Origin of the sequence: Staphylococcus simulans (assembly GCF_002902285.1) — a bacterium.
Classification (GTDB): domain Bacteria; phylum Bacillota; class Bacilli; order Staphylococcales; family Staphylococcaceae; genus Staphylococcus; species Staphylococcus simulans.
Window position 1 is genome coordinate 1 of record NZ_PPRU01000040.1, and the last position, 51,776, is coordinate 51,776.

General features: G+C 35.6%; 52 protein-coding genes. 40 read left to right on the forward strand and 12 right to left on the reverse strand.

Translation table 11 applies throughout. The features are described from left to right. The 4 genes from CD112_RS09525 to CD112_RS09545 form a co-directional block, all read left to right on the forward strand. Nucleotides 1-917: penicillin-binding transpeptidase domain-containing protein (locus CD112_RS09525; protein ID WP_258026707.1), on the forward strand; the 917-nt coding region annotated here is incomplete at its 5' end. Then, nucleotides 907-1,287 (forward strand): penicillinase repressor BlaI, encoded by a 381-nt coding sequence (gene blaI, locus CD112_RS09530; RefSeq protein ID WP_001284658.1) that lies wholly within the window; start codon nt 907-909, stop codon nt 1,285-1,287. The genes CD112_RS09525 and blaI, both read left to right, overlap by 11 nt. A gap of 356 nt (nt 1,288-1,643) precedes the next feature. Beyond that, nucleotides 1,644-2,678, forward strand: a complete 1,035-nt coding sequence (gene pglS, locus CD112_RS09540) for a 6-phosphogluconolactonase (RefSeq protein ID WP_103364217.1) — start codon at nt 1,644-1,646, stop codon at nt 2,676-2,678. 258 nt (nt 2,679-2,936) lie between these two features. Then, nucleotides 2,937-4,499, forward strand: coding sequence for an SLC13 family permease (locus CD112_RS09545; protein WP_070626214.1), 1,563 nt, complete (start codon nt 2,937-2,939; stop codon nt 4,497-4,499). A 65-nt stretch (nt 4,500-4,564) separates the two neighbouring features. On the opposite strand, the gene CD112_RS09550 is transcribed toward CD112_RS09545, so the two are convergent. Next, nucleotides 4,565-5,683: a glycosyl hydrolase family 28-related protein gene (locus CD112_RS09550; RefSeq protein ID WP_103364218.1), complete on the reverse strand. Its 1,119-nt coding sequence runs from the start codon at nt 5,681-5,683 to the stop codon at nt 4,565-4,567. 119 nt (nt 5,684-5,802) lie between these two features. Between CD112_RS09550 and CD112_RS09555 the strand changes: the two genes are divergently transcribed. The 3 genes from CD112_RS09555 (at nt 5,803) to CD112_RS09565 (ending at nt 8,951) form a co-directional block, all read left to right on the forward strand. After that, on the forward strand, nt 5,803-6,354 hold the full coding sequence (locus CD112_RS09555; RefSeq protein ID WP_070626216.1) for a cysteine hydrolase family protein: 552 nt from the start codon (nt 5,803-5,805) through the stop codon (nt 6,352-6,354). Nucleotides 6,355-6,429: 75 nt separating this feature from the next. Next, nucleotides 6,430-7,356: a manganese-dependent inorganic pyrophosphatase gene (locus CD112_RS09560; protein ID WP_103364219.1), complete on the forward strand. Its 927-nt coding sequence runs from the start codon at nt 6,430-6,432 to the stop codon at nt 7,354-7,356. Between the two features lie 218 nt (nt 7,357-7,574). Then, nucleotides 7,575-8,951 (forward strand): aldehyde dehydrogenase, encoded by a 1,377-nt coding sequence (locus tag CD112_RS09565; RefSeq protein WP_070626219.1) that lies wholly within the window; start codon nt 7,575-7,577, stop codon nt 8,949-8,951. Nucleotides 8,952-9,044: 93 nt separating this feature from the next. On the opposite strand, the gene CD112_RS09570 is transcribed toward CD112_RS09565, so the two are convergent. Continuing rightward, nucleotides 9,045-9,851 carry a prephenate dehydratase gene (locus CD112_RS09570; protein ID WP_002481691.1) on the reverse strand — a complete coding sequence of 269 codons (807 nt, stop codon included), beginning with the start codon at nt 9,849-9,851 and terminating at the stop codon, nt 9,045-9,047. A 31-nt stretch (nt 9,852-9,882) separates the two neighbouring features. Continuing rightward, nucleotides 9,883-10,962, reverse strand: a complete 1,080-nt coding sequence (locus CD112_RS09575) for a nitric oxide synthase oxygenase (RefSeq protein ID WP_002481690.1) — start codon at nt 10,960-10,962, stop codon at nt 9,883-9,885. Nucleotides 10,963-11,212: 250 nt separating this feature from the next. Between CD112_RS09575 and CD112_RS09580 the strand changes: the two genes are divergently transcribed. The 11 genes from CD112_RS09580 to CD112_RS09630 all read left to right on the forward strand — a co-directional run bounded on the left by CD112_RS09580 (nt 11,213) and on the right by CD112_RS09630 (nt 23,686). Further along, nucleotides 11,213-12,682 carry a nicotinate phosphoribosyltransferase gene (locus CD112_RS09580; protein WP_002481689.1) on the forward strand — a complete coding sequence of 490 codons (1,470 nt, stop codon included), beginning with the start codon at nt 11,213-11,215 and terminating at the stop codon, nt 12,680-12,682. Then, complete coding sequence (gene nadE, locus CD112_RS09585; RefSeq protein WP_002481688.1) at nt 12,675-13,520, forward strand: NAD(+) synthase; 846 nt, start codon at nt 12,675-12,677, stop codon at nt 13,518-13,520. Before CD112_RS09580 ends, nadE begins: the two co-directional genes overlap by 8 nt. Nucleotides 13,521-13,610: 90 nt before the next feature. Then, the gene (locus tag CD112_RS09590; RefSeq protein ID WP_371099748.1) at nt 13,611-14,150 is read left to right on the forward strand and encodes a DUF2179 domain-containing protein; all 540 of its coding nucleotides are present in this window, start codon (nt 13,611-13,613) and stop codon (nt 14,148-14,150) included. Next, nucleotides 14,140-14,313, forward strand: a complete 174-nt coding sequence (locus tag CD112_RS09595) for an NETI motif-containing protein (RefSeq protein WP_002481686.1) — start codon at nt 14,140-14,142, stop codon at nt 14,311-14,313. Before CD112_RS09590 ends, CD112_RS09595 begins: the two co-directional genes overlap by 11 nt. Nucleotides 14,314-14,525: 212 nt before the next feature. Next, on the forward strand, nt 14,526-15,824 hold the full coding sequence (purB, locus tag CD112_RS09600; protein WP_002481685.1) for an adenylosuccinate lyase: 1,299 nt from the start codon (nt 14,526-14,528) through the stop codon (nt 15,822-15,824). A 115-nt stretch (nt 15,825-15,939) separates the two neighbouring features. Beyond that, nucleotides 15,940-16,242 carry a YerC/YecD family TrpR-related protein gene (locus CD112_RS09605; protein WP_023015874.1) on the forward strand — a complete coding sequence of 101 codons (303 nt, stop codon included), beginning with the start codon at nt 15,940-15,942 and terminating at the stop codon, nt 16,240-16,242. 130 nt (nt 16,243-16,372) lie between these two features. Then, a complete protein-coding gene (gene pcrB, locus CD112_RS09610) occupies nt 16,373-17,062 on the forward strand; it encodes a heptaprenylglyceryl phosphate synthase (RefSeq protein ID WP_057510588.1) in 690 nt (229 codons plus the stop codon). Between the two features lies 1 nt (nt 17,063). Further along, entirely contained in the window at nt 17,064-19,259 is a 2,196-nt protein-coding gene (pcrA, locus tag CD112_RS09615) for a DNA helicase PcrA (RefSeq protein ID WP_057510589.1), read from the forward strand. 3 nt (nt 19,260-19,262) lie between these two features. Continuing rightward, complete coding sequence (gene ligA / locus CD112_RS09620; protein ID WP_070626222.1) at nt 19,263-21,266, forward strand: NAD-dependent DNA ligase LigA; 2,004 nt, start codon at nt 19,263-19,265, stop codon at nt 21,264-21,266. Between the two features lie 19 nt (nt 21,267-21,285). Then, a complete protein-coding gene (locus tag CD112_RS09625; RefSeq protein WP_002481680.1) occupies nt 21,286-22,485 on the forward strand; it encodes a CamS family sex pheromone protein in 1,200 nt (399 codons plus the stop codon). 157 nt (nt 22,486-22,642) lie between these two features. Then, complete coding sequence (locus CD112_RS09630) at nt 22,643-23,686, forward strand: NAD-dependent formate dehydrogenase (RefSeq protein ID WP_060803968.1); 1,044 nt, start codon at nt 22,643-22,645, stop codon at nt 23,684-23,686. Nucleotides 23,687-23,791: 105 nt separating this feature from the next. On the opposite strand, the gene putP is transcribed toward CD112_RS09630, so the two are convergent. Continuing rightward, on the reverse strand, nt 23,792-25,330 hold the full coding sequence (gene putP / locus CD112_RS09635; protein WP_002481678.1) for a sodium/proline symporter PutP: 1,539 nt from the start codon (nt 25,328-25,330) through the stop codon (nt 23,792-23,794). 386 nt (nt 25,331-25,716) lie between these two features. Between putP and gatC the strand changes: the two genes are divergently transcribed. The 5 genes from gatC to rlmD all read left to right on the forward strand — a co-directional run bounded on the left by gatC (nt 25,717) and on the right by rlmD (nt 31,431). Next, the gene (gatC, locus tag CD112_RS09640; protein ID WP_002481677.1) at nt 25,717-26,019 is read left to right on the forward strand and encodes an Asp-tRNA(Asn)/Glu-tRNA(Gln) amidotransferase subunit GatC; all 303 of its coding nucleotides are present in this window, start codon (nt 25,717-25,719) and stop codon (nt 26,017-26,019) included. Beyond that, the gene (gene gatA, locus CD112_RS09645) at nt 26,019-27,476 is read left to right on the forward strand and encodes an Asp-tRNA(Asn)/Glu-tRNA(Gln) amidotransferase subunit GatA (RefSeq protein ID WP_002481676.1); all 1,458 of its coding nucleotides are present in this window, start codon (nt 26,019-26,021) and stop codon (nt 27,474-27,476) included. The genes gatC and gatA overlap by 1 nt, the downstream gene beginning before the upstream one ends. A 12-nt stretch (nt 27,477-27,488) precedes the next feature. After that, nucleotides 27,489-28,916 carry an Asp-tRNA(Asn)/Glu-tRNA(Gln) amidotransferase subunit GatB gene (gatB, locus tag CD112_RS09650; protein ID WP_037556606.1) on the forward strand — a complete coding sequence of 476 codons (1,428 nt, stop codon included), beginning with the start codon at nt 27,489-27,491 and terminating at the stop codon, nt 28,914-28,916. A gap of 165 nt (nt 28,917-29,081) precedes the next feature. Then, nucleotides 29,082-30,002 (forward strand): diacylglycerol kinase, encoded by a 921-nt coding sequence (locus CD112_RS09655; protein WP_002481674.1) that lies wholly within the window; start codon nt 29,082-29,084, stop codon nt 30,000-30,002. 67 nt (nt 30,003-30,069) lie between these two features. Then, entirely contained in the window at nt 30,070-31,431 is a 1,362-nt protein-coding gene (gene rlmD / locus CD112_RS09660) for a 23S rRNA (uracil(1939)-C(5))-methyltransferase RlmD (RefSeq protein WP_070626224.1), read from the forward strand. A gap of 105 nt (nt 31,432-31,536) precedes the next feature. Here the strand turns inward: rlmD and CD112_RS13805 are convergent, their stop codons facing one another. Continuing rightward, a complete protein-coding gene (locus tag CD112_RS13805; protein WP_256274452.1) occupies nt 31,537-31,662 on the reverse strand; it encodes a hypothetical protein in 126 nt (41 codons plus the stop codon). A 463-nt stretch (nt 31,663-32,125) separates the two neighbouring features. Between CD112_RS13805 and dinB the strand changes: the two genes are divergently transcribed. Continuing rightward, nucleotides 32,126-33,196, forward strand: coding sequence for a DNA polymerase IV (dinB, locus tag CD112_RS09670; protein ID WP_103364220.1), 1,071 nt, complete (start codon nt 32,126-32,128; stop codon nt 33,194-33,196). A 43-nt stretch (nt 33,197-33,239) separates the two neighbouring features. On the opposite strand, the gene CD112_RS09675 is transcribed toward dinB, so the two are convergent. Next, a complete protein-coding gene (locus CD112_RS09675; protein WP_023015864.1) occupies nt 33,240-33,797 on the reverse strand; it encodes a 3'-5' exonuclease in 558 nt (185 codons plus the stop codon). 164 nt (nt 33,798-33,961) lie between these two features. Between CD112_RS09675 and murT the strand changes: the two genes are divergently transcribed. Together murT and gatD are read left to right on the forward strand one after the other, a co-directional pair. Then, complete coding sequence (murT, locus tag CD112_RS09680) at nt 33,962-35,278, forward strand: lipid II isoglutaminyl synthase subunit MurT (protein WP_103364221.1); 1,317 nt, start codon at nt 33,962-33,964, stop codon at nt 35,276-35,278. After that, a complete protein-coding gene (gene gatD / locus CD112_RS09685; protein ID WP_023015863.1) occupies nt 35,275-35,994 on the forward strand; it encodes a lipid II isoglutaminyl synthase subunit GatD in 720 nt (239 codons plus the stop codon). The genes murT and gatD overlap by 4 nt, the downstream gene beginning before the upstream one ends. A gap of 82 nt (nt 35,995-36,076) precedes the next feature. Here the strand turns inward: gatD and CD112_RS09690 are convergent, their stop codons facing one another. Further along, nucleotides 36,077-37,063: an FUSC family protein gene (locus CD112_RS09690; RefSeq protein WP_002481667.1), complete on the reverse strand. Its 987-nt coding sequence runs from the start codon at nt 37,061-37,063 to the stop codon at nt 36,077-36,079. A 219-nt stretch (nt 37,064-37,282) separates the two neighbouring features. On the opposite strand from CD112_RS09690, the gene map reads away from it, so the two are divergent. From map to vraR, 5 genes are all read left to right on the forward strand, one after another. After that, nucleotides 37,283-38,047: a type I methionyl aminopeptidase gene (gene map, locus CD112_RS09695; RefSeq protein WP_060803962.1), complete on the forward strand. Its 765-nt coding sequence runs from the start codon at nt 37,283-37,285 to the stop codon at nt 38,045-38,047. A 115-nt stretch (nt 38,048-38,162) separates the two neighbouring features. Beyond that, complete coding sequence (locus CD112_RS09700; RefSeq protein ID WP_002481665.1) at nt 38,163-38,558, forward strand: hypothetical protein; 396 nt, start codon at nt 38,163-38,165, stop codon at nt 38,556-38,558. Nucleotides 38,559-38,573: 15 nt separating this feature from the next. After that, nucleotides 38,574-39,275 (forward strand): cell wall-active antibiotics response protein VraT, encoded by a 702-nt coding sequence (vraT, locus tag CD112_RS09705; protein WP_002481664.1) that lies wholly within the window; start codon nt 38,574-38,576, stop codon nt 39,273-39,275. After that, entirely contained in the window at nt 39,272-40,315 is a 1,044-nt protein-coding gene (vraS, locus tag CD112_RS09710) for a sensor histidine kinase VraS (RefSeq protein WP_002481663.1), read from the forward strand. The genes vraT and vraS overlap by 4 nt, the downstream gene beginning before the upstream one ends. Further along, nucleotides 40,305-40,934 carry a response regulator transcription factor VraR gene (gene vraR / locus CD112_RS09715; protein ID WP_002481662.1) on the forward strand — a complete coding sequence of 210 codons (630 nt, stop codon included), beginning with the start codon at nt 40,305-40,307 and terminating at the stop codon, nt 40,932-40,934. Before vraS ends, vraR begins: the two co-directional genes overlap by 11 nt. Nucleotides 40,935-41,004: 70 nt before the next feature. On the opposite strand, the gene CD112_RS09720 is transcribed toward vraR, so the two are convergent. The 4 genes from CD112_RS09720 to CD112_RS09735 form a co-directional block, all read right to left on the reverse strand. Further along, nucleotides 41,005-41,583: a beta-class carbonic anhydrase gene (locus CD112_RS09720; RefSeq protein WP_002481661.1), complete on the reverse strand. Its 579-nt coding sequence runs from the start codon at nt 41,581-41,583 to the stop codon at nt 41,005-41,007. 207 nt (nt 41,584-41,790) lie between these two features. Further along, nucleotides 41,791-42,867, reverse strand: a complete 1,077-nt coding sequence (locus tag CD112_RS09725) for a YihY/virulence factor BrkB family protein (protein WP_002481660.1) — start codon at nt 42,865-42,867, stop codon at nt 41,791-41,793. Between the two features lie 130 nt (nt 42,868-42,997). Beyond that, on the reverse strand, nt 42,998-43,288 hold the full coding sequence (locus CD112_RS09730; RefSeq protein WP_002481659.1) for a hypothetical protein: 291 nt from the start codon (nt 43,286-43,288) through the stop codon (nt 42,998-43,000). A gap of 7 nt (nt 43,289-43,295) precedes the next feature. Then, a complete protein-coding gene (locus CD112_RS09735; protein ID WP_023015860.1) occupies nt 43,296-43,760 on the reverse strand; it encodes a low molecular weight protein-tyrosine-phosphatase in 465 nt (154 codons plus the stop codon). Between the two features lie 223 nt (nt 43,761-43,983). Here CD112_RS09735 and CD112_RS09740 point away from each other — a divergent pair, with 223 nt between their 5' ends. The 3 genes from CD112_RS09740 to CD112_RS09750 are packed head-to-tail and all read left to right on the forward strand — an operon-like array spanning nt 43,984 to nt 46,021. Then, on the forward strand, nt 43,984-44,190 hold the full coding sequence (locus CD112_RS09740) for a DUF1128 family protein (protein ID WP_002481657.1): 207 nt from the start codon (nt 43,984-43,986) through the stop codon (nt 44,188-44,190). A gap of 36 nt (nt 44,191-44,226) precedes the next feature. Then, a complete protein-coding gene (locus CD112_RS09745; RefSeq protein WP_103364222.1) occupies nt 44,227-45,465 on the forward strand; it encodes an aminopeptidase in 1,239 nt (412 codons plus the stop codon). A 58-nt stretch (nt 45,466-45,523) separates the two neighbouring features. Continuing rightward, nucleotides 45,524-46,021, forward strand: coding sequence for an acyl-CoA thioesterase (locus tag CD112_RS09750; protein ID WP_031262747.1), 498 nt, complete (start codon nt 45,524-45,526; stop codon nt 46,019-46,021). 68 nt (nt 46,022-46,089) lie between these two features. Here the strand turns inward: CD112_RS09750 and yfkAB are convergent, their stop codons facing one another. Then, nucleotides 46,090-47,241: a radical SAM/CxCxxxxC motif protein YfkAB gene (gene yfkAB / locus CD112_RS09755; RefSeq protein ID WP_103364223.1), complete on the reverse strand. Its 1,152-nt coding sequence runs from the start codon at nt 47,239-47,241 to the stop codon at nt 46,090-46,092. A 172-nt stretch (nt 47,242-47,413) separates the two neighbouring features. Here yfkAB and CD112_RS13630 point away from each other — a divergent pair, with 172 nt between their 5' ends. From CD112_RS13630 to CD112_RS09780, 6 genes are all read left to right on the forward strand, one after another. After that, nucleotides 47,414-47,581 carry an SE1561 family protein gene (locus tag CD112_RS13630; RefSeq protein ID WP_096754677.1) on the forward strand — a complete coding sequence of 56 codons (168 nt, stop codon included), beginning with the start codon at nt 47,414-47,416 and terminating at the stop codon, nt 47,579-47,581. A 116-nt stretch (nt 47,582-47,697) separates the two neighbouring features. After that, nucleotides 47,698-48,225 (forward strand): type 1 glutamine amidotransferase domain-containing protein, encoded by a 528-nt coding sequence (locus CD112_RS09760; protein ID WP_070626232.1) that lies wholly within the window; start codon nt 47,698-47,700, stop codon nt 48,223-48,225. Nucleotides 48,226-48,404: 179 nt separating this feature from the next. After that, on the forward strand, nt 48,405-49,217 hold the full coding sequence (gene sgtB / locus CD112_RS09765) for a monofunctional peptidoglycan glycosyltransferase SgtB (RefSeq protein WP_070626234.1): 813 nt from the start codon (nt 48,405-48,407) through the stop codon (nt 49,215-49,217). A 176-nt stretch (nt 49,218-49,393) separates the two neighbouring features. Further along, nucleotides 49,394-50,197 carry a recombination regulator RecX gene (gene recX, locus CD112_RS09770; protein WP_023015857.1) on the forward strand — a complete coding sequence of 268 codons (804 nt, stop codon included), beginning with the start codon at nt 49,394-49,396 and terminating at the stop codon, nt 50,195-50,197. Beyond that, the gene (locus CD112_RS09775; protein ID WP_002481649.1) at nt 50,190-50,504 is read left to right on the forward strand and encodes a YfhH family protein; all 315 of its coding nucleotides are present in this window, start codon (nt 50,190-50,192) and stop codon (nt 50,502-50,504) included. The genes recX and CD112_RS09775 overlap by 8 nt, the downstream gene beginning before the upstream one ends. A gap of 15 nt (nt 50,505-50,519) precedes the next feature. Next, the coding region (locus tag CD112_RS09780) for an ATP-binding cassette domain-containing protein (RefSeq protein ID WP_103364224.1) at nt 50,520-51,776 on the forward strand (1,257 nt) is incomplete at its 3' end.

Sequence of the window (51,776 nt, forward strand, 5' to 3'; positions counted from 1 at the left end):
GCCATTCATTTAATGGTAAAAAATCATTACTCAAAAGAAGATTAATTAATATAAAAGAAGGCAATCTGAAGAAGCAGTCAAAATTAATTCTAATTTTTATTTGTATTTTTACTTTTTTTATCATGATAATTCAAAGCCAGTTTTTAATGGGGCAATCCTTAACTGATTATAATTATAAAAAGCCCTTACAAAGCGATTACCAAATTTTAGATGAAAGTAAAAATTTTGGTTCAAATAGTGGATCTTTCGTTATGTACAGCATGAAGAAAGACAAATACTATATTTATAATGAAAAAGAAAGTAGAAAAAGATATTCTCCTGATTCAACTTACAAAATTTATTTAGCACTGTTTGGACTTGACCGTCATATTATAAGTGATAAAAATTCACGTATGTCATGGAATCATAATCATTATCCTTTCGATTCTTGGAATAAGGATCAAGATTTAAATACGGCAATACAAAACTCAGTTAATTGGTACTTCGAACGTATTAGTAATCAATTATCAAAGAACTATACTTCTGATCAACTCAAGCAATTAAATTATGGTAATAAAAATTTGGGAAGTTATAAAGCCTATTGGTTGGAAGATAGTTTGAAAATATCTAATCTTGAACAAGTAATAGTTTTAAAAAATATGATGGAACAAAATAACCATTTTAGTAAAAATGAAAAGAAACAATTATCTTCTTCGTTATTGATTAGAAAAAATGAAAATTATGAATTGTATGGGAAAACAGGTACAGGTATAGTAAACGGGAAATATAATAATGGGTGGTTTGTAGGTTACGTAATTACAAATCATGATAAGTATTATTTTTCTACACATTTATCAGATGAAAAAGCCTCTGGTGAAAATGCTAAATTAATAAATGAAAAAATATTAAAAGAAATGGGTGTTTTAAATGGCCAATAAGCAAGTTGAAATATCTATGGCTGAATGGGATGTTATGAATATAATATGGAATAAAAAATCAGTATCAGCTAATGAAATTGTAGTTGAGATTCAAAAAAATAAAGAAGTTAGCGATAAGACGATTAGAACATTAATTACAAGACTATATAAAAAAGAGATTATAAAACGATATAAATATAATAATATTTATTTTTACTCATCAATTATTAAAGAAGATGATATTAAAATGAAAACTGCTAAAACCTTTCTTAATAAATTGTATGGAGGGGATATGAAAAGTTTAGTGCTTAATTTTGCGAAAAATGAAGAATTAAATAACAAAGAAATTGAAGAATTGCGAGACATTTTAAATGATATTAGTAAAAAATAAATAGATATAGGGTTCAAACATAATACATATATAAATTATGTTTGAACCCTATTAAATTAGATTTTTTATGAGATTAGTACATATAATAAACGGTGCCCATTTCACCATGCCTCTGCCCATCGGGATATTCGCATCGAGTTCCTCCCGTGGAATTTTTCGATAGTCTGTTTCTTCTTTAGACGTTTCCATCACTATCACCTGCTTGAGTAAGAGTTGATAATTTCATTATACGAACACTTGTTCGTATTTTCAACTGTAATTAATAGTTTAGCAGAAGAAAACCGTTTCAGAATTGAACTATTATCATTTTTCAGAATAATCCCGTACAATAGGAGGTAAGATGAGGAGGTAATAATATGACGAAATCAGGTTATATTGGATCTTACACAAAGAAAGAGGGTAAAGGGATTTACCGCTTCGTACTAGACGAAGACAAAGCAGCAGTCACTGAAGTTGCGACTGCCTATGAAATTGAGGCTTCTACTTTTATTGCACGCCACAATCAATTTTTATATGCGATTACGAAAGAAGGCGAACGCTGCGGTGTCGCAAGTTTCAGAGTTGAAAATGACGGCACATTGACTTTACTTAATAAATGCTTAGACTCTGTCGAAGGCACAGGATGTTATATTTCTGTATCAGAAGATGGCAATTATTTATTTGAAGCGGTCTATAGTGCAGGACTTTTACGTTTATACGAATTAGATGCAGCAACAGGTGAAGTTGTACGTTTAATTGAAGAGTTGGAACATAAATATCCGACAGGCCCGCATGAACGTCAAGAACATGCACATGTCCATTATGTGCAACAAACTCCAGATAAAAAATATGTTGCTGCATGCGATTTAGGTACAGACAGAGTAGTCAGCTACACATATGATGAAGAAGGCTATCATGAAGCAGCGGTATCTGAATTTACTGCAGGTTATGGCCCACGCCATATCGCATTCCATGAAAATCAACCTTATGCATATGTTGTACATGAACTTTCAAATAAAGTGAGTGTTACCAAATATGATGACGGCCATTTTGAAGAAGTAGGCGTTTATGTAACGATTCCAGATGACTTCAGAGAAGCAACGAAACTGGCTGCAGTACATTTATCTCATGACCAACGTTTCTTATATGTCAGCAACCGTGGTCACGACAGTATTGCAGTATTCGAAGTCAGCGACAAAGGTGACGCATTAAAATTAGTTGAAATCGTGAAAACTGGCGGTGAATTCCCACGTGACTTCAATATTTCAGATGATGATCAATATATTGTATGTGCACATCAAGAAGGGGATTCTCCAGTGACTGTTTTAAAACGTAATAAAGAAACAGGTCAACTGACATTAACAGATGACAAACAACATGCTGCAGAAGGTGTCTGTGTCATTTTTGATTAAAGTAAAACAGTTGTAAATGCTATAGAGTAACCAGCATCTTTTGATAGGTGCTGGTTTTTTTATGGAAATGTTATAAGAATTATTTATCATATGAATTATAAAAGGTTATGTAACCGTTTGCATGATTTTGGTTAAATATACGGATTTTTGTGATAAAATTAAAAAAAACAACATGTACAGGGGTGCTTTAAATCAGTATCAGATTTAATTTTCGATTGATTTAAAGTAAAACATGTTGAATTCAAGGGGGGATTGGTTATGCGTCATTCACATCAAACAACTTTTCGCATACCGGGACGTCTGACATTCTTTTCTCAACCAAAGAAACAAAAATCTTATAACTTAGGCCAATTAATAGGTTTGATTTTAGGACCTGTACTCTTTGCGTTGATTTTAATGTTTGTACATCCTGAAGGTTTATCACATCAAGGGGTTTTCGTTTTAGCAAGTACTGCATGGATTGCGGTGTGGTGGATTACAGAAGCGATTCCTATTCCGGCAACCAGCTTAATGCCATTAGTGCTGATGCCGATAGGTCATGTCATGGATCCTGCACAAGTTACTTCTGAATATGGTAATGATATTATTTTCTTATTCTTAGGCGGCTTCGTGCTTGCGATTGCGATGGAAAGATGGAACTTACATACACGCGTAGCTTTAATTATTATCAATAGTATCGGAACAAGTACTGGGAAAATTTTATTAGGCTTTATGTTAGCAACTGGCGGCTTATCAATGTTTGTATCTAATACAGCAGCAGTAATGATTATGATTCCAATCGGCTTAGCGATTATCGCAGAAGCGAAAGCTTTGAACGATAAAGAACATCATAAACACAATTTATCTAAATTTGAAAAGTCATTAGTCCTTGCGATCGGTTATGCAGGAACGATTGGCGGTATGGGAACATTGATTGGAACACCGCCTTTAATTATTTTGAAAGGGCAATACCATACAGCATTCGGTGAAGAAATCAGCTTTGCGAAATGGATGTTGATTGGTATTCCGACAGTTATTATCTTATTATTCTTGGCTTGGGTTTACTTACGTTTTGTTGCCTTTAAACAAGAATTGAAACATTTGCCTGGCGGTGATGATTTAATCAAAACCAAGTTGAAAGAATTAGGCAAAGTCACATTTGAAGAGAAAGTTGTTTTCACTGTCTTTACCATAGCAAGTATTTTATGGATTATCAGAGAGTTTTTACTCAAACAATGGGGACCGACCTCACTTGTTCAAGATGGTACGATTGCGATGTTCGTATCAATTTTATTATTCATTATTCCAGCTAAAAATAATAAAAAATACAAACGCATTATTGACTGGGAAGTTGCGAAAGAATTGCCATGGGGCGTACTGATCTTATTCGGAGGCGGTTTAGCTCTAGCAAAAGGTATTTCAGAGAGCGGCTTAGCGAAATGGTTAGGTGCACAATTGACAGCATTAAATGGTGTCAGTCCTTTACTCATCGTGATTGTAATCACTATGTTTGTGTTATTCTTAACAGAAGTTACATCCAATACAGCGACTGCGACTATGATTTTACCAATTTTAGCAACACTATCTGTCGCAATCGGCGTGCACCCATTATTATTAATGGTGCCAGCCGCAATGGCTTCAAACTGTGCTTACATGATGCCAGTCGGTACACCACCGAACGCCATTGTCTTCGGGACAGGTTTGATTTCTATTAAGAAAATGGCAAGTGTCGGCTTCTGGGTCAACTTAATCAGTGCAGTTCTCATTATATTAGTAGTTTATTTCTTAATGCCATATGCATTAGGTATAGATATTAGCGAACCATTAAAACCACTTAAATAATAATAAAGGAGATAGGCTAAAGTATTGTACTTTAAACCTATCTCCTTCTTTTATGTTAATTTTAATTATGATTTAAGTGTTGGTGATTGATAGATGTGTGAAAGGTTGCGACGTTTGATTTGTGCAGGTTTTAGTTCTGGTTGATCTAAATACAGACCATCAATATCATGCAATGTTAAAGTTTGTGATGTATCAAACTGATTCTCAGCAATTAATACATCTTTGTGCTGCGTATTATAGTAACCGCGAATATGAATCGCGTCTTTGGTCATAGGCCCTTCAAACTGGTTATTAATAATATAAAGTTCACGACCGCCTTGAGCTCCCATACGTTGTCCAGTCAGTACATCTGCAGTGTTTTTATCATCTTTCGTGCCTAAAAAACGCACGCCGCCAGCACAATTTAAGAAATGATTGTCCATGATATATAAGTTGTGTGCTTTAAAAGGTGTCAACGCAAAATCTTGTGTCTGATGGAATGTGTTGCGATAGATAAAAATATCGTGATAAAACTGATTGTGACGTGTTGCATGTGAACCGATTGCGCGATTCCAACTCTTGAAGCCTGGTGTTTCTGAAGGACCGAAATAGCATTCAGAAACCATAGTGTTTCTTGTAATTGTACCATCTCGCGTTCCGAATTTAGGGAAAGCACCTGGTACTTGAATATCAAGTTGTATTGCTTCAGAAAAGCTGCGATCACCATCAATATCTAAAAAGCCTTCGAAACTGCAGCGTGTGATCAGCGTATCTTCAACACCGCATGCATCAATTGCGTGACCGCCGACGATGTCTTTGAAGCGGATATTATATAATACAATACTTTGCGCGTGACCTAAGCACATCGCAGTGTTGTTGTCTGGAAAACGACTGCCGTTCATATCGAATGTACCGCCGATAATTGTGATATGGCTATTGCCGGTATAACCATGATAAAGTCCATTTCGCATCCCATTTTTAAGTAATGCATCTTTGCCTTGACGCTTAATAATTGCTTCTTCATGTAAGAATAATGTCGTGCCTTCATAAATCGTTAAGGCACGTTTGACATGAAATTCTCCTTTCGGCACAAAAATCATACTGCCTGGATGTTGTTTTGCGAGATTTAATGCATGCTGTAATGCTTTTGTATCCTTATGTTTATTTTGACCTGTTAATCCGAATTCAGTTGGGTATATCAACATGGTTTTGACCTGCTTTCTTTATTTCATTGTTTGTATAAAACGGGGTAAACTCGATAATTTGTCAAATTTAGGTTATCCTATTAATTAACAAGATATCACAAAATTGGGGGTAACGCATTATGGCAAAAAAAGCTTTAATTGTTGTAGATTATTCATATGATTTTGTCGCACCGGACGGCAAGTTGACTTGTGGAGAACCTGGTCAGGCGCTAGACAATTTTATCGCAGAACGTATGGAAGCGTATGATAAAGAAGGGGAAGCAATCTTTGTCATGATGGATCTGCATTATGAAAACGATCCGTATCATCCAGAAAGTAAATTATTCCCGCCGCATAATATCGAAGGCACTTCAGGAAGAGATTTATACGGTAAAGTTAAAGATGTTTATGAAAAAATTGAATCACATGAACATGTGCATTATTTAGATAAACGCCGCTACGATTCTTTCTTTGGTACACCTTTAGATAGTTTATTACGTGAACGCGGTATTACTGAAATCGAAATTGTTGGTGTATGTACAGATATTTGTGTACTGCATACAGCTATTTCCGGTTATAATAAAGGGTATGTAATCACTATACCGACAAAAGGTGTTGCATCGTTTAATCCAGAAGGTCATAACTTTGCCTTAGAACATTTTAAAAATGTCTTAGGTGCGAAGGTAGAATAACAGAATAGACTCGTGATAAAATAGGATTAAATAGGTATGAATTACAATAATTAATGACAAGGAGTGTCTCAGGACATGGAAAGTACTTATATTTTCGGGCATAAAAGTCCAGATACAGACGCAATTAACTCTGCCATCATTATGGCTGAATTTGAACAATTAAACGGCAATACTTCTGCGAAAGCATATCGCTTAGGTGAAGTGGGCCCTGAAACGCAATATGCTTTAGATTACTTTAAAGTAGAAGCACCAGAATTATTATCAGATGATTTAACAGGTAAAGACGTTATTTTAGTAGACCATAACGAATTCCAACAAAGTGCAGATTCAATTGAAGGTGCCAATATCCGCCACGTTGTGGATCACCACAGAATCGCTAACTTCCACACAGCTGGTCCGTTATGCTACCGTGCAGAACCACTAGGTTGCACAGCAACAATTTTATACAAAATGTTCAATGAAAAAGGCTTTGATATCAAACCGGAAATCGCTGGTTTAATGTTATCTGCCATCATTTCAGACAGCTTATTATTCAAATCACCAACTTGCACTGAGCAAGATAAAGACGCAGCAAAAGTATTAGAAAAAATTGCTGGTGTAGATGCACAAGAATACGGTTTAGAAATGTTAAAAGCAGGTGCTTCTACATTGAATAAAACAGCAGTTGAATTAATCAATGCAGATGCAAAATCATTCAACATGGGTGATTACACAGTACGTATCGGCCAAGTTAACACAGTAGACTTAAATGAAATTTTAGGCCGTCAAGCTGAGTTAGAACAAGCTATCACTGAAACATTAAATAATGCTGAATATGATATCTTCGTATTAGTTGCGACAGATATTTTAAATAGTGATTCAGCTATCTTAGTATTAGGTGAAGACAAAGATAAAATTGCGCAAGCATTTGGTGTTGAGTTAGATAACAACACAGCATTCTTACCAGGTGTAGTATCTCGTAAGAAACAAATCGTACCGCCAATCACTGAAACATTATCATAAGCAGTTAGACGCTGTTTATGCATGAATATAGATTAAACTGGAATGGGCTAAGATGATAAACAAACAAGCATTCATTGTGTCATCTTGCTTTTTCCAGTTTTTTATTATAAATTTTGGTAATTGAAGTGTTGGTAAAAGTAATAAAATCATTATAAAAGATTAAAATTAGGGTAAAATTGAGTAACAAGGATAATTGTACGAAAGGAGTTAGAGAACCTTTGAAATCAATCGAGGAAAAATTTAAAGACTGCCAAGGGTATTTTAAAACGCATATTACTAAAGATATTAAATACCGTAGAAAACAACTTAAAGCATTGAAACATGCGATTAATAAATATGAAAATCAACTTTTAGCCGCATTGCATTTAGACTTAGGAAAAAATAAAGTAGAAGCGTATGCGACCGAAATCGGTGTCGTATTAAAAAGTATCAGTGCCGCTCGTAAAGATATACATAAATGGGCGAAAACGAAACAAGTGAACACGCCGCTCTATTTGTTCCCGAGTAAAAGTTATATTAAAAAAGAACCATTAGGCACAGTTTTGATTATCGGACCTTTCAACTATCCAGTTCAACTTGTATTTGAACCTTTAATTGGTGCGATCGCAGCTGGTAATACAGCAATTATCAAACCTTCAGAGCTGACACCGAATGTAGCTTCTGTGATTACAAAAGTCGTTGAAGAAGCATTTGAATCAGCTTATATTACTTCAGTTGAAGGCGGTGTTGAAGAGACACAAGTCTTGTTAGAACAACCATTTGATTATATTTTCTTTACAGGCAGTGAACGTGTCGGACGTATTGTATATGAAGCAGCAAGTCGTCATTTGACACCTGTGACGTTAGAACTTGGCGGCAAGTCACCGGTTATTGTAGATGAGACAGCAAATTTGAAAGTCGCAAGTGAACGTATTGCGTTTGGAAAATTTATCAATGCGGGTCAAACATGTGTAGCTCCTGACTATATCTTGGTCCATGAGTCGGTCAAAGCAGACTTGATCAAAGCCTTGCAAGGTACTATTAAAGAGTTCTATGGCAAAGAACCGGATAAAAGTGAAGATTTCGGACGCATTGTGAATGATAAGCATTTTGAGCGTTTACAAGCGTTGATTCAGGACAATCAAGATAAAGTGGCTATCGGCGGTGAAACACATGAACCTTCACGTTATATTGCGCCAACGGTATTAGATAACGTGACTCCACAAGATTCAGTGATGGAAGAAGAAATCTTTGGACCGATTTTACCGTTGTTGACGTATCAAACATTTGATGAAGCGGTCGAATTTATTCAAGCACGAACACGTCCGTTATCACTCTATTTGTTCAGTGAAGATGAAAATAATACGGATCGTGTCTTAAATGAACTATCCTTTGGCGGCGGTGCTATCAATGATACGTTAATGCAGTTAGCGAATCCAAATCTGCCATTCGGCGGTGTAGGCGCTTCTGGTTTCGGTAAGTATCATGGTAAGTATTCGTTCTATACATTCACACACGAGAAATCATATATTTATAAAACTACACGCTTAGAATCTGGAATAATATTCCCGCCTTACAAAGGGAAATTCTCTTATATTAAAAACTTATTCAAATAGTAAAATGAACTATCTGATTGAAGTAGAATAACAATAATAAAACTGGGTCGAACTTTGAAAGCAAGGTTCGACCCAGTTTATTTAGAATATATCTTATTTAGTTTGTTTCTTGAAAGAACCGATGATTTTCACTTGATAATCTAAGGTTTCAAGTATTTTAATCACTTTGTCTAATTCAGAATTAAGCGTAGCATCGGCTTGGACAAAGAAGCGATATCTGCCTAATTGTGTTTTAAGCGGACGTGATTCAATCCAAGATAAGTTGATATTGAAAATTGCGAATGTATTTAAAATATTCGCAAGCAACCCGGCTCTATCTTGTTCTGGTGTAATCATTAATACAGTGTCTGTCGCATCTTCAGCGATAGTTAAGTGATTACCTATGATTAAGAAGCGGGTCACATTATGTGGAAAATCTTCAATATTTTGTTCAATTGCTTCTAGACGATGATCTTCATTGATACCTAGCGGTGCAATCGCGCCCGTATGTTCATCAATAAAATCTAAACTTTGAACGGTACTTTCTGAATAGCCGATTTGAAATTGATGACGCTGGATAAATTGGTTAGTTTGACTGATTGCAGGTGCGATAGAATACACTGTATCAATCGCTTCAATTGGTGTACCAGCTAAAGCATATAATCCGAATTGGATATTTAAATGGATTTCACCAATAGCGTATATATTTTGATGTGCTAAGCCATCTGCGATGATGTTGATTGTGCCTTCAATTGAATTCTCAATCGGTACGATACCAATGCTATCTGAGTCATTTTGAACCGCTTGAACGACTTCATATAAGTTGGATTTTGGATGATAGTCAGCTTCTGTTTCTGTTAAATACTTTTTAGAAGCAAGATATGAAAATGTACCCCTTGGACCTAAATAATATAAATTCATTTTTGCATTTCCCCTTTGATGTGACGCACAGTTAATGGAAAGGGCACCCAGTTGTTTCTGCTGGTTTCTTATAAAAGAAATTTGGTTCTTTCATCACATTTTTATACCCATGATGATAGTTCGAAACCAGAGTAGGTGACAGTGATGGTACGAGCCAAGACCATTTTCCAGTAACTTCACGATTGGCTTTTGCTTCATTGGATTCAAAGTGTTCGAATTGTTTAGCAGCTGTTAGGTGATCGACAATCGATGCACCTACTTTTTTAAACGAATGATACACTGCATCATTCAGTTCTACCATAATACGATCTTTATTGAATGAAGTATTTTTAAGTGTATCAAATTCAAACGCTTCTGCAACTTTTTCTATTAAATTATAGCGGTATGTGTCAGTAAAATTACGTACAGCAATTTCATTTACCATATACCAGCCATTAAATGGTACTGTTGGATAAGTAATACCGCCGATTTTTAAATCCATACTAGAAATAATCGGTACCGCATACCATTTCAATCCTAAGTCAGCAAGTTTAGGGTAATGGCGGTGTTCGATTGGAACTTCTAGGACCAGTTCTTCAGGTAAATCATGCAGGCGCGGGAAGCGCTCACCAGGCAATTTATAAATCAATGGTAAGACATCAAAATCTGTACCTGCACCTTGCCAACCTAAGTGTTGTGCAGTTTTAGTCATCTCGCGTTCCGCAGGATCCCCAGCATCTTCATAACCTGCATAGCGAATTAATTGATTATTATAGATGATAGGCGGATGATCTTCTTCTTGCGCATAAATCGTAATGTAAGATTGAATTTTTCCACCGTTTGTCGCTTCGTCTAAATGTTTGTGGATAGATTCGATAAAGGCATCATTGTCTTTGACGTCACGTGCATCTTGAACGATTAACGTTTCCCAAAATAATCGTCCGATACAACGATTGGAATTACGCCAGGCCATACGTGCACCATATGTTAGTTCTTCCGTCGTATGGTGATACGTGCCAGTTTCGTTAATTTCCTTTTCGATTGCTTCTAATCTCTCTTGAATAACATTTTCGTCATAATTCAACTCTCGATACATTGTGTGAATAAATTCAGTCGCTTTCTCTAATAACATTTTCTTCACCTCATCTTTATTATAGGAGTAATAAGGGAAAACCCCTAGTAAAGATGTCACACAAAATATAGAAATCCAACTAAATCTGACAAAATTATTACATTAATAAAAAAGTATTTACAAAATTAATTGATTTAATTTCAATTTCGGTACAATTGTACGAAGAATGACATACCCCCTAACGGGGAATGTATAAAAGCCTATAAGAATGTGATAAACTAAACAAAAAAGGTTGATTGGGGAGAAAGTTATGTATCAATTTAGAGATGACAGCTTAATGCTTCATAATGACTTATACCAAATTAATATGGCTGAAAGTTATTGGTATGATAATGTTCATGAAAGAAAGGCGGTCTTTGATTTATATTTCCGCAAGATGCCATTCGACAGCGGTTATGCTGTATTTAATGGATTACGCAGAATTATTCAATTTATCGAAAATTTCCATTTTACTGAAACGGATTTAACATATTTAAAATCTATTGGTTACCAAGATGACTTTTTAGATTATTTGAAAGACTTGCGCTTTACTGGAAACATTCGAGCAATGGAAGAGGGCGAAGTATGTTTTAATAATGAGCCTTTAGTAAGGGTAGAGGCGCCATTAATTCAAGCACAATTAATTGAAACGATTTTATTAAATATCGTTAACTTCCATACGTTGATTGCGACAAAAGCAAGCAGGATTAAACAAGTCGCACCTAACGACTTATTAATGGAATTTGGTACAAGACGTGCACAAGAAGAAGACGCAGCATTATGGGGAGCAAGAGCAGCTATTATCGGCGGTTTTGATTCTACAAGTAATGTCAGAGCGGGTAAATTATTCGGTATTCCTGTATCCGGTACACATGCGCATGCTTTTGTACAAACTTATGGTGATGAATATGTTGCATTTAAAAAATATGCAGAGCGTCATAAAGACTGTGTCTTTTTAGTAGATACTTTCCATACGTTAAAATCAGGTGTGCCGACAGCGATTAAAGTGGCACAAGAATTAGGCGATAAAATCAACTTTATCGGTATACGTTTAGATTCAGGTGATATTGCTTACTTATCTAAAGAAGCACGTAAAATGTTAGATGAAGCAGGTTTCACTGATGCGAAAATCATTGCATCTAACGATTTAGACGAAGAAACAATCATGAGTTTGAAAGCACAAGGTGCGAAAGTCGACTCATGGGGTGTAGGTACGAAGTTAATCACAGGTTATGATCAACCAGCATTAGGAGCAGTTTATAAACTTGTTGCTGTAGAAGATGAATCAGGTGAGTACCAAGATCGTATTAAACTATCAAACAATGCGGAGAAAGTAACAACACCTGGTAAGAAAAATGTTTATCGTATTATTAATAAAGCAACAGGTAAAGCAGAAGGGGATTATATTACACTTGCACATGAAGATCCATATGCAGAACAACCATTGAAATTGTTCCACCCAGTGCATACGTATAAAAGTAAGAAAGTAAAATCATTCGAAGCGATTGATCTGCATAAAGATATCTATACTGAAGGTAAATTAGTTTATGAATTACCACACGAAAAAACAGCCCAAGCCTTCTTAAAAACAAATTTAGAACATCTATGGGAAGAAAACAAACGTTTCTTAAACCCTCAAGAGTACCCTGTTGATTTAAGTAAAGCATGTTGGGATAACAAACAACAAAAAATCTTTGAAGTCGCAGAAGATGTCAAAGAAATGGAGGAACGACATGAGTAGTGAATTGCAGGATATTATTGTTAAAGAAATGAAAGTTAAACCATCCATCGATAGTGAAAGTGAAGTCCATGAACTCATTCACTTTATTAAACACTATGTTCAAAGTCATGGTTTTATCCAATCGTTAGTATTGGGTATTTCAGGCGGCCAAGATTCAACACTTGCCGGTCGTTTGTGTCAAATTGCGGTAGAACAGCTACGAGAAGAAGGCAGAAATGTACGCTTTATCGCAGTTAAGTTACCATATGGTGTACAAAAAGACGCAGATGAAGTTGAAGATGCTTTGAAGTTCATTCAACCAGATGAAACTGTCACGGTTAATATTAAACCGGCAGTTGATCAAAGTGTTAATGCATTGAATGAAGCTGGATTTGAATTAACAGACTTTCAACGCGGTAATGAAAAAGCACGTGAACGTATGAAAGTTCAATTTGCGATTGCGGCAAACCAAAGCGGTATTGTCATCGGAACTGATCATTCTGCAGAAAATATTACAGGCTTCTTCACAAAATATGGCGATGGCGCTGCAGATATAGCGCCTCTATTCGGCTTAAATAAGCGACAAGGGCGTCAATTATTGGCATACTTAAATGCACCGAAACATCTTTATGAAAAAGTGCCGACTGCTGATTTAGAAGATGACAAACCGCAACTTCCAGATGAAGAAGCATTAGGCGTGACTTATGATGCGATTGATGATTATTTAGAAGGCAAACCTGTGTCTGAAAAAGATCAAAAAGTAATTGAAGGCCACTACTTAAGAAATGCGCATAAGCGAGAATTAGCATACACACGCTACACTTGGCCAAAATCAGAATCATCGAAAGAAAAAGAGTGACAAATAATCAGTCGACTGATAAAATAAGCTAGATTTCAATTTGAAAAGAGGTAATATATTTTGTCAGTAATTTCAGCAAATCCATGGCTGATGCTGCTCTCAATTTTTATCATTAACGTTGCTTATGTGACATGTCTCACAGTTCGTACGATTCTTACCTTAAAAGGTTACCGTTATGTCGCAGCAGCGGTTAGTTTCCTTGAAGTGTTAATCTATATTATCGGATTAGGCTTAGTGATGGCTAACTTGGATAAATTCCAAAATATTGTAGCTTATGCGTTTGGTTTCTCTGTCGGCATTATTGTCGGTATGAAAATTGAAGAGAAACTTGCATTAGGTTATTCTGTAGTCAATGTGACAACAGCCAATTACGAATTAGATTTACCGACACAACTTAGAAATTTAGGTTACGGTGTCACACACTTCCCAGCTTATGGTCGAGACGGCGAACGTTTAGTCATGCAAATTCTGACACCAAGACGCTTTGAACTTAAGTTGATGGATACGATCAAACAACTTGATGACAAAGCATTCGTCATTGCCTATGAAGCACGAACATTACATGGCGGCTTCTGGGTTAAAGGTATTAGAAGTAAACGATTGAAGGCGTATGATACAGATGAAATTTGAAGTAGCAGAAAACGAAACGATTCAAGAATGTTTAGCACGTATGCGTGAAGCGGGCTATATGCCAGTGAAGCGGTTTGAGAAACCAGTCTATCGTGAAAATAAAGACGGCAGTATAGAAGTTGAGCGTCAACATATACAATTTGTCGGTAAGAAAATTCAATAAATGTGCAGAAAGCCCAATTTGTATTTTGATATGAAATACGAGTTGGGCTTTTTAGATAAAAGTTTGGAAAGCCTTATACATTTGAAAAAAATTCTGTTAAAATAGAGAGTATAAGAGTAAAAAGTCGAACGTTTTGCAGGATATTTTGAAGAATGTACATGTTCTGTGAGCGTCCACATTTAAAATCAAACTTTAAGATAGGAGTTTATGAAATGATTGAACGTTATTCTCGTGAAGAAATGTCACAAATCTGGACAGACCAAAATCGTTATGAAGCATGGTTGGAGGTTGAAATCCTAGCATGTGAAGCTTGGAGTGAATTAGGTTTTATCCCGAAAGAAGACGTTAAAAAAATCCGTGAAAATGCGCGTGTAGATGTAGACCGTGCGAAAGAAATTGAATTAGAAACTCGTCATGACGTTGTTGCTTTCACACGTCAAGTTTCTGAAACTTTAGGAGAAGAACGTAAGTGGGTGCACTATGGTTTAACTTCAACAGACGTTGTAGATACAGCGTTAAGCTACCAAATCAAACAAGCAAACGATATTTTGGAAAAAGACATTGAACGTTTTATCGAAGTATTAGCTGCGAAAGCGAAAAAATATAAATATACATTAATGATGGGTCGTACACATGGTGTGCATGCTGAACCGACAACATTCGGCGTAAAAATGGCATTATGGTATCAAGAAATGGTACGTAACTTTAAACGTTTTAAAGAAGTACGTAAAGAAATCGAAGTAGGTAAAATGAGTGGTGCAGTCGGAACATTCGCAAATATCCCACCTGAAATCGAAGCATACGTTACAAAACACTTAGGTCTTGATTTTGCACCTGTATCAACACAAACATTACAACGTGACCGTCATGCGTATTACATCGCAACATTAGCTTTAATCGCAACTTCTATGGAGAAATTTGCAGTTGAAGTACGTAACTTGCAAAAAACAGAAACACGAGAAGTAGAAGAAGCATTCGCGAAAGGCCAAAAAGGTTCTTCAGCAATGCCGCATAAACGTAACCCGATCGGTTCAGAAAATATTACAGGTATTTCACGTGTCATCCGTGGTTACATTACAACAGCATACGAAAACGTTCCATTATGGCATGAACGTGATATTTCACACTCATCTGCAGAACGTATTATGTTACCAGATGTGACAATCGCATTAGATTATGCATTAAATCGTTTCACAAACATCATCGATCGTTTAACAGTCTTTGAAGATAATATGATGGCTAACATCAACAAAACATTCGGTTTAATTTATTCACAACGTGTGTTATTATCATTAATTAACAAAGGTATGGTACGTGAACAAGCTTATGACTTAGTTCAACCAAAAGCGATGGAATCTTGGGAAACTAAAACACCATTCAGAGAATTGCTTGAACAAGATTCACAAATTACTGATGTATTAAGCAAAGAAGACTTAGACAAAGCCTTCGATCCAAAACACCACTTAAATCAAGTGGATACAATTTTCGAACGTGCTGGTTTAGCTGACTAATGTTTACCATAAATTTGTATATCGCAACAATTTCTTAAGGGTCATGACTACACTTTAATGTATTAGTACGTTAAAATAGGATAAAGATGAACACAAAGAACAGGAGTTGTTTGATATGCAAATTGAGAAGTTACGCGGTAAAGCATTAGATGAGCTGTTTGATGCGATTCTAACGCTTGAAAATAGAGAAGAGTGTTACCAGTTTTTTGATGACTTATGTACTGTAAATGAAATTCAATCGTTATCACAAAGACTTCAAGTTGCTAAAATGATTAAACAAGGCTATACGTATGCAACGATTGAAAAAGAAACAGGTGCTTCTACAGCGACAATTTCCAGAGTAAAACGCTCCTTACAATGGGGTAACGACGCTTATACTGTCGTATTAGATCGCATGAATATCGAAACAAATGACTAGTTCAAAACAGAGCCTGCACATCTTATGATGTGAGAGGTTCTGTTTTTCTTTGTTTAGACATATCCGTTTAGAATCTAAGTGGTAAAAATGATATAATCAAATGTATGTTTAAAAGAAGGGAAACGGTAAAATGTACGACATAAAAAAGTGGCAACATGTATTTAAATTAGATCCTGCAAAGACAATCAATGATGAAGATTTAGATAAAATCTGTATGTCAAATACAGATGCAATTGTGATTGGCGGAACTGATAATGTGACTGAAGACAATGTCATTCAATTGATGAGTCGTGTCCGTCGTTATCCGCTTCCACTCGTCCTTGAAATTTCCAACTTAGAAAGCATCATGCCTGGTTTTGACTTCTACTTTGTCCCGATGGTCTTAAACAGCCCGGATGTACAATACCAAAATGGCTTATTGCTAGAAGCACTTAAAGAATACGGTCATATGATGGATTTTGATGAAATCAAATTCCAAGGGTACATCATATTAAATCCTGATTCTAAAGCCGCGGTGAAAACACAAGCAAAAACAGATTTAGATGAATCAGATATTGAAGCTTACGCATTGATGACGGATAAAGTCTATCAATTTCCAATCATGTACATAGAATATAGCGGCACGTTCGGAGATATGGAAATGGTTCGTACTGCAAAACAAAATGTTGAACAAGCACATGTGTTTTATGGCGGCGGTATCCGCTCATTAAGCGATGCGCAAGTTGCGGCGAAAGAAGCAGATACGATTGTCGTCGGCAATTTAGTCTATACCGATATCAAACAAGCATTGAAAACAGTTAAAATAAAGGAGTTATCTTAAGATGAATGCGTTATTAGACAATATGAATACTGAACAAAGCGAAGCAGTCCGTACAACTGAAGGACCACTGCTGATTATGGCCGGAGCAGGCTCAGGGAAAACGCGTGTTCTAACGCATCGTATCGCGTACTTATTAGATGAAAAAGGCGTTTCTCCTTATAACGTCTTAGCAATTACTTTCACAAACAAAGCAGCACGAGAAATGAAAGAACGTGTTGAAAAATTAGTAGGAGAAGAAGCACAAGTTATTTGGATGTCAACGTTCCACTCTATGTGTGTACGTATTTTAAGAAGAGACGCAGATCGTATCGGCATTGAGCGCAACTTTACGATTTTAGATCCGACAGATCAAAAGTCAGTCATTAAAGATGTGTTGAAAACAGAAAATATCGACAGTAAACGTTATGATCCGCGTATGTTCTTATCTGCCATCAGTAATATGAAAAATGAACTTAAAACAGTTGAAGACGCTGAAATTGAAGCAACAGACTTTATGTCTGATATGGTGGCACGTGTGTATGCAGGTTATCAACGTCAGCTTTCTCGAAATGAAGCGCTCGATTTCGATGATTTGATTATGACTACAATCAATCTCTTTAAACGAGTACCAGACGTTTTAGAATACTATCAAAATAAATTCCAATATATCCACGTGGATGAGTATCAAGATACTAACAGAGCACAATATACGCTTGTGAAACTATTAGCGGATAAATTTAAAAATTTATGTGTCGTAGGTGACTCTGACCAATCCATTTATGGTTGGCGTGGTGCTGATATTCAAAACATCTTGTCATTCGAGGAAGATTATCCGAATGCGAGAACGATTTTCCTTGAACAAAACTATCGTTCAACGAAAGTCATTTTAAATGCGGCCAATGAAGTAATTAAAAATAATACAGAACGTAAGCCGAAAGGGCTATGGACTGCGAACCAAGAAGGTAAAAAAATTAATTATTACCAAGCACAAAGCGAAAGTGATGAAGCACAATATGTCGTAAAAGAAATTATGCGTCAGCAACGTGAAAACAATAAATCCTTCAATGATATTGCGATTTTATATCGTACGAATGCACAATCTCGTGTGCTTGAAGAAACATTTATGAAATCGAATATTCCATATACAATGGTCGGCGGTCACAAGTTCTATGACCGTAAAGAGATCAAGGACTTATTAAGTTATTTACGTTTAATCGCAAATAGTAACGATGATATCAGTTTACAACGTATTATTAACGTACCAAAACGTGGTATCGGACCATCTTCTGTTGAAAAAATTCAAGCGTATGCCAGACAAAATGATTTAAGTATGTTTGATGCCTTAGCTGAAGCAGATTTTATCGGTTTAACCAAAAAAGTGACTAAACAAGCGATAGATTTCTATACATTGATTTCAAATTTAATCCAAGAACAAGAATTCTTAGAAGTCAGTGAAATTGTAGAAGAAGTCTTAAATAAATCAGGGTATAAAGAAATGTTGGAACGTGACCAGACTTTAGAAGCACGCAGCCGTTTAGAAAACATTGAAGAGTTTATGTCTGTTCCTATGGATTATGAGAAAAACACACCACTTGAAGAACAATCATTAATCAATTTCCTAACGGATTTATCATTAGTCGCAGATATCGATGAAGCGGATATTGAAAACGGTGTGACATTGATGACGATGCATTCTGCGAAAGGTTTGGAATTCCCGGTAGTCTTTATTATGGGTATGGAAGAATCAATCTTCCCTCATATCCGTTCTATTTTGAGTGATGATGATCACGAAATGGAAGAAGAACGTAGAATTTGTTATGTGGCGATTACACGTGCGGAAGAAGAGTTGTATTTAACACATGCGACGAGCAGAACGTTATTTGGTAAAACACAATCTAACTCAGCTTCAAGATTTTTAAAAGAAATTCCTGAAGATTTATTGAATAAGCCTGCAAGAACAGAGAGTCGTTATGCAGGAGCTTCCAGCAGTCAAAGACCTGTTAAACGCGGTCCAAGCAGACGTACAACGAAACGCTCAGAAGTGGCATCTGGAACATGGAACGTCGGTGATAAAGTGGTTCACAAAGCATGGGGAGAAGGTATGGTCAGCAATGTGAATGAGAAAAACGGTACGGTTGAACTCGATATTATCTTTAAATCTCAAGGACCGAAACGTTTACTTGCGAACTTTGCGCCGATTAAAAAGAAGGAGGACTAAGGGATGAACGATTTAGCCAATAGAGTTGAAACACTGCATCGCTTATTGAATCAATATAATCATGAATATTATGTGATGGATAATCCATCTGTACCAGATAGTGAGTATGATAAATTACTCCATGAATTGATTCATATCGAAGAAGAACATCCTGAATTTAAAACAGAAGATTCTCCGACGGTACGTGTAGGCGGCGAAGCACAAGCTACTTTTAATAAAGTGCGCCATGATACACCAATGTTAAGTTTAGCTAATGCTTTCAATGAAGAAGATTTACGTCGTTTTGATGCCCGTGTACGTGAACATGCGGGAAAAGTTGAGTACATGTGCGAATTGAAAATTGATGGTTTAGCGGTATCTTTAAAATATGAAAACGGTAGATTTGTGCAAGGGTTGACGCGTGGTGACGGAACGATTGGTGAGGATATTACAGAGAACTTGCGTACAATTCGAGCGATTCCATTAAAAATTAAAAAGCCGTTAACTTTTGAGGTGCGTGGGGAAGCGTTTATGCCGAAAGCTTCTTTTGAGCGTTTGAATAAAGAGAAGGAAGAAGCGGGCGAACAAGCTTTTGCGAACCCACGAAATGCAGCGGCTGGCTCATTACGTCAATTAGATTCAAAATTAGCAGCAAAACGCCGTTTAAGTATTTTCTTATACAGCGTCAATGACTTTACAAACTTCCATGCGACATCACAAAGTGAAGCTTTAGATGAATTAGATGAGTTAGGTTTTAAAACCAATCAAAACCGTAAACGTGAGTCAGATATTGAAGGCGTATTGGAATACATCAAGTATTGGACTGAAAAACGCCAAGACTTATCCTATGATATTGATGGTATTGTGATTAAGGTCAATGATCTTGAAGAGCAAGATGAGCTAGGGTATACACAAAAATCACCAAGATGGGCAATTGCCTATAAATTTCCAGCTGAAGAAGTAGTAACGACTTTGCATGATATCGAGTTAAGTGTCGGACGTACGGGTGTAGTCACACCGACAGCAGTATTAGAACCTGTTCGTGTTGCTGGAACGACTGTTTCTCGTGCTTCACTGCACAATGAAGATTTAATTCATGAAAAAGATATTCGTATCGGGGACAGTGTAGTGATTAAAAAAGCAGGCGATATTATTCCGGAAGTTGTGCGCAGTTTACCTGATCGCAGACCAGAAGGAACTGAAACTTATCATATGCCGACACATTGTCCAAGTTGCGGTCATGAATTAGTTCGTTTAGATGGAGAAGTCGCATTACGTTGTATTAATCCTAAATGCCCAGCACAACTTGTCGAAGGTATGATTCACTTCGTATCACGCCAAGCGATGAATATCGATGGTTTAGGTACGAAACTGATTATGCAGTTGTACGATAATGAAATTATTAAAGATGTAGCAGATTTATATTACCTTACAAAAGATGATTTGTTGCCGTTAGAACGTATGGGTGAGAAAAAAGCAGATAATCTTTTAAATGCGATTGAAGCGTCAAAAGAAAATTCATTTGAACATTTATTATTCGGTTTAGGCATCAGACATTTAGGTGTTAAAGCCAGTCAAGTAATCGCAGAACGTTTTGACAACATGGAGCGTTTGTTTGAAGTAACGGAAGAAGAATTGCTTGAAATCCATGATATCGGAGATAAGCTAGCGACTTCATTAATTACTTATTTAAATAATGAAGATATCATTGCTTTAATTGATAAACTTCGTGCAAAAAATGTTAATATGAAGTATAAAGGTATCAGAACTTCAGAGATAGAATCTGATTCAGAATTTAATGGTCTGACTGTTGTATTAACAGGTAAACTGCACAATATGACACGTACAGAAGCATCTAAATGGTTGGAAGCACAAGGTGCAAAAACGACAAGCAGTGTGACTAAGAAAACGGATTTAGTCATCGCTGGTGAAGATGCTGGATCTAAATTGACGAAAGCAGAAAAACTAGGCACAGAAATTTGGTCTGAAGCAGACTTTATCCAAAAACAAAATGAAGTTGACCAATAAACAATAGAGGAGATAGGGCATGAAGAAAACAAGTGTATTACTCATCTCTCTCTTATTGATTCTCACGGCGTGTGGCAATAAGGATGAGCAACAAAAATCAACAAAAGAACAAGAAAGTCAATCAGATTCAAGTACTGTTAAGCACATTGCGACAGATAAGAACGTTCAAGGTGATGACTATAGAACGATTCTTCCATTTAAAGAAAGTCAAGCAAGAGGTATGTTGCAGCAAACGATGGCGAATGGCTATAACGGTGATGACTTTGAAGATGGTTTATTAGAACAAAGTAAGACAGTTTTTCCAACTGACGAATACTTATACCAAGATGGTCAGTTTTTAGATAAAAAAACAATTAATGCTTATCTTGGACCTAAATACACAAAATCTGAAATCGAAAAAATGGATAAAGATGAAAAAGAAGAGAAAAATGCGAATGAAAATCTTGGTTTAAATCCATCTCGTCATGGCGAAAAGGATGAAGAAAAAATCGCAGAAAATTCACCTGCTTATCTTTCTAACATCTTAGAACAAGATTTCTACGGCAATAGTGACACCAAAGGTAAAAAAATTAAAGGCATGACTATTGGTCTTGCGATGAACAGTGAATATTATTACCAAAAAGAAAAAGACGGACCAACCTTCAGTAAGAAATTAGACCGTGCGAAAGTCGAAAAAGAAGGTAAAAAAATGGCCGATGAAATGTTGCAACGTTTACGTGAACATAAAGCATTGAAAAACATTCCAATTCACTTTGCGATTTATATTCAATCTGGAGAAAATGATATTATTCCAGGAGAATTTGTTGCAGGTGCAACGGCAGATGATGGTCAAACACGTATCAACAGTTGGAAAGATATTAATGAAAAATCAGTGCTGTTACCTTCATCAGAAGCAGCTGATTTGAATGAGAATTTAAACAATAACTTCAAACAGTTCAATGATAATTTGCAGTCATATTTCCCTAACTTTACACAAGCAGTAGGTAAAACGAAATTTGATGGCAAAAAACCGAAAAACCTTATTATTGAAGTACCGATTGATTACTATGGCAAAGCTGAATTAACTGGTATTACACAATTTATTGCACAACAAGCTGACAAATACTTCAGCAATATTGATGCCTATGAAATTCATATTAAAGATGGTAACCAAGCACGTGCTTTAATCACAAAAGGTAAAGATGATAAAAAACAAAATGTGCATATCTATAAAAGATAAATGAATAAATAAAATTATGATAAAGATGTCTTCGCATAGAAGGCATCTTTTTATGTTTTTTGACAATATATTGAAGTACTACCTAGTACAGTTTAATACAAATTTTGATGGGAAAAAGTACAATGATGTATCAAAATTAGAAACAGGTGATATATAAATGAAAATTGTAGCACTATTTCCAGAAGCCACAAAAGGACAAACAGAAAACAACGTGTTAGATGACTATACTGCGTTAAATCTACGTCCTTTTTTAGAAGAACGTGGACATGAATTGGTCGTATTGAAAGATGGAGAAGATGATTTAGATCAACATCTTAAAGATATGGACGTTGTTATTAGCGCGCCATTTTACCCTGCATATATGACAAAAGAACGAATTGAACAAGCACCTAACTTAAAATTAGCAATCACTGCAGGTGTAGGTTCTGACCATGTGGATTTAGAAGCAGCAAGCGAACATGATATTTCAGTGGTAGAAGTCACAGACTCAAACACGGTTAGTGTAGCTGAACATATTGTGATGACAACATTAATCTTAGTTAGAAATTACGAGGAAGGTCATCGCCAATCAGAAGAGGGTGGTTGGAACTTAACACAAGTAACGAACCATGCCTTTGAACTTCAAAATAAAACGATTGGTATTTTTGGTTTAGGCAGAATTGGTCGTTTAGTTGGAGAACGTTTAAAACCGTTTAACGTAGATATTATTCACTATAGACGTTCTAGCCAAGAAGATACAGACTTCTCAAAATATGTGAATTTTGATGAGTTAGTGCATAAAAGTGATGTGTTGATTATTACAACACCACTTACTCCTGAAACAGATGATTTATTTGATTATAATACAATCAGTCAAATGAAAGATGGCAGCTATATTGTAAACTGTGCACGCGGTAAGATAGTAAACAAAGAAGAAGTAGTTAAAATGATAGAAGAAAACCATCTTCAAGGCTATGGTGGAGATGTATGGTATCCACAACCTGCACCTTCAGATCATCCGTGGAGAACGATGCCGCGTAATGCGATGACTATTCATTATTCAGGTATGGTTGTTGAAGCACAATTACGTATTGAAAAAGGTGTTAAAGATTTATTAACACACTTCTTTGATGAAACGCCATTCCCTAAGGAAGATGTGATTGTGAATGGTGGTCAAATCACTAGCCAATCTTATGCGAAACATGATGATTCAAACAACTAAGCTATAAGCTTAGCAGATTAAGTGAAAAGGAAATGCAGCTGCTTATAACATAAATAGGGCAGGAACGAGAAGTTCCTGCCCATTGTATTGATTAATGATTTTTAATTAGCTATGCAAAATTTGTTTAACTTCATCTAATTCATTGACTGTACGTGTACTTGGTTTTTGTGTAAACTTGCTGACCAAGTAAGTAACTACGACACTCATAATAAATCCTGGAATGATTTCATACATACCGAAGATTTCTGAAACATCAGCCATTGGTTTGATGAAGACAATCCAAACAATAACAGTTAATGCGCCTGCTACCATACCACTGACTGCGCCAGCTCGTGTTAAACCTTTCCAATAAAGTGAGAACAAAACAAGTGGACTAAATGAAGCTCCGAAGCCTGCCCAAGCGTTACCAACTAAGTTTAAAATCGTATCGTTAGGTGACCATGCGATCCAAATTGCGACAATCGCTACAGCCATAACACTCAAACGACCGACTAATACAAATTCTTTTTCGTGTTTTTGTGCGTTTGCTTTTTTACCACGAATCAATTTATAGAAGTCTTCAGTTAATGAACTTGATGTTACAAGCAGTTGTGAAGAAATCGTGCTCATAATTGCTGCTAAAATGGCTGCTAATAAGAAGCCACCGACTAATGGATGGAATAAAATCTGACTCATGATAATAAATAGTGTTTCTGGATCGTGAAGTGTAACATTGTAGTCTGGCACAAATGCGATACCAGTCAAACCGACTAAACATGCACCCGCAAGTCCGACTGCCATCCATAAAATTCCAACACGACGCGCAGTTGGTAAGAGTTTAAAAGATTTAATCGACATAAAACGAACGATAATGTGAGGTTGACCGAAGTAACCTAACCCCCACGAGAAGAGTGAGATAATACCTAAAACAGTAGTTCCTCTGAATAAGTCCAAATTAGTAGGTTTCATATCTGCGATTTGTGAGAATGTATCCCAACCATTTAATTTTAATAAAGCTACGATAGGAACCATAACCATCGCAATCAACATGATGACACCTTGGAAGAAGTCAGTAATTGAAACAGCTAAGTAACCGCCTAAAAAAGTGTAAAAAATAACGATAACAGCTACCATAATCAAGCCGTATCGATAATTCAGTCCGAATGCAGTTTCAAATAATTTACCTCCAGATACAAACCCGGAATGCGTATATAACGTAAAGAAAACGACAATAATGAGACCAGAGATAATTTTAATAATGTTTGAATGATCATCTAATCTATTTTTGAAAAAGTCTGGCAAGGTAATCGCATTGCCTGCAATTTCTGTGTAAACACGTAATCTTGGTGCGACAATAAAGTAATTCAAATATGCTCCCAGTGTTAAACCGATCGTAATCCAAATTGCGGATAATCCTGTCGCATAGACAGAACCAGGCAATCCCATAATCATCCAGCCGCTCATATCAGAAGCTCCGGCTGACAGCGCTGTAATGTACGGGCCGATGTTTCGGCCTCCCAACATATATTCGCTTAAATTTCCCGTTGACTGTTTGTAACCATAGATACCGATGATAACTAGAATGATAAAGTATACACCAATCATGATGTATGTTTGCCAGTCAGCATCGATTTGGCTACTCACTGAAGTACCTAAAATAAACATCGTGGTTTCCCCCTTTTTCTCATTGATGATTCAATGTATACGCATTATTATACAACAATTCTGAAAAAAGGGAATAGTTATTTTATAACATTGTTAAATATAAACCGCTCAACTGTGGCATTTTAAACGCTTTCTGTAATGAAAAGGTTTTCAATGCTTTAAAGCACATTAGTAGTATTTTTATAATTTTGAATGTATAAACGTTCATATTACATCAAAGCTTCTGTTGAATTAATGGTAATGATTTGCAATTGAAGTTCAGAATGATTAAGTTAAAGGGGAGTCATTACCTGATATGTGGGTATTTTGAACTAAAAAATTTAGATTTTTGACAGTTTTTTTGATACAATTTTATGATGAAGTATTAATAAGGAGGCAGTTCATTAATGGCTAGAGTATCACGTGAAGAAGTTGAACATATTGCAAATTTGTCTAAACTTCATATTTCACCAGAGGAAACAACAGAAATGCAAGACACATTAGAAACAATCCTAAACTTTGCCCAACAAATCGATACAGCTGATACAAGCGATGTAGAACCGACGTATCACGTATTAGATTTACAAAATGTATTAAGAGAGGATAAAGCAGTTAAAGGCATTCCTCAAGAGCTTGCGCTCAAAAATGCAAAAGAAACAGAAGATGGTCAATTTAAAGTACCATCAGTTATCAACGGGGAGGATGCGTAATGTCTATTCGTTATGAATCAGTTGAAAAGTTAAGCGAAATGATTAAGAACAAAGAAATCAAACCTTCTGAAGTTGTAAAAGATATTTATGATGCAATTGAAGAAACAGATCCGACAATTAAATCATTCTTAGCTTTAGATAAAGAGAATGCAATCAAGAAAGCTGAAGAGCTGGATGAATTGCAAGCGAAAGACCAAATGGAAGGTAAACTCTTCGGTATCCCAATGGGTATCAAAGATAACATTATTACAGAAGGTCTAGAAACAACATGTGCAAGTAAAATGTTAGAAGGCTTTGTACCGATTTATGAATCAACAGTAATGAAAAAATTACATGCTGAAAATGCAGTATTAATCGGTAAATTAAATATGGACGAATTTGCAATGGGTGGTTCAACTGAAACTTCTTACTTCAAGAAAACAGTTAACCCATTCGATCATAAAGCAGTGCCAGGTGGATCATCAGGTGGTTCAGCAGCAGCTGTAGCAGCAGGTTTAGTTCCATTCTCATTAGGTTCAGATACTGGTGGATCTATTCGTCAACCAGCAGCATACTGCGGTATCGTGGGTATGAAACCGACATACGGTCGTGTATCACGTTTTGGTTTAGTTGCATTCGCATCTTCATTAGACCAAATCGGACCTTTAACACGTAATGTTAAAGATAATGCAATTGTTTTAGAAACAATTGTAGGTGTAGATAAAAACGATTCTACAAGTGCTCCAGTTGAAGATAATGACTTCACTTCAGATATCGGTAAAGATATTAAAGGTATGAAAATTGCTTTACCTAAAGAATATTTAGGTGAAGGTGTATCTGATGAAGTGAAAGAAGCGGTACGTAACGCTGTTGAAATTTTAGAAGGTGAAGGTGCAATCGTAGAAGAAGTATCATTACCAAATACTGGCTATGGTATTCCATCTTACTATGTTATTGCATCATCAGAAGCTTCATCTAACTTATCTCGTTTCGATGGTATTCGTTATGGTTACCATTCAAAAGAAGCACAAACATTAGATGAACTTTATAAATTCTCACGTAGTGAAGGCTTCGGTAAAGAAGTTAAACGTCGTATTTTACTTGGTACATTCGCGTTAAGTTCAGGTTACTACGATGCTTACTACAAAAAATCACAAAAAGTCAGAACGTTAATTCGTCAAGACTTTGACAAAGTATTTGAAGACTATGATGTAGTCGTTGGTCCTACAACACCAACAGCTGCCTTCAACTTAGGTGAAGAAATCAATGATCCGTTGACAATGTATGCAAACGACTTATTAACTACTCCAGTTAACCTTGCCGGCTTACCAGGTATTTCAGTACCTTGCGGACAAACTAATAACAGACCGATCGGATTACAGTTTATCGGCAAACCGTTTGATGAAAAAACACTTTACCGTGTCGCTCATCAATTCGAACAACAATACAACTTACATGATGCATATCAAAATTTATAAGGAGTGTTAATGATGCATTTTGAAACAGTCATTGGACTAGAAGTCCACGTTGAACTGAAAACAGATTCTAAAATGTTCTCTCCATCACCAGCACATTTCGGAGCAGAACCAAACACAAATACGAATGTGATCGACTTAGCATACCCTGGTGTGCTTCCAGTTGTAAACGAACGTGCCGTTGACTGGGCAATGCGTGCTGCAATGGCATTAAATATGGAAATTGCGACTGAATCTAAATTCGATCGTAAAAACTATTTCTATCCAGATAACCCGAAAGCTTACCAAATTTCACAATTTGACCAACCTATCGGGGAACATGGTTACATTGATATCGAAGTAGATGGTGAAACAAAACGTATCGGTATCACACGCCTTCATATGGAAGAAGATGCGGGCAAATCAACACATAAAGATGGTTATTCATTAGTAGACTTAAACCGTCAAGGTACACCGTTAATCGAAATCGTATCTGAGCCCGATATCCGTTCACCTCAAGAAGCTTATGCTTACCTTGAAAAATTACGTTCAATTATTCAATATACTGGCGTATCTGACGGTAAAATGGAAGAAGGTTCATTACGTTGTGACGCTAACATTTCATTACGTCCATATGGTCAAGAAGAATTCGGTACAAAAGCTGAATTGAAAAACTTGAACTCATTCAACTATGTACGTAAAGGTTTAGAATATGAAGAAAAACGCCAAGAAGAAGAACTATTAAATGGCGGCGAAGTACTTCAAGAAACACGTCGTTTCGATGAGTCTACTGGTAAAACTATCTTAATGCGTGTTAAAGAAGGTTCAGATGACTATCGTTACTTCCCAGAACCAGACATCGTACCATTATACATTGACGATGCATGGAAAGAACGTGTACGTCAAACAATTCCAGAATTACCAGACGTACGTAAGAAAAAATATGTTGAAGAATTCGGATTACCTGCGTATGATGCGCATGTCTTAACATTAACGAAAGAAATGTCTGATTTCTTCGAAGAAGCAGTTGAGCATGGCGCTGATGTAAAATTAACTTCTAACTGGTTAATGGGTGGCGTTAATGAGTACTTGAACAAAAACCAAGTTGAACTTCAAGATACAAAATTAACACCTGAAAACTTAGCTGGTATGATTAAGTTGATTGAAGACGGCACTATGAGCAGTAAAATTGCGAAAAAAGTCTTCCCAGAATTAGCTGAAAATGGCGGAGATGCTAAACAAATCATGGAAGATAAAGGTTTAGTTCAAATCTCAGATGAGTCTGTATTATTAAACTTCGTAACAGAAGCATTAGATAATAACCCTCAATCTGTTGAAGACTTCAAAAACGGTAAAGGCCGTGCGAAAGGCTTCTTAGTCGGTCAAATTATGAAAGCGTCTAAAGGTCAAGCCAACCCTCAAATCGTTAACAAATTATTACAACAAGAATTAGATAAACGCTAATTGATTGTATAACCTGCAGTGATTACTGATTGTAATCTCTGCGGTTTTTTTATTTTGATAAGGTGGTTTCAAAAACGAATTTCATTGATTTCAACCATTAATACTTTCAACTGAAGCGGAAATCATTTAAAATTGAAATTGAGTAAAAATGATGAGGGATTATTTATGAGAAAACGAGCTAGAATTATTTATAATCCGACTTCAGGCAAGGAATTGTTTAAAAAAATGCTTCCAGAAGTCTTGATTAAAATGGAACAAGCAGGATTTGAAACAAGTGCATATGCAACGCAAAAAGCAGGAGATGCGACGATTGAAGCAAAACGCGCATTGCATGAAGATTATGAAATGCTCATCGTTGCTGGTGGTGACGGCACATTAAACGAAGTGGTTAATGGGATAGCCGAACATCCGAATCGTCCTAAAATCGGTGTCATCCCAATGGGAACGGTAAATGATTTTGGTCGTGCCTTACATTTACCCACTGATATATTAAGTGCAGTAGATGTCATTATTAAAGGACATACAGTTAAAGTAGATATCGGTAAAATGAATAGCCGATATTTTATTAATTTAGCTGCAGGTGGACGTATTACTGAAGTCTCTTATGAAACTTCTAGTAAATTAAAAACATTTGTTGGACCATTTGCTTACTACATCAAAGGTATGGAAATGTTGCCGCAAATGAAAAATGTAGATGTCCGTATTGAATATGATCAAAAAGTCTTCCAAGGTGAAATTCTTTTGTTTTTACTTGGACTGACGAATTCAATGGCAGGCTTTGAAAAATTAGTGCCAGATGCGAAATTAGACGACGGTTATTTTACGTTGATTATCGTTGAAAAAGCGAATTTAGCAGAACTGGGTCATATCATGACTTTAGCTTCAAGAGGGGAACATATTAAACATCCGAAAGTCACATATGAGAAAGCAAAATCAGTTAATGTATCATCTTTTGAACAAATGCCACTTAATGTAGATGGGGAGTATGGTGGTCAATTACCTGCCAATTTCTTAAATTTAAAGCAGCATATTGAAGTATATACACCAGCTAATGTAGATAATAAAGAATTAATTGAACAAGATTAGAGAAGTAAGCAGATGAAAGGTTAGGACTTAATCACAAGCCTGACCTTTTTTCTATGGAGGTTACAGTGTGGAAACATTAAAGAAAAATCAAATCTTTACAGGCGAGGTTATCGACTTAACGCATGAAGGACATGGTGTAGTCAAAATAGACCGTTACCCAGTCTTTGTGCCGAATGCCTTGCCTAATGAAGAAATTGAATATAAATTAATCAAAGTAAATAAAAACTTTGCGATTGGTAAATTATTAGAGATTCATAAAGAAAGTGCTGAACGTGTGACGCCTCCATGTGTTTACTATAACAAATGCGGAGGCTGCCAGCTGCAACACTTAGATTATCAATCACAATTAACAATGAAACGTAATCAAGTTGTGAATCTATTTCACCGTAAAGGAAAGTTTGAGCAAACGGTTATCAATGATACAATCGGCATGATGAATCCTTGGAACTATCGAAATAAATCACAAATTCCTGTCGGCTTGAATAAAGAACAAGAAGCGATTATGGGCTTCTATCGCCAACGCAGTCACGATATTATTGATATGGATGAATGTATTATTCAAGACAGCATTCAAAACCAATTGATGCGTTCGATTCGTGCCTTACTAATAGAGCATGACGTATCCATTTATAATGAAAGAAAGAAACAAGGTTTATTACGTCATGTCATTATTCGAGTAGGCCATGTCTCACGTGAAGTGATGATTATTTTTGTGACGAACGGTAAAAAGTTTAAACAAGCTAAACCGATTGTTGAGAAATTGGTCAATGCGATGCCGAATATTAAAAGTGTCATTCAAAATATCAATGAAACACATTCAAATGTGATAATGGGCAAAACATCAAAAACATTATATGGTAAAGATGAAATTATTGATGAGTTGGATTCAGTGGAATTTGAAATCAGCGATCAGTCATTCTATCAAATCAATTCATCACAAACAGTTAAATTATATAATCAAGCGATGAAATACGCACAATTAACAGGCGAAGAAACAGTACTTGATACGTATTGCGGTATAGGTACTATTGGATTATATATGGCAGATAAAGCGAAACATGTCTATGGTGTTGAAGTCGTTCCTGCCGCAATTGAAGATGCGAAGAAAAATGCACAATTGAATGGCTACGATAATACAACTTTTGTCTGCGGTAAAGCTGAATCAGTGATTTTAGACTGGAAACAACAAGGCATTCAACCTGATGTTGTCATGGTCGATCCGCCACGTAAAGGTTGTGACGAAACATTCTTAAACACACTGTTAGAATTAAATCCGAAACGCATTGTCTATATTTCATGCAATCCAGCTACACAACAACGTGATGCCCAAATTCTTGCGCAAAACTATGCTTTAAAAGAAATCACGCCTGTCGATATGTTCCCACAAACAACACACATTGAGACAGTAGCATTGTTTGAAAGATTATAATCAAAAATTATGTATATCGAAACAACGAGGTTTTTCACATAGAAGATGCCTCGTTTATTTTGTGCAGTTATGTATAAGAAAGAGGCTAGGTGTCTTTGTTGAATATTAGTTATCATTATTTTCTTTTGAAGTCGTTTCTCCGCCTTTACGGCCGATTTCTTGGAAATGTTCTGAACTGTATTCTTCAGCTGTTTTTTCTCCACCTTTATGTCCAGCTTCTTCGTGACTCATTTTATTTTCATCGTTTGATCCATTGTTAGAATTTGATTGATTATTGTCTGATTGTGATTGACTTGTGTTAGATTGAGCTTCTCCGCCTTTTTGACCAATCTCTTGGAAGTGTTCTGAGTTGTATTCTTATGCTGTTTTTTCTCCACCTTTACGTCCAGCTTCTTCATTACTCATTTTGTTTTCATTGTTTGTCATATTGAATCCTCCTTCTAACATGATTTGGCGACTAAAGAACAATTAAGTACTCGAGTCTAGTTAGTTATATCTTTTTATAATAAAGTCAAACAAAAAACAAATGAATTCTTTTTGTTAAGGTAATGTAAAGTTAATATAATTAATAATTACTGAAAATAATTAACGTATTTTAGTGAAATTCAAAAATGTCATAGGTAATAAATAATTAAAGCTTGCCAAGATAATATATAATAGATGATAAGTACATTGTTTAATGGAGGTGAATGGTATGGAAGAGCGACGTATTGTGCATATCGATATGGATTATTTTTATGCGCAAGTAGAAGTGAGGGATAATCCTAAATTGAGAGGGAAGCCTGTCATTGTCGGAGGAAAGGCAAGTGGCCGAGGCGTTGTGACAACGGCCTCATATGAAGCGAGAAAGTATGGGGTGCATTCTGCGATGCCAATGGCACAAGCACATAAACTTTGTCCGAATGGTTATTATATTCAACCTCGCTTTGATGTTTACAGAGCAACCTCTAAAGAAATTATGGATATCTTTAAAAGTTATACTGAAGTCGTTGAACCGTTATCGCTAGATGAAGCTTATTTAGATATCACGAATCTGGTACGTCCGGATCTTCCAGCATCTGCCATTGCACAGTATATTAGAAATGATATTTGGGAAAAGACCGGATTAACCGCTTCAGCCGGCATCTCCTACAATAAATTCCTCGCTAAACTCGCCAGTGGTATGAATAAACCGAACGGTATGATGATTATTAATTATCAAAATGTCCACGAGATATTAATGAACTTAGATATCGGCGGTTTCCCAGGTGTCGGTAAAGCAACCAAAGCCATTATGCATGAACATGGCATCTACAACGGTAAAGACTTATATGAAAAAGATGAACGCGAATTAATACGGATATTTGGTAAACGTGGACATGGATTATACGAGAAAGCCAGAGGACGCGGCACTAATATTGTTAAAGCACATCGTATCCGTAAATCAGTCGGCACTGAAAGAACCTTTACAACTGACGTTAATGATGATGAAGAAATATTATTGAAAGTCAGAGAGTTAAGTGAGAAGACAGCAGAACGATTGAGTCGTATTCAAAAATCAGGCAAAACTGTAACGGTAAAAATTAAAACACATCAATTTGAAACATTATCGAGACAACGTAGCTTAAGAGATCCGGTTAGAAATGAGATTGATATTTATAATATTGCTTATACACTTTACAACGAACTTAAAGATCCAGAGGTACCAATCAGGCTAATTGGTGTAACAGTGGGTAATTTAGAAAAAACAGAATATCAAAATATGTCGATATATGATTTTCTTTAGAAAAAATAACCGGTTGAACATTTATTCAGGTAAGTTCAATCGGTTATCCTTTATCTGTTAAATTTTTACCATAGACTGCAAGCATGTCAGATAAACTGTTGTAGTGCTTCAGTAATCTAAAAGTTATCATGGCACAAGCTTTCGCATCATTTAAAGCATCATGGTGTCCATGAAAATCTAAATGATAATAATCCATCATGTATTTTAAACCGTACCGTCGGTTATTAATGGTTCTACGAGCAAGTTGTAGTGAACAGAAGTAAGTCATATTAGGTGTCTGTAAACCTAAGGCTTGAATGCTGGCATGCATTACTGTCATATCAAATGCGGCATTATGCGCAACAACTGGTAAATTATCTATAAACTGCATCATGTAAGGCAACACAAAATTGAAGTCAGGCGCTGTTTCAACATCTTGAGGTTTAATGCCATGTACATTGATGTTTTGATTAGAAAAGTAGTCCTTAGGATTCACTAATGTATAAAACGTTTCAACAATTTCATTTTCAACTACTTTAACCATACCGACGGAACAAATACTTGTACGCTTACCGTTTGCGGTTTCAAAGTCCAACGCAACAAATGCATTTTGGTGTTTCAAAAGTAATTCGACCTTTCTATATGTGATGATTTAAGTAATAAAATACTACTGGATAGGAAAGTGAGAGTCAAGTGTTTGACTTTGATAGTGTTTATAGAATATTTTTAATTAAAGTCTGAGACGTGTTATAATTATTCAGGTTGATATTTAGAGGAGTGAAGCGAATGAGACAATGGACGGCGATCAACTTAGCCAAGTTAGCGCGCAGAGCCAGCCGTGCTGTAGGGAAACGCGGTACAGATTTACCAGGGCAAGTAGCCAGAAGAATTGATAAAAATATATTACGAAATTTAGCAGAACAAGTCGATGATGTTGTATTTATTAGTGGTACAAACGGTAAAACAACTACGTCGAATTTAATAGGTCATACATTAAAGGCCAATAATATAAAAATAATTCATAATAATGAAGGTGCGAATATGGCTGCAGGGATTACATCTGCATTCATCGTACAATCTCAACCAGATACAAAAATCGCAATTATTGAAATCGATGAAGGTTCTATACCAAGAGTGTTAAAAGAAATGACACCGACAATGATGGTCTTCACGAACTTCTTCCGCGATCAAATGGATCGCTTCGGTGAAATTGATATTATGGTTAACAACATCGCAGAAGCCATCAGTCATAAAGGCATTAAACTATTATTGAATGCCGATGATCCATTTGTGAGTCGTTTAAAAATTGCGAGTGAATCTAATGTCTATTACGGCATGAAAGCACATGCACATGAGTTTGAACAAAGTACGATGAATGAAAGCAAATATTGTCCGAACTGTGGTCGCTTATTAGTGTATGATTATATTCACTATAATCAAATCGGTCATTATCATTGCGAATGTGGTTTTAAACGTGAGCAACCGAAGTATGAAGTGTCTAAGTTCACAGTATCACCTTTTATTCATTTAACGATTGGTGATACAACATTCGATATGAAAATTGCTGGTGACTTTAATGCTTATAACGCCATCGCAGCGTATAGTGTTTTACGTGAATTAGGTTTAAATGATGAATCTATCCGTAAAGGCTTTGAAACATATACATCAGATAATGGACGTATGCAGTATTTCAAATCAGGTTCAAAAGAAGCTATGATTAATTTGGCGAAAAACCCAGCAGGGATGAATGCAAGTTTATCTATGGGCGAACAGCTTGAAGGCAAAAAAGTCTATGTCATCAGCTTAAATGACCATGCGGCAGATGGCAGAGATATTTCATGGATTTACGATGCTGACTTTGAAAAACTAAGCGAACAAGGTATAGAAGCAATTATTGTCACAGGTAATCGTGCTGAAGAATTACAATTACGTTTAAAACTTGCTGAAGTGGATGTACCAGTTATTGTAGAACGTGATATTTATAAAGCGACAGCTAAAACAATGGATTATCCAAGTAAGACTGTCGCAATTCCGAACTATACATCACTTGCGCCGATGTTAGAGCAATTAAACCGTTCGTTTGAAATGAGGGAACAAAGATGAATGAATTAACGTTATATCATTTTATGACAGATAAATTGAATTTATATAGCGATATCGGTAATATCATCGCATTAAAACAACGCGCAAAATGGCGCAATATCAAATTGAACGTTGTTGAAGTCAATGAAACAGAAGGTGTAACTTTTGATGGATGTGATATCTTCTTTATCGGCGGCGGCAGTGACCGTGAACAAGCGCTTGCGACGAAAGAATTAAGTAAAATCAAAAGTAAATTGAAAGATGCCATAGAAGAAGGAATGCCTGGATTAACAATTTGCGGCGGTTATCAATTCTTAGGTAATAAGTACATCACACCTGATGGGACAGAGCTTGAAGGCCTAGGTATTTTAGATTTTTATACACAATCTAAAAAAGAACGTCTGACAGGTGATATTGTCATTGAAAGTGATACATTCGGAACAATTGTCGGTTTTGAAAATCACGGCGGCAGAACGTATCATAACTATGATACATTAGGAAAAGTAACGCATGGATTTGGTAATAACGATGAAGACGGTAAAGAAGGCATTCATTATAAAAACTTGTTAGGCACTTATTTACATGGCCCGATTTTACCGAAGAACCATGAAATTACAGATTACTTATTAGAGCAAGCATGTATTCGTAAAGGTATTCCATTTGAACCGCGTCAATTGGATAATACTGCAGAAGAAGCGGCTAAACAAGCCATTGTCGATCGCTTTGAAAATAAATAAGAAATACAAGATAGCACTAAAAGCTATAATTTAAATAAAAAGGTCACTTTTTGAAAATCAGTTCAAAAAGTGACCTTTTCTGTTAAGCATAACGTTCATCGAGAATACGATAAGTCATGAGAATTTCATAAATGATATGGCTTTTAACTTGTTGTTTTTCAAATTCATCTAAACGAATCACACTGCGTTTTAATATTTCAGCATCTTCATCTACACGTTCAAAACCACCTGTTTCTATAATTTCACTGATACTTTCTGCGATGTTCAAGATAGCTGTTTGTTCAGCTTTCGTGAAGTGAAACTTAGTGTTCTTAGGCAAATAGACAATGTTAGATAAATGGGTAATAAACAGGCGATCTGTATGTGCACGATTAGACAGTGCTTTAAGTTTAACCCAATCTTCTTGGTCTTTGTGGTATTCTAATTCGTCTTTTTGGTAACGAATTAATGTGTCTACTCGCAAGATGGCTGAAAGTAATTTTTCTAATTTTTGATTAGTTTTAGTAGAATTAAATTTTTCATTCACCAATTCTTTTAAACGTAGACTATAGAGATGATACATATCTGTTTCAACTTTTTGTGCGTTCTCAGCAACTTGATGGTAGTATTTCGGCGGTAAAACAATTAAGTTTACCAAACCAGCTGTAACCAAACCGATGACCGCTGTTAAAAGTCGTGAGAAGAAATTAAATAAATAATGATCTCCAATACCTGGTATCATGGCCATAGCGGTTAAAGTCGCAACTGTAATACCATCATGTAATTTTAATTTTGCGCAAATAAAGATTGTACAGGTGGCGCTCATCGCATAAGCAAGTGCTGATTTATCACTGAAAATATACGTAAAGAGTACAGCTAAGAGCGCACCGATAACAGTCGCAGGCAAACGTTTATATCCTTTTTTGAGTGATGCTTTTGCGGTTGGTTCAATGGTGACGATGGCGCTTAAAGTGGCATAAATCGGGTTAAGATTGAGCGCCATGCAAAAGAAGGCTGTCAAAAATGTGGCAAGTCCAGTTTTGATAGTTCTTGCGCCGATAATTTTGCGATACCATTTGTCTTGTGTCATAAAAAAATTTACCTCACTTGATGTCGGCAACTTTGTTGCAACATAGTTCCATTTGCAGTTATTAACGAATGAACTGCTTCTTACAGATTTAGTATAACAAACATTTTTTGCTATAATAAGAAAGAATGAGTGTTAATTATGATAATTTCGTATCATAATGAGACATATAAGCGCACGTGCGCTGCATTATCAATTATTGAATAAGGAAAGGGATCGCACATGATTGTAAAAACAGAAGAAGAATTATTAGGCTTAAAAGAAATCGGATATATTTGTGCATTAGTCAGAGATACAATGCAAGAAGCAACAAAACCGGGTGTAACAACTAAAGAATTAGATAACATTGCTAAAGATTTATTTGAACAACACGGTGCTTTGTCTGCACCTATCCATGATGAAAATTTCCCTGGTCAAACTTGTATCAGTGTAAATGAAGAAGTGGCACATGGTATTCCAGGTAAACGCAAAATCCGTGAAGGGGATTTAGTTAATATAGATGTATCTGCATTAAAAAATGGATATTATGCAGATACTGGTATTTCATTTGTTGTGGGTGAACCAAGTGACCCGATGAAACAAAAAGTATGTGAAGTTGCTGAAGAAGCGTTTGACAATGCAATGAAAAAAGTCAAACCAGGTAGCAAACTAAGTCAAATCGGTAAAGCAGTACACGCAACTGCACGTAAAAATGATTTGAAAGTTATCCGTAACTTAACAGGTCATGGTGTAGGCAGTTCACTACATGAAGCACCTAATTACGTTCTAAACTACTATGATCCAAAAGATAAAACATTACTAAAAGAAGGTACTGTGATTGCAGTAGAACCTTTCATTTCTTCTAATGCAACATTTGTAACTGAAGGTAAAAATGAATGGGCTTTTGAAACAAGCGATAAAAGTTATGTCGCACAAATCGAACATACGGTTATTGTGACGAAAGATGGTCCATTATTAACAACGAAAATAGATAAAACAGAAGAATAATTCCTTGGTATTATGGGAATTAGGACTAAAGTATGAAAGTAAAATGGTTCCAGAGCCTATCGTGAGGCGTCTGGAATTATTTTATAATGGAATCAATCATAAATGAGGTGATTCCATGAATATCATAGCAATTTATTTAGACAAACTTTATCACACTACAGTTAAATACAGTATTACGAATTGCCAAGCGCATTTAAACAGAAAGTTACATTCAACTAAACAATATATCGCTTATTTAAACCGCAAAAGACAAAATATCGTGGCATATATTGAACAATTGACAACTGAAGTAGAAAATAAATACATCGATTTGATGGATCAATATCAAATCAGCAATGTACAACGCATGGAAAATATCAATAATGCAGAGTTGTCTGCATTAATGCATGACTTAAACGAAGCAGAATCTGATTGTGCAAGAATTGAAGCAGATTTATCAGAGCAAAATAAAACACGTATTACGCTTGAAAGAGAATGTGATATGATTGCACAAATGAGTTTAGTTGCATAGAAAAGGTGGCGAAACATGACCAATAAGTATATCTCAACTGAGATGTTGATAATATTTACAGCATTAATGATTATAGCCAATTTTTACTATATCTTTTTTGAAAAAATCGGCTTTATTCTCGTATTATTATTAGGGATTATCTTAATGTACGTAGGCTATCTTTATTTCCATAAAGTCCGAGGTCTGTTGGCCTTTTGGATTGGTGTATTAATGATTGCCTTTACACTGCTCTCTAACAAATATACGATTATTATTCTTTTTATTTTCTTAGTGCTGATTATTATTCGTTATATCGTCTTCAAATTTAAACCGATGAAGATTATTGCTTCTGATGAAGAAGTTACTTCACCGCAATTTATTAAACAAAAATGGTTCGGTAATCAAAGAACTCCTGTTTATGTTTATAAGTGGGAAGACTTGCAAATTCAACATGGCATCGGCGATATCCATATTGATTTAACGAAAGCAGCAAATATTAAAGAAAATAACACGATTGTGATGAGACACTTCATTGGTAAGATTCAAATTATTGTGCCGATGAATTACAATATCAATCTTCACGCAGCAGCATTTTATGGTAATGCGACTGTGAATCAGAATACGGTTAAGATTGAAAATAATCATATCCAAATGACTGAAGAAACAAAAGAAGAAAACTATAACATCAATATTTATACTTCGACATTTATTGGTGATGTTGAGGTGGTTTATAGATGAACCACTATATCAGAGCCATCGGTTCGATGCTGATATTGAACTATAGTATTTTAGCGATTTTCTTTTTTATAGACAAAGTATTCGTCAACATCATCTACTTTCAAGGAATGTTTTACACGCAGATTTTCGGCATTCCTGTTTTCTTATTTTTAAATATTATAGTGATTTTGATGAGTATTATTGTTGGTTCTGTGTTAGCGTATAAAGTGAACGAACAAAATGATTGGATTAAAACACAAATTGAACATTCCATTGAAGGGGAAGTTGTCGGTATTAATGATCAAAATATCGAACTCTACCAAGAAACTTTGGATATCTATCATACACTTGTGCCATTAAACCAAGAATTACATCGACTACGTATTAAAACACAAGATTTGACCAACGAAACATATAATTTAAATGACGTTAAAGTGAAGAAAATTATAGAAGATGAACGCCAGCGTTTAGCTAGGGAATTGCATGATTCAGTTAGTCAGCAATTATTTGCGGCAAGTATGATGTTATCGGCGATTAAGGAATCACCACTTGAACCGCCACTTGATCAGCAAATTCCAACACTAGAAAAGATGGTCCAAGATTCGCAACTAGAAATGCGTGCATTGTTATTACATTTAAGACCGCTTGGCTTAAAAGATCGCTCACTTGGGGAAGGAATTAAAGATCTTGTTGTGGACTTACAAAAGAAAGTGCCTATGAAAGTAGTTTATGATATTGAAGACTTTGAGGTACCAAAAGGCATAGAAGATCATTTATTCCGTATCACCCAAGAAGGGATTTCCAATACACTGCGACATGCAGAAGGCACAAAATTAACGATAGATTTATTTAATAAAGATGATTATCTGTTATTGCGTATTCAAGATGATGGTAAAGGCTTTGATGTAGATGAAAAAATGGAGAAAAGCTATGGATTGAAGAATATGCGAGAGCGAGCATTAGAAATCGGGGCAACACTGCATATTGTTTCTTTGCCTGGGGCAGGGACAAGAATTGAAGTGAAGGCTCCATTGAATAAGGAGGAAAATGATGGCGATTAAAGTATTATTTGTCGATGACCACGAAATGGTTCGTATCGGCATCTCAAGTTATTTATCTACACAACCTGATATAGAAGTCGTCGGGGAAGGCAAATCAGGTAAAGAAGCAATTGAAAAAGCTCATGAATTGCAGCCTGATTTAATCTTGATGGATTTGTTGATGGAAGACATGGATGGCGTAGAAGCTACAATGCAGATTAAAAAAGATTTACCTCAGATTAAAGTATTGATGCTGACAAGTTATATTGAGGATAATGAAGTGTATCGTGCTTTAGACGCTGGGGTAGACAGTTATATTCTAAAAACGACGAGCGCAAGTGATATCGCAGAAGCGATTCGTAAAACATATCGTAACGAAGCGGTGTTTGAAGCGGAAGTACTTGTTAAAATGCGTAATCGCATGAATCAACGTGCTGAATTATATGAATTATTAACAGATAGAGAAATGGAAATTTTATTGTTAATCGCAAAAGGTTATTCTAACCAAGAAATCGCCAGTGCGTCACATATTACGATTAAAACAGTTAAAACACATGTGAGTAATATACTAAGCAAGCTAGAAGTTCAAGATAGAACACAAGCTGTTATTTACGCATTCCAACACGATTTAATTCAATAAAAGAAAAGGCAAGATTGAAAATGAGTGCTTTCAATCTTGCCTTTGTATTATCCATAATACAGTTTATGTACTATTTATTTTTTTCTGCCAGTTCATAGCCATCTTGGATTAATTCTAATTCGCCAGTATGCGGATCAATCACAAGACCATGAATTGGTACTTTTTTATCAAATAATGGATGATGATAAAGCATATCAATATTATGTTTAACATTATCACTTGCGTTTTCGAAGCCTTCTAAGAAGTTGTCCACGTCTACACCAGAGTGTTTGATAATATCAAACGTTTCATCAGTAACGCCACGTTCTTTCATTGCATCTTTTACAGTATTTACGTCTAAACTACCCATGCCGCAGTCTTTGTGTGCCATAATAATAATTTCTTCAGCACCTAATGCATAAATACCAACTAATAAACTTTTAATTGTAGAACCGTATGGATGCGTAATAATAGCGCCTGCATTTTTGACTACTTTTAAATCTCCGTTATTAAAACCTAAAGCTTTTGTGCCTAAGTCTTGTAAACGTGTATCCATACAAGTGAATAATACTGCTTTTTTATTTGGTTTTTTACTTGTGGAATAGTTTTCAAACTCTTTGTTTTCCACAAATTCCTTATTGTAAGATAAAATACTGTCTAATAATGTCATCTTATTTACACTTCCTGTATCCTGAATTTAGTTGTTTTGTTATATCAAGATGAATTGACTGTCATGACTAGTTCACAAAAATGTCACTAACCAAATATTATCATACCCTAATGAATACATAAAATAACATGTTTTTAAAAAATAAAAGAAAAAGAGCAACATCAACTTTGATTTTATACAAAGTGACTTGCTCTTTAAGTAATATGATTATCTTTCAGTATGAGGATTCTGCATTTCTGCACGTTCAAATTCACGTTCTTCAAGTGAATCTCCGTGTTTCAATGTTCTGCGTTGGTTAATAATCGCATTGATCTCAGCACCGACAATGATGATGAAACCAGTGATATATAGCCATAACATTAACACGATGATACCACCGATACTGCCGTATGTTTTAGAGTAGTTTGAGAAGTTTGAAACATAGAAACCAAACGCTGCAGTACCTAGAATCCATACTATTGATGCGAAAAGTGCACCTGGTAATACAGATTTGAATTTAATTTTGATATTCGGTGCTAGGGCATATAGTGTTGAGAATAATAAGAAAATCACGATAAATGGTAATAAGAATCGTAAAATACTAAATACCCATTTCACTTGGCTATCAAGTCCAAGCGGACCAAATAATAAATGACCGATTTGTTGACCGAAAACTGGTAAGATTAAGGCCGCAATAAATACTGCACCCATAATCACAGTGAATAGCACACTGATTAATTTCAATACGATAGGGTTTCTGCCGTCTTCAACATCATATGCTACGTTGAACGCGTTCATTAAGGCTGTCATACCATTTGAGGCAGACCAAAGTGCCAAAATCAAACCTACTGATAAAATACCGCCGCTGGCATTTTTCATAATATCTTCGATAATACCTGTCAGTAGATCCGCTGTAGAAGCAGGTGCATTTTTTGCAATCATACCGACAATTTTATTTCTATCGATTTGGAATAATGGTAAAAGTGAAAGCAAAAATAGCAACATAGGGAACAGTGATAACATAAAGTAATATGAAAGCTGTGCTGCTAAGCCTGTCGCATCATCTTTACCAATTCGATAAATTAAAAATGAAAAGAAATTGGAATCTTTCGTATATTTAGCCGGTTTGTTATTTCTAGCTACAAAGAATGTCTGATTTGATTTTTTTGGTGACTTAGATTTGAATTCTTGCGGTGCCACATAATTATTATGATCTTCGTGTGTAATACCCTCAGACTTTTCTTTTACTTTTTGAAAAATCCCTTCTTTTTTATTATTTTTGTCTTTTTCATTTGAATGAGACATAACATGTACTCCTTTATTACTATATTCAGTTGGTCAATGAGTTGAAAAAAGGGGGATAGAACTTAGATGAGTAAAACTCACTTAAGTTTATCCCTATAGTCAACGCATTGTAATGCTCTTAAACCTATAATTAGTTTAAGTGTTTATCGTTTTGTTTACGCTCTTGTAACGTGTTTTTCGCATTTTTCAATGCACGTTCTAATTCTGGGTTATTGCGACGAATTTCTTCGATAGCATCTTTCCAGTAAAGAACTTCTTCTTTGATTACGCTGATTTTTGAAGGTCCTCTGTCAGAACGTTTACCTTCTTTTAAGTTCTGAATACTACTTTTTAATGCATTTCGCGTATTTTTGTCAGCTAATGTAATTGCTCCGCCGACTAAAGCACCTAATAAAATGCCTGGTACTAATTTGTTATTCATAATTTATCTACCCCTCTTTAGAATTTGTGTCTTTAAGAATGTAATCAATTAAATTATCACATGATGATTGTACCATATCGAATACACCCTCAAAATTATTTGTATAGTAAGGATCAGGTACATCTTGTTCTTCCATATCGCTGAATTCCAACAATTTGAATAATTGGCCCTTCAACTCTGGATTGATACGCTTAATGTTATCCACATTACTTTGATCCATCGCAATAATGTAATCAAAGTCATCCGTAGATTCAAATAGTTCACTGATCATACCGTCAAAAGGTATGTTGTGAGTATTTAGAATGCGTTGTGTTCCTTCGTGAGGTGCTTGGCCTAAATTCCAACTGCCTGTACCGCGTGAGACAACTTCAATGCCTTCTATACCGCGGTCTTTCAGACGTTGTTTCATAATTGCTTCAGCCATTGGAGAACGACAAATATTGCCTAAACAGACAAATGCTACTGTAGTCATATTTTACCTCCAAATTATTTTTCAGCCGGATAAATAAAGCGTATGATGAACATAGATACAAGGTATACCTAACGTTCCATAGATAATATTTACCCGAACTCTGATGAAATAACCCATATAATATTATCTTATCGGTTTTTAACCAACATCTAAAGAGTAAATTATCAAAAGTTTTCAGGAATTGTTGAGTTTGATAATATATAAACATAAAGAGGTGATTTAAATGTCAGAAACAAATAGAGATATGATCATTGATATCAGAGAGAAACTAAACGTGGTAAACGTTAATCTAATCGATCCTGATAAATTTGAAGATGCAGATGAAGCTAAAATCAAAGAAATTCATAGCTTTGTTACTTCAAAAGAAAAATTTTCACCAAGTGAAGTGACTGCCATCGCATCTGAATTAGGCGAACTACGACAATCGTAAGAACAAACAGCAGTCAGAATAAGGAGGAACTTTGTTATGTCACAATTACAAGAAAAGCTAAAACAATATGCACAACTTATCGTAGATGTCGGTATGAATGTGCAAGAGGGGCAACCAGTATTTATTCGTTCATCAGTAGATGCTTTAGAATTAACGCATGATATCGTTGAGGCAGCATACAAACGCGGCGCTTCTGATGTAAGAGTAAAATATGCAGATGATACATTAAGACGTTTAAAATTTGAACATGAATCTGTAGAATACTTCGAAGAAAATGATTTGAAAGATTATGATATTGAAGAACGTATGGATTATGTAAAACGTGATGCTGCGAATTTAGCTTTAATGAGTTCTGACCCTGATTTATTAAGTGATGCAGATAGTGCTAAAAAAGCAGCTTTCGGCAAAGCTTATTCAAAAGGATTCAAAGGATATATGGAAGCAATTCAAAATAATGACTTACCATGGTGTGTAGTCGTATATCCGAACAAAGCATGGGCACAACGTGTCTATCCTGAATTAGATGCTGAAGCAGCTTATGAAAAATTCATTGATGAATTATTAGACATTGTTCGTGTAGATGGTAATGATCCGATTGAAAACTGGAATCAACATATCCAAAACTTAAGTGAACACGCTAAATATCTACAAAACAAACAATATTCAGCACTTCACTATGTTTCAGAAGGTACAGATTTAACAATTGGCTTGCCTAAGAATCATTTATGGCAAGATGCGACAAGTTTCACAAATGATGGACAAGAATTTATTGCCAATATCCCAACTGAAGAGGTATTTACAGCCCCTGATCGTAATCGTGTAAACGGTCATGTGACAAATAAACTTCCGCTCAGCTATAACGGAACGCTGATCGATGGCTTTACGCTTACATTTAAAGATGGCAAAGTTGTAGATTTTTCTGCTGAAAAAGGGGAAGAAGTATTACGTGACTTACTTGATACTGATGAAGGTTCAAGATATCTAGGGGAAGTCGCGTTAGTTCCAGACGATTCACCGATTTCAAATCGTAATCGCGTCTTTTATAACACATTGTTAGATGAAAATGCTTCTTGCCACATCGCATTAGGCGCTGGTTATCCGTTTACGATAATTGGCGGTACAGAAATGACACGTGAACAATTAACAGAAGAAGGTTTAAATGATGCGTTTATTCATGAAGACTTCATGATTGGCAGCGCAGATTTAACGATTTATGGTATCACGCAAGATGGGGAAGAAGAGATTGTGTTTAAAGACGGTAACTGGGCTTACTAAAATAAATATAATCAATTCATAAAGGAGATCAATTGTGGAACAAAGAGAAAGTAAACCAATGTCAGCATCAAAAACTGTAAAAGATCGTCAAGTATATCCGCAAGATACGAATCATCATCATACTATGTTCGGTGGACTCTTAATGGCGAACATTGATGAAATTGCGGCAATCTGCGCTATGAAACACAGCAGTACGCCAGTTGTTACAGCTTCTACAGATTCAGTGGACTTTTTATTACCTATTCGTAATGGAGATATTATTTCATATGAAGCAATGGTTTCATACGCTGGTTCAAGTTCAATGGAAGTTTGTGTACAAATCATTCTTCAAGATATCATCAATGATAAAAAACATATGGCAGCACTCAGCTTCTTAACATTTGTAGCGTTAGATGAAAACGGCAAACCAACAGAAGTACCAGATGTTTATCCTGAAGGTGAAATTCAAGAATGGTTCCATAGTACTGCGCCTGCACGTGTAAAACGCAGAAAAGAACGTCGTCAAGAAAGTAAAGATACCTTAGAGTTCTTAACGAGAAGACGACATATTGAATAAAATAAGCAATTAAAAATGGCATCTCAACATAAAATGAAGTGTTGAGATGCCATTTTGTATTATTAACATTATTGTTGTTGGAAGATGCGATGCATCATTTTTTCTTTTTCTCGGAAATCAGTATTTGGATAATACATATTTTTTACTAGTAAGTTCGGTCCTAAGCAATGTACCGGTGCACAATGACAATTCAAACTTTGTGCTAAGTCTGAAGCGAGCCATTTGTCGAAAACATCTGTAAGACGATCGGTTTGGATATTAGAAATAGAACCTGTCTCATCGCCGAAGTCTGTCACAATCACATCGCCAGTAAAGACATTGACGTTCAAACGGCTGCGGCCGTCTGGATCATTACGTAAGCTGACGTTTTTTGCTGAACGCAGTTGTTTGAATAATTGTGCATCGTCTTCATCTTGAATGCATGGGTAAATCGGTAGTGTCCCAAACAACATCCATACAGATTCGTCACGAATTTCTAAAAGATGACGTATAGTTTCTTTAATTTCTTTCAAACTAAGTACGTTAAGCTGACTCGCAAAATCAGATGGATACATCGGATGAATTTCATGTCGACTGCATTTCATATCATTTACCACTTCACGATGAATTTTTTCAAGGTAAGGTTTCGTGCTTTGGTTCAACATCGTTTCAGCAGAGACAAACATGCCTTGTTCAGATAATGTTCTAGAATTCTCAATCATTTGTTCATAAAGTTTGAGTTTTGCTCTAAGCGGCGGCTGTTTTTCCATTGCACCGAATCCAACTGTAGCGAATTCATCCGTTGTTCCCCAGTTGTGTGAAATATGCATCACGTCTATGTATTCAGCAATATCTAAATAGCGATCTTGCGGTAAAGTTAGATTAGAGTTCATTTGTGTATAAATACCGCGATCATAGGCATATTTTAATAGCGGTTTAACCACATTTCGAATTGATTTCTTAGAAAACATCGGTTCGCCGCCTGTGATAGATAGGGTACGTAAATTAGGAATTTCATCTAAACGTTTAAACATTAATTCCATTGGAAACGGTTCAGGGTCTCTTGTTTGTAAGGTATAACCGACAGCACAATGACTGCAGCGCATATTACATAAATTCGTTGTGGTGAATTCAATATTGCTTAACTGCAAGCTGCCGAACGCTTCGACATCGTTGTATGCCTCCCAAGGATCATTTGCTATAGTAATCGGCTTTTTAATATTCGTAGATTGGCCAATCATAATTTTGCCTTCTTTCTATACAATGTATTTCTTAATAAAAAAGGGGTAATGTGAAGTGAAAGATTCAAATCACAAAAGATGAGTCATTCCATATTATTAATATTCTAGTGAATTTTGTCAATCGCATGTTAGAATAGAATTATATTTTTAAAGAAGGAGCCTTATCATGAAAATGAGCGAAAATGAATTAATTACGAACATTAAAACGAGATTATCTGAATTTGTAGATGAAATTGATCATGTGGATCCAGATAAAGTCAGTGTTGAAGATGTTGATGAATGGATTGGTTTACTAGACCAATTAGAAGAAAAAGTAAAACTTTATCAACGTGAGAAGTAAGGTCCCATACTTTCTATGTTTAAATCATGACATTTTGGTCTATACAATAAGTACAATCAAAGACAAAAGTAATTCTGAATACAATTTATTGTATAGAATAGAAAGGTGATAAATAAATGGCACAAACAGTAGCAATTATTTTAGGTAATGACTTTGAGGATATTGAATTAACTAGTCCAAAAGAAGCAATCGAAGAAGCAGGCTACAATACAGTGATTATCGGCTCAGAAGCTGGAGAAGAAGTCGTAGGTAAACACGGTACAAAAGCTAAAGTTGATGTAGATATCGGCTCAGCTGAACCAAGCGATTATTCAGCATTATTAATTCCAGGCGGATTCTCACCAGACCATTTACGTGGAGACGTAGAAGGAAGATATGGTACATTCGCAAAAGCATTTATTAAAGAAGATGACCCAATCTTTGCGATTTGCCATGGTCCACAAGTATTAATTGATACTGATGATTTAAATGGCCGTACGTTAACAGCGGTATTAAACGTACGTAAAGACTTGGAAAACGCAGGTGCACATGTTAAAGATGAATCAGTAGTCGTTGATAAAAATCTTGTAACAAGCCGTACACCTGATGATTTAGATGACTTCAACAAAGCGATTGTTGATACTTTAAAAAACAATGAAAAATAAGCAGTTATAAGCTTAGCCGGAGTATCTATAAGATATTCCGGTTTTTTACATATCCAGGAGTATCAATGTGTACTACTCAAGACCGATTTTGTGTCAAAACGTATAATTCTTATTTCATATCAAACAGTTCTCAATTATAATATGTGTGAAATACTAAAATAGATTGAGGAGATCTGTGTATGAAAAGAAGCGAAAGGCTATCGAGGTCTCAACGTGAGACAACAAGAGGCACACAGAATACACCCCATTATAATACTTATTATCAACCCGTAGGTACACCGCCGAGAAAAAGAAAAAGCAAAGGGCTATTTTTAAAATTACTTATTGGACTCATTATTGTAATTGCACTCTTCTTTGGTGTGATGTATGCATTGTCATCACGTGCCAATGTAGAGGACTTAAAAACCATTGAAAATAAATCTACGTTTGTTCCAATCAATGATATGCCGAATTATACTAAAGGTGCTTTTATCGCTATGGAAGATGAGCGATTCTATGACCATGGCGCATTTGATGTGAAAGGTATATTTAGGGCACTGTTCACGACATTAAGTGATCAATCGGTACAAGGTGGCAGTACAATCAGTCAACAAGTTGTTAAGAATTATTATTATGGAAATGAACAAAGTTTTACACGGAAAGTGAAAGAAATATTGGTCGCATCGCGTATGGAACGGGAATATTCTAAAGAAGAGATATTGAGCTTTTACGTTAATAATATTTATTTTGGTGATAATCAATATACTATTGAAAGTGCTGCAAATCATTACTTTGGTACAACGACCGTCGCAAACAGTCAAAATATGCCGACGATTAGTGTGCTTCAAAGTGCCATTTTAGCAAGTAAAATTAATGCGCCAAGTGTATATGATGTCAATAATATGTCACAGAACTATATTAACCGTGTCAAAATCAATTTAGAAAAGATGAAGCAGCAAGGTTATATCAACAATGAACAATATAAAACAGCATTAGCTCAGTTAGGCGTTTAATGCGATTTCAGGCAATCAGTATATTCAGCTGCATTGCCTTTTTTATATGTCGCATGCTTAAAAGAGACAATGTATGTTACTTGTGTAAATTCAGGAGGATAATGCTATAAAAGTACATGCATTTGTTTTACAATAAGTATCGATACCGTTATGAATTTAAGAGAAGAGGTGAGACCATGCCTAAAATTACAATGATTGAAGTTCAAAAGAAAAATAAAGAGCGGTTTAATTTATACTTAGACGGTGCCTTTGAGATGGGTATCGATATGGATACTTTAGTACACTTTAATTTAAAAAAAGGCGATGCGCTCACTGCTGAAGATATGATGCATATTCAAAAGTATGAGCATTATCGCTTAGGGTTACATTACGCTGTTCAATATCTTTCATATCGTAAAAGAACTGAACAAGAAGTCATTACACATTTACAAAAACATGAAATCAATGAGGTAGCTATTGCAGAAGTCATTGCTTATTGTCATCAAGAAGGCTATATTGATCATCAAGATTATGCGGAAAGTTTAAAAAATACTATGATTCGGACTACTGATAAAGGGCCTGAAATTTACAAACAAAAGCTTTATAAAGCCGGAGTCGAAAAGAATATTATTGAAGATTATGGCGAACGTTATGAACAAGAACAACCGCTTGAAGATATCGTTGCGCTTGCTGATAAATTGATGCATCAAAAGAAAGGGCCGATGAAGAAGCGGACAGATAAAGTGAAACAATCATTATTACAAAAAGGCTATTCATTCGAGATGATTAATGAAGCGATGCAAGCCTTAGATTTTGAACCAGATACAGATGAAATTGATGCTTTATTGCAAAAGGAATTAGAAAAAGTGTATCGTAAAAATGAACGCAAATATAGCGGGCAACAACTTGTGATGAAAACAATAGAAGCACTTCTCAGAAAAGGCTATGAGTATGATACAATTAAAGATAAATTAAGAGAAAGCGGGATTAGCGATGACTGAGAAAAGTTTAAGCGAAATGACTAAGAGTGAAATTTTAAATGAAATACAAAAATATAAAGAAAAAATGCGTAAAGCAGAAATGAACGGCATTTTAAATGAATATGATGTCTACCGTACAAAAGTCATCATTGCGGAAAGTTACTTAGTAGATACAGATAAAATTGAATTCGGTAAACTTTATGAATTAAATGATGGTACGAAACGTTATATGCGTGTAGATCGTTTGAAAGGTGTCTTTGCATGGGGCAAAATCCTGCATAGCGGACTAAGTGAAGAAGGCATCCCAGTCGCATTATTAAAACTTTAGAAGGATGTAGAAATTATGGCGAGTTCGATTGTATTAAAATTACTGAATATTACACATTATTATCGTAAAAAGAATAGAAAAAAATGGTATCTGCCGTATGGTTATGATGCTGAAGATATCGAATTGAATAATGTGTCACTTCACTTATATCAAGGAGAATCATTAGGTATTATAGGGGAGCCTGGTGCGTCGAAAACGTTAATCGGCAGAATCTTAGCCGGTGAAGTTAAACCTGATAAAGGGCGTATCCGACGTAACGGCAGTTTATATTTCGGAGATATCGAAGATAAACATTTACACGAAGAAACGGTGACTGCACTTGTTCAAAATGCAGTGGAATTATTTACATATACGGTTTCTGGACATAAAGTCGAACAAATTTTGCGCTATGCTGATTTATATGAGCAGAAAGATAAGCTAGTTTACCAGTTAACTGATCGTGAATATGCACAATTAATTGTAAGTTTAGCACGTACGTCTAAAGCAGATATCATTATCTTTAATCATGTATTAAGTGAATTGGATGATGCATTTATGGAGAAAGCCATAACACTTTCGCAAGATTACATAGATGATGAACTTACAATGATTACAATCGATGATAATTTAAAGGTTATCCAGGCAGTATGTAACTATGCCGTATGGATTTCACATGGTCAATTACGTATGGAAGGTCCATTGAGTCGTGTGTTACCTGCATTTAAAGAACATGAACGAGACCGTCAATCATTAAAAACTGAAGATGAAAAAGCGCAGTTTGATGTAGACTGGAAAGAAAAACGTACGCGTATTCCTGAAATGTCTTATAACTTCAAACGAATTGAACGTTATAAACACGCAAAACCGACACCTTTCTTGGCACGTGTTATCGGTTGGAGTGTTTTGTTACTGATCGGCTTTATTTTTACAGCGGTATTGTTGTTTAACAATTTAGGGATTGTGCATTTTGCGCAAAACACTGAACAAAGTAAATTACAAGCTCAGAAAAAAGGTGTATTTGATGAGACTTTGACCTACGGTATTGTGATGAATAACAATATTGAAGTTAAAAGGATTGACCATAAACAAAAAGTGAAGCTGCCGAAATATACATTTGTGACGATTACTGGAGAAAATGATAATAAATATCGACTGGTTATCGATGATAAATCTTATGTAATTGGTAAAAATAAATTATATCATTTCAATCCAGCAGGTCTTTATGAAAGACATAGTAAAGATACACTCGAAGATTACATGAAGTCTAATTATATTAATTATATAGATTTCTAT

Bases quoted from the DNA above. Each gene is read 5' to 3' on its own strand.
- CD112_RS09545 (WP_070626214.1), top strand. From the start codon at position 2,937: ATGCGTCATTCACATCAAACAACTTTTCGCATACCGGGACGTCTGACA.
- CD112_RS09630 (WP_060803968.1), top strand. From the start codon at position 22,643: ATGAAAATTGTAGCACTATTTCCAGAAGCCACAAAAGGACAAACAGAA.
- CD112_RS09605 (WP_023015874.1), top strand. From the start codon at position 15,940: ATGCAAATTGAGAAGTTACGCGGTAAAGCATTAGATGAGCTGTTTGAT.
- CD112_RS13805 (WP_256274452.1), bottom strand. From the start codon at position 31,662: ATGAGTCACGAAGAAGCTGGACATAAAGGTGGAGAAAAAACAGCTGAA.
- CD112_RS09740 (WP_002481657.1), top strand. From the start codon at position 43,984: ATGTCAGAAACAAATAGAGATATGATCATTGATATCAGAGAGAAACTA.
- vraR (WP_002481662.1), top strand. From the start codon at position 40,305: ATGGCGATTAAAGTATTATTTGTCGATGACCACGAAATGGTTCGTATC.
- CD112_RS09750 (WP_031262747.1), top strand. From the start codon at position 45,524: ATGTCAGCATCAAAAACTGTAAAAGATCGTCAAGTATATCCGCAAGAT.
- CD112_RS09590 (WP_371099748.1), top strand. From the start codon at position 13,611: ATGCTGCTCTCAATTTTTATCATTAACGTTGCTTATGTGACATGTCTC.
- gatC (WP_002481677.1), top strand. From the start codon at position 25,717: ATGGCTAGAGTATCACGTGAAGAAGTTGAACATATTGCAAATTTGTCT.
- CD112_RS09745 (WP_103364222.1), top strand. From the start codon at position 44,227: ATGTCACAATTACAAGAAAAGCTAAAACAATATGCACAACTTATCGTA.
- pcrA (WP_057510589.1), top strand. From the start codon at position 17,064: ATGAATGCGTTATTAGACAATATGAATACTGAACAAAGCGAAGCAGTC.
- CD112_RS09690 (WP_002481667.1), bottom strand. From the start codon at position 37,063: ATGACACAAGACAAATGGTATCGCAAAATTATCGGCGCAAGAACTATC.
- CD112_RS09625 (WP_002481680.1), top strand. From the start codon at position 21,286: ATGAAGAAAACAAGTGTATTACTCATCTCTCTCTTATTGATTCTCACG.
- CD112_RS09735 (WP_023015860.1), bottom strand. From the start codon at position 43,760: ATGACTACAGTAGCATTTGTCTGTTTAGGCAATATTTGTCGTTCTCCA.
- vraS (WP_002481663.1), top strand. From the start codon at position 39,272: ATGAACCACTATATCAGAGCCATCGGTTCGATGCTGATATTGAACTAT.
- CD112_RS09700 (WP_002481665.1), top strand. From the start codon at position 38,163: ATGAATATCATAGCAATTTATTTAGACAAACTTTATCACACTACAGTT.
- map (WP_060803962.1), top strand. From the start codon at position 37,283: ATGATTGTAAAAACAGAAGAAGAATTATTAGGCTTAAAAGAAATCGGA.
- CD112_RS09775 (WP_002481649.1), top strand. From the start codon at position 50,190: ATGACTGAGAAAAGTTTAAGCGAAATGACTAAGAGTGAAATTTTAAAT.
- recX (WP_023015857.1), top strand. From the start codon at position 49,394: ATGCCTAAAATTACAATGATTGAAGTTCAAAAGAAAAATAAAGAGCGG.
- CD112_RS09580 (WP_002481689.1), top strand. From the start codon at position 11,213: ATGTATCAATTTAGAGATGACAGCTTAATGCTTCATAATGACTTATAC.
- CD112_RS09655 (WP_002481674.1), top strand. From the start codon at position 29,082: ATGAGAAAACGAGCTAGAATTATTTATAATCCGACTTCAGGCAAGGAA.
- CD112_RS09575 (WP_002481690.1), bottom strand. From the start codon at position 10,962: ATGTTATTAGAGAAAGCGACTGAATTTATTCACACAATGTATCGAGAG.
- CD112_RS09560 (WP_103364219.1), top strand. From the start codon at position 6,430: ATGGAAAGTACTTATATTTTCGGGCATAAAAGTCCAGATACAGACGCA.
- CD112_RS09595 (WP_002481686.1), top strand. From the start codon at position 14,140: ATGAAATTTGAAGTAGCAGAAAACGAAACGATTCAAGAATGTTTAGCA.
- sgtB (WP_070626234.1), top strand. From the start codon at position 48,405: ATGAAAAGAAGCGAAAGGCTATCGAGGTCTCAACGTGAGACAACAAGA.
- gatD (WP_023015863.1), top strand. From the start codon at position 35,275: ATGAATGAATTAACGTTATATCATTTTATGACAGATAAATTGAATTTA.
- CD112_RS09550 (WP_103364218.1), bottom strand. From the start codon at position 5,683: ATGTTGATATACCCAACTGAATTCGGATTAACAGGTCAAAATAAACAT.
- nadE (WP_002481688.1), top strand. From the start codon at position 12,675: ATGAGTAGTGAATTGCAGGATATTATTGTTAAAGAAATGAAAGTTAAA.
- pglS (WP_103364217.1), top strand. From the start codon at position 1,644: ATGACGAAATCAGGTTATATTGGATCTTACACAAAGAAAGAGGGTAAA.
- CD112_RS09760 (WP_070626232.1), top strand. From the start codon at position 47,698: ATGGCACAAACAGTAGCAATTATTTTAGGTAATGACTTTGAGGATATT.
- CD112_RS09570 (WP_002481691.1), bottom strand. From the start codon at position 9,851: ATGAATTTATATTATTTAGGTCCAAGGGGTACATTTTCATATCTTGCT.
- putP (WP_002481678.1), bottom strand. From the start codon at position 25,330: ATGTTTATTTTAGGTACTTCAGTGAGTAGCCAAATCGATGCTGACTGG.
- CD112_RS13630 (WP_096754677.1), top strand. From the start codon at position 47,414: ATGAGCGAAAATGAATTAATTACGAACATTAAAACGAGATTATCTGAA.
- vraT (WP_002481664.1), top strand. From the start codon at position 38,574: ATGACCAATAAGTATATCTCAACTGAGATGTTGATAATATTTACAGCA.
- ligA (WP_070626222.1), top strand. From the start codon at position 19,263: ATGAACGATTTAGCCAATAGAGTTGAAACACTGCATCGCTTATTGAAT.
- murT (WP_103364221.1), top strand. From the start codon at position 33,962: ATGAGACAATGGACGGCGATCAACTTAGCCAAGTTAGCGCGCAGAGCC.
- gatA (WP_002481676.1), top strand. From the start codon at position 26,019: ATGTCTATTCGTTATGAATCAGTTGAAAAGTTAAGCGAAATGATTAAG.
- pcrB (WP_057510588.1), top strand. From the start codon at position 16,373: ATGTACGACATAAAAAAGTGGCAACATGTATTTAAATTAGATCCTGCA.
- yfkAB (WP_103364223.1), bottom strand. From the start codon at position 47,241: ATGATTGGCCAATCTACGAATATTAAAAAGCCGATTACTATAGCAAAT.
- CD112_RS09720 (WP_002481661.1), bottom strand. From the start codon at position 41,583: ATGACATTATTAGACAGTATTTTATCTTACAATAAGGAATTTGTGGAA.
- CD112_RS09555 (WP_070626216.1), top strand. From the start codon at position 5,803: ATGGCAAAAAAAGCTTTAATTGTTGTAGATTATTCATATGATTTTGTC.
- gatB (WP_037556606.1), top strand. From the start codon at position 27,489: ATGCATTTTGAAACAGTCATTGGACTAGAAGTCCACGTTGAACTGAAA.
- blaI (WP_001284658.1), top strand. From the start codon at position 907: ATGGCCAATAAGCAAGTTGAAATATCTATGGCTGAATGGGATGTTATG.
- CD112_RS09725 (WP_002481660.1), bottom strand. From the start codon at position 42,867: ATGTCTCATTCAAATGAAAAAGACAAAAATAATAAAAAAGAAGGGATT.
- purB (WP_002481685.1), top strand. From the start codon at position 14,526: ATGATTGAACGTTATTCTCGTGAAGAAATGTCACAAATCTGGACAGAC.
- dinB (WP_103364220.1), top strand. From the start codon at position 32,126: ATGGAAGAGCGACGTATTGTGCATATCGATATGGATTATTTTTATGCG.
- CD112_RS09730 (WP_002481659.1), bottom strand. From the start codon at position 43,288: ATGAATAACAAATTAGTACCAGGCATTTTATTAGGTGCTTTAGTCGGC.